General features: G+C 67.0%; 55 protein-coding genes, 1 tRNA gene and 1 pseudogene (1 of these 57 running past the window's edge). 22 read left to right on the forward strand and 35 right to left on the reverse strand.

Annotated elements, in window-relative coordinates:
- Positions 1-248: 248 nt before the first annotated feature.
- From ACFC4D_RS27805 to ACFC4D_RS27820, 4 genes and pseudogenes are all read left to right on the forward strand, one after another.
- Positions 249-548 (forward strand): annotated as a pseudogene (locus ACFC4D_RS27805) (DivIVA domain-containing protein); the annotation flags it as partial.
- Between the two features lie 221 nt (positions 549-769).
- Positions 770-1,345 (forward strand): DNA-3-methyladenine glycosylase I, encoded by a 576-nt coding sequence (locus ACFC4D_RS27810; protein WP_375965595.1) that lies wholly within the window; start codon positions 770-772, stop codon positions 1,343-1,345.
- A 165-nt stretch (positions 1,346-1,510) separates the two neighbouring features.
- A complete protein-coding gene (locus tag ACFC4D_RS27815) occupies positions 1,511-1,678 on the forward strand; it encodes a DUF3117 domain-containing protein (protein ID WP_006554284.1) in 168 nt (55 codons plus the stop codon).
- 141 nt (positions 1,679-1,819) lie between these two features.
- On the forward strand, positions 1,820-2,794 hold the full coding sequence (locus ACFC4D_RS27820; RefSeq protein ID WP_376068234.1) for a putative RNA methyltransferase: 975 nt from the start codon (positions 1,820-1,822) through the stop codon (positions 2,792-2,794).
- On the opposite strand, the gene ACFC4D_RS27825 is transcribed toward ACFC4D_RS27820, so the two are convergent.
- Positions 2,776-3,675 (reverse strand): LysR family transcriptional regulator, encoded by a 900-nt coding sequence (locus ACFC4D_RS27825; protein WP_376067889.1) that lies wholly within the window; start codon positions 3,673-3,675, stop codon positions 2,776-2,778. The two genes, ACFC4D_RS27820 and ACFC4D_RS27825, sit on opposite strands and share 19 nt — an antisense overlap.
- A 69-nt stretch (positions 3,676-3,744) precedes the next feature.
- Here ACFC4D_RS27825 and ACFC4D_RS27830 point away from each other — a divergent pair, with 69 nt between their 5' ends.
- Positions 3,745-4,248 (forward strand): GNAT family N-acetyltransferase, encoded by a 504-nt coding sequence (locus ACFC4D_RS27830; RefSeq protein WP_376067890.1) that lies wholly within the window; start codon positions 3,745-3,747, stop codon positions 4,246-4,248.
- Here ACFC4D_RS27830 and glgA read toward each other — a convergent pair.
- Complete coding sequence (gene glgA, locus ACFC4D_RS27835) at positions 4,245-5,402, reverse strand: glycogen synthase (RefSeq protein WP_364640506.1); 1,158 nt, start codon at positions 5,400-5,402, stop codon at positions 4,245-4,247. The two genes, ACFC4D_RS27830 and glgA, sit on opposite strands and share 4 nt — an antisense overlap.
- Before the next feature lie 278 nt (positions 5,403-5,680).
- On the opposite strand from glgA, the gene glgC reads away from it, so the two are divergent.
- A complete protein-coding gene (glgC, locus tag ACFC4D_RS27840; protein ID WP_364639985.1) occupies positions 5,681-6,895 on the forward strand; it encodes a glucose-1-phosphate adenylyltransferase in 1,215 nt (404 codons plus the stop codon).
- Between the two features lie 101 nt (positions 6,896-6,996).
- Positions 6,997-8,187, forward strand: coding sequence for a hypothetical protein (locus ACFC4D_RS27845; RefSeq protein ID WP_376067892.1), 1,191 nt, complete (start codon positions 6,997-6,999; stop codon positions 8,185-8,187).
- 11 nt (positions 8,188-8,198) lie between these two features.
- Here ACFC4D_RS27845 and ACFC4D_RS27850 read toward each other — a convergent pair whose 3' ends face one another.
- The 6 genes from ACFC4D_RS27850 to ACFC4D_RS27875 form a co-directional block, all read right to left on the reverse strand.
- Positions 8,199-8,672, reverse strand: coding sequence for a hypothetical protein (locus ACFC4D_RS27850; RefSeq protein WP_376067894.1), 474 nt, complete (start codon positions 8,670-8,672; stop codon positions 8,199-8,201).
- Positions 8,673-8,748: 76 nt separating this feature from the next.
- Complete coding sequence (locus ACFC4D_RS27855; protein ID WP_375965577.1) at positions 8,749-8,961, reverse strand: hypothetical protein; 213 nt, start codon at positions 8,959-8,961, stop codon at positions 8,749-8,751.
- Positions 8,962-9,058: 97 nt separating this feature from the next.
- Positions 9,059-10,717: an ABC transporter permease gene (locus ACFC4D_RS27860; protein WP_376067896.1), complete on the reverse strand. Its 1,659-nt coding sequence runs from the start codon at positions 10,715-10,717 to the stop codon at positions 9,059-9,061.
- A complete protein-coding gene (locus ACFC4D_RS27865) occupies positions 10,714-11,667 on the reverse strand; it encodes an ATP-binding cassette domain-containing protein (protein WP_376067898.1) in 954 nt (317 codons plus the stop codon). Before ACFC4D_RS27865 ends, ACFC4D_RS27860 begins: the two co-directional genes overlap by 4 nt.
- Positions 11,668-11,699: 32 nt before the next feature.
- Positions 11,700-12,332 (reverse strand): TetR family transcriptional regulator, encoded by a 633-nt coding sequence (locus ACFC4D_RS27870; RefSeq protein ID WP_375965569.1) that lies wholly within the window; start codon positions 12,330-12,332, stop codon positions 11,700-11,702.
- A 190-nt stretch (positions 12,333-12,522) separates the two neighbouring features.
- Positions 12,523-13,170 carry an O-methyltransferase gene (locus ACFC4D_RS27875; RefSeq protein ID WP_364640006.1) on the reverse strand — a complete coding sequence of 216 codons (648 nt, stop codon included), beginning with the start codon at positions 13,168-13,170 and terminating at the stop codon, positions 12,523-12,525.
- Positions 13,171-13,405: 235 nt separating this feature from the next.
- Between ACFC4D_RS27875 and sigE the strand changes: the two genes are divergently transcribed.
- The 5 genes from sigE to ACFC4D_RS27900 all read left to right on the forward strand — a co-directional run bounded on the left by sigE (position 13,406) and on the right by ACFC4D_RS27900 (position 17,447).
- On the forward strand, positions 13,406-14,083 hold the full coding sequence (sigE, locus tag ACFC4D_RS27880) for an RNA polymerase sigma factor SigE (protein ID WP_364640008.1): 678 nt from the start codon (positions 13,406-13,408) through the stop codon (positions 14,081-14,083).
- Between the two features lie 71 nt (positions 14,084-14,154).
- Positions 14,155-14,538 carry a hypothetical protein gene (locus ACFC4D_RS27885; RefSeq protein WP_364640011.1) on the forward strand — a complete coding sequence of 128 codons (384 nt, stop codon included), beginning with the start codon at positions 14,155-14,157 and terminating at the stop codon, positions 14,536-14,538.
- Positions 14,539-14,548: 10 nt separating this feature from the next.
- Positions 14,549-16,135: a S1C family serine protease gene (locus ACFC4D_RS27890; RefSeq protein ID WP_376067900.1), complete on the forward strand. Its 1,587-nt coding sequence runs from the start codon at positions 14,549-14,551 to the stop codon at positions 16,133-16,135.
- 15 nt (positions 16,136-16,150) lie between these two features.
- Entirely contained in the window at positions 16,151-16,552 is a 402-nt protein-coding gene (gene tatB, locus ACFC4D_RS27895; RefSeq protein ID WP_364640014.1) for a Sec-independent protein translocase protein TatB, read from the forward strand.
- A gap of 58 nt (positions 16,553-16,610) precedes the next feature.
- The gene (locus tag ACFC4D_RS27900; protein ID WP_364640017.1) at positions 16,611-17,447 is read left to right on the forward strand and encodes a hypothetical protein; all 837 of its coding nucleotides are present in this window, start codon (positions 16,611-16,613) and stop codon (positions 17,445-17,447) included.
- A gap of 36 nt (positions 17,448-17,483) precedes the next feature.
- Here ACFC4D_RS27900 and ACFC4D_RS27905 read toward each other — a convergent pair whose 3' ends face one another.
- The 6 genes from ACFC4D_RS27905 to dapE all read right to left on the reverse strand — a co-directional run bounded on the left by ACFC4D_RS27905 (position 17,484) and on the right by dapE (position 23,799).
- On the reverse strand, positions 17,484-18,413 hold the full coding sequence (locus ACFC4D_RS27905; protein WP_375965562.1) for a glucosyl-3-phosphoglycerate synthase: 930 nt from the start codon (positions 18,411-18,413) through the stop codon (positions 17,484-17,486).
- Entirely contained in the window at positions 18,410-19,282 is an 873-nt protein-coding gene (folP, locus tag ACFC4D_RS27910) for a dihydropteroate synthase (RefSeq protein WP_375965560.1), read from the reverse strand. The genes ACFC4D_RS27905 and folP overlap by 4 nt, the downstream gene beginning before the upstream one ends.
- Before the next feature lie 71 nt (positions 19,283-19,353).
- The gene (locus ACFC4D_RS27915) at positions 19,354-21,123 is read right to left on the reverse strand and encodes a long-chain-acyl-CoA synthetase (RefSeq protein ID WP_376067902.1); all 1,770 of its coding nucleotides are present in this window, start codon (positions 21,121-21,123) and stop codon (positions 19,354-19,356) included.
- Between the two features lie 166 nt (positions 21,124-21,289).
- Positions 21,290-21,841, reverse strand: a complete 552-nt coding sequence (locus ACFC4D_RS27920) for a TIGR00730 family Rossman fold protein (protein ID WP_376067904.1) — start codon at positions 21,839-21,841, stop codon at positions 21,290-21,292.
- Positions 21,835-22,629: a TIGR00730 family Rossman fold protein gene (locus ACFC4D_RS27925; RefSeq protein ID WP_375965553.1), complete on the reverse strand. Its 795-nt coding sequence runs from the start codon at positions 22,627-22,629 to the stop codon at positions 21,835-21,837. Before ACFC4D_RS27925 ends, ACFC4D_RS27920 begins: the two co-directional genes overlap by 7 nt.
- A 66-nt stretch (positions 22,630-22,695) precedes the next feature.
- A complete protein-coding gene (gene dapE / locus ACFC4D_RS27930) occupies positions 22,696-23,799 on the reverse strand; it encodes a succinyl-diaminopimelate desuccinylase (RefSeq protein ID WP_376067906.1) in 1,104 nt (367 codons plus the stop codon).
- A gap of 107 nt (positions 23,800-23,906) precedes the next feature.
- Here dapE and dapD point away from each other — a divergent pair, with 107 nt between their 5' ends.
- Entirely contained in the window at positions 23,907-24,863 is a 957-nt protein-coding gene (dapD, locus tag ACFC4D_RS27935; protein WP_375965548.1) for a 2,3,4,5-tetrahydropyridine-2,6-dicarboxylate N-succinyltransferase, read from the forward strand.
- Positions 24,864-24,886: 23 nt separating this feature from the next.
- Here the strand turns inward: dapD and ACFC4D_RS27940 are convergent, their stop codons facing one another.
- A complete protein-coding gene (locus ACFC4D_RS27940) occupies positions 24,887-25,258 on the reverse strand; it encodes a PPOX class F420-dependent oxidoreductase (protein ID WP_375965545.1) in 372 nt (123 codons plus the stop codon).
- A 64-nt stretch (positions 25,259-25,322) separates the two neighbouring features.
- Positions 25,323-26,750, reverse strand: coding sequence for an acyl-CoA synthetase (locus tag ACFC4D_RS27945; RefSeq protein ID WP_376067908.1), 1,428 nt, complete (start codon positions 26,748-26,750; stop codon positions 25,323-25,325).
- Positions 26,751-26,899: 149 nt separating this feature from the next.
- Here ACFC4D_RS27945 and ACFC4D_RS27950 point away from each other — a divergent pair, with 149 nt between their 5' ends.
- Positions 26,900-27,757 (forward strand): oxygenase MpaB family protein, encoded by an 858-nt coding sequence (locus ACFC4D_RS27950; RefSeq protein ID WP_376067910.1) that lies wholly within the window; start codon positions 26,900-26,902, stop codon positions 27,755-27,757.
- Between the two features lie 13 nt (positions 27,758-27,770).
- On the opposite strand, the gene ACFC4D_RS27955 is transcribed toward ACFC4D_RS27950, so the two are convergent.
- A complete protein-coding gene (locus ACFC4D_RS27955) occupies positions 27,771-28,403 on the reverse strand; it encodes a TetR/AcrR family transcriptional regulator (protein ID WP_375965536.1) in 633 nt (210 codons plus the stop codon).
- A 146-nt stretch (positions 28,404-28,549) separates the two neighbouring features.
- Between ACFC4D_RS27955 and ACFC4D_RS27960 the strand changes: the two genes are divergently transcribed.
- On the forward strand, positions 28,550-29,434 hold the full coding sequence (locus ACFC4D_RS27960; RefSeq protein ID WP_375965534.1) for an oxygenase MpaB family protein: 885 nt from the start codon (positions 28,550-28,552) through the stop codon (positions 29,432-29,434).
- Between the two features lie 22 nt (positions 29,435-29,456).
- Here ACFC4D_RS27960 and ACFC4D_RS27965 read toward each other — a convergent pair whose 3' ends face one another.
- The 7 genes from ACFC4D_RS27965 to ACFC4D_RS27995 form a co-directional block, all read right to left on the reverse strand.
- A complete protein-coding gene (locus ACFC4D_RS27965; RefSeq protein WP_376067912.1) occupies positions 29,457-30,407 on the reverse strand; it encodes a proline dehydrogenase family protein in 951 nt (316 codons plus the stop codon).
- A complete protein-coding gene (gene pruA, locus ACFC4D_RS27970; RefSeq protein WP_376067914.1) occupies positions 30,407-32,041 on the reverse strand; it encodes an L-glutamate gamma-semialdehyde dehydrogenase in 1,635 nt (544 codons plus the stop codon). The genes ACFC4D_RS27965 and pruA overlap by 1 nt, the downstream gene beginning before the upstream one ends.
- Positions 32,042-32,101: 60 nt before the next feature.
- Entirely contained in the window at positions 32,102-33,766 is a 1,665-nt protein-coding gene (locus tag ACFC4D_RS27975; RefSeq protein WP_376067916.1) for a GMC oxidoreductase, read from the reverse strand.
- Between the two features lie 150 nt (positions 33,767-33,916).
- Positions 33,917-33,990, reverse strand: a tRNA-Asp gene (locus tag ACFC4D_RS27980).
- A gap of 70 nt (positions 33,991-34,060) precedes the next feature.
- Positions 34,061-35,149 carry a succinyldiaminopimelate transaminase gene (gene dapC / locus ACFC4D_RS27985; protein ID WP_376068235.1) on the reverse strand — a complete coding sequence of 363 codons (1,089 nt, stop codon included), beginning with the start codon at positions 35,147-35,149 and terminating at the stop codon, positions 34,061-34,063.
- A gap of 21 nt (positions 35,150-35,170) precedes the next feature.
- Positions 35,171-35,494: a ferredoxin gene (gene fdxA, locus ACFC4D_RS27990; RefSeq protein ID WP_067572375.1), complete on the reverse strand. Its 324-nt coding sequence runs from the start codon at positions 35,492-35,494 to the stop codon at positions 35,171-35,173.
- Positions 35,495-35,653: 159 nt separating this feature from the next.
- The gene (locus ACFC4D_RS27995; RefSeq protein ID WP_375965525.1) at positions 35,654-38,260 is read right to left on the reverse strand and encodes a bifunctional FO biosynthesis protein CofGH; all 2,607 of its coding nucleotides are present in this window, start codon (positions 38,258-38,260) and stop codon (positions 35,654-35,656) included.
- A gap of 243 nt (positions 38,261-38,503) precedes the next feature.
- On the opposite strand from ACFC4D_RS27995, the gene ACFC4D_RS28000 reads away from it, so the two are divergent.
- The 3 genes from ACFC4D_RS28000 to ACFC4D_RS28010 all read left to right on the forward strand — a co-directional run bounded on the left by ACFC4D_RS28000 (position 38,504) and on the right by ACFC4D_RS28010 (position 42,258).
- Positions 38,504-39,997: a hypothetical protein gene (locus ACFC4D_RS28000; RefSeq protein WP_376067918.1), complete on the forward strand. Its 1,494-nt coding sequence runs from the start codon at positions 38,504-38,506 to the stop codon at positions 39,995-39,997.
- Positions 39,998-40,039: 42 nt separating this feature from the next.
- A complete protein-coding gene (locus ACFC4D_RS28005) occupies positions 40,040-40,576 on the forward strand; it encodes a PH domain-containing protein (RefSeq protein WP_376067920.1) in 537 nt (178 codons plus the stop codon).
- 98 nt (positions 40,577-40,674) lie between these two features.
- Entirely contained in the window at positions 40,675-42,258 is a 1,584-nt protein-coding gene (locus tag ACFC4D_RS28010; protein ID WP_376068237.1) for a PH domain-containing protein, read from the forward strand.
- Between the two features lie 30 nt (positions 42,259-42,288).
- Here the strand turns inward: ACFC4D_RS28010 and ACFC4D_RS28015 are convergent, their stop codons facing one another.
- Positions 42,289-42,756 carry a carboxymuconolactone decarboxylase family protein gene (locus ACFC4D_RS28015; protein WP_364640080.1) on the reverse strand — a complete coding sequence of 156 codons (468 nt, stop codon included), beginning with the start codon at positions 42,754-42,756 and terminating at the stop codon, positions 42,289-42,291.
- A 197-nt stretch (positions 42,757-42,953) separates the two neighbouring features.
- Here ACFC4D_RS28015 and ACFC4D_RS28020 point away from each other — a divergent pair, with 197 nt between their 5' ends.
- Complete coding sequence (locus ACFC4D_RS28020) at positions 42,954-44,909, forward strand: GMC family oxidoreductase (RefSeq protein WP_376067922.1); 1,956 nt, start codon at positions 42,954-42,956, stop codon at positions 44,907-44,909.
- A 19-nt stretch (positions 44,910-44,928) separates the two neighbouring features.
- Here ACFC4D_RS28020 and ACFC4D_RS28025 read toward each other — a convergent pair whose 3' ends face one another.
- The 9 genes from ACFC4D_RS28025 to typA all read right to left on the reverse strand — a co-directional run bounded on the left by ACFC4D_RS28025 (position 44,929) and on the right by typA (position 55,226).
- Complete coding sequence (locus ACFC4D_RS28025) at positions 44,929-45,303, reverse strand: DUF742 domain-containing protein (RefSeq protein ID WP_375965516.1); 375 nt, start codon at positions 45,301-45,303, stop codon at positions 44,929-44,931.
- Complete coding sequence (locus tag ACFC4D_RS28030; protein ID WP_375965514.1) at positions 45,300-45,734, reverse strand: roadblock/LC7 domain-containing protein; 435 nt, start codon at positions 45,732-45,734, stop codon at positions 45,300-45,302. Before ACFC4D_RS28030 ends, ACFC4D_RS28025 begins: the two co-directional genes overlap by 4 nt.
- A complete protein-coding gene (locus ACFC4D_RS28035) occupies positions 45,731-48,250 on the reverse strand; it encodes a nitrate- and nitrite sensing domain-containing protein (protein WP_376067924.1) in 2,520 nt (839 codons plus the stop codon). The genes ACFC4D_RS28030 and ACFC4D_RS28035 overlap by 4 nt, the downstream gene beginning before the upstream one ends.
- Positions 48,251-48,420: 170 nt before the next feature.
- On the reverse strand, positions 48,421-49,743 hold the full coding sequence (locus tag ACFC4D_RS28040; RefSeq protein WP_376067926.1) for an FAD-binding oxidoreductase: 1,323 nt from the start codon (positions 49,741-49,743) through the stop codon (positions 48,421-48,423).
- A gap of 82 nt (positions 49,744-49,825) precedes the next feature.
- Positions 49,826-50,338, reverse strand: coding sequence for a hypothetical protein (locus ACFC4D_RS28045; protein ID WP_375965507.1), 513 nt, complete (start codon positions 50,336-50,338; stop codon positions 49,826-49,828).
- Complete coding sequence (locus tag ACFC4D_RS28050) at positions 50,335-50,493, reverse strand: hypothetical protein (RefSeq protein ID WP_194852736.1); 159 nt, start codon at positions 50,491-50,493, stop codon at positions 50,335-50,337. The genes ACFC4D_RS28045 and ACFC4D_RS28050 overlap by 4 nt, the downstream gene beginning before the upstream one ends.
- Positions 50,494-50,496: 3 nt before the next feature.
- Positions 50,497-51,426 (reverse strand): N-acetyl-1-D-myo-inositol-2-amino-2-deoxy-alpha-D-glucopyranoside deacetylase, encoded by a 930-nt coding sequence (gene mshB, locus ACFC4D_RS28055; RefSeq protein ID WP_376067928.1) that lies wholly within the window; start codon positions 51,424-51,426, stop codon positions 50,497-50,499.
- On the reverse strand, positions 51,423-53,177 hold the full coding sequence (locus ACFC4D_RS28060; RefSeq protein ID WP_375966419.1) for an ABC transporter family substrate-binding protein: 1,755 nt from the start codon (positions 53,175-53,177) through the stop codon (positions 51,423-51,425). Before ACFC4D_RS28060 ends, mshB begins: the two co-directional genes overlap by 4 nt.
- Before the next feature lie 153 nt (positions 53,178-53,330).
- Positions 53,331-55,226: a translational GTPase TypA gene (gene typA, locus ACFC4D_RS28065; RefSeq protein ID WP_375965502.1), complete on the reverse strand. Its 1,896-nt coding sequence runs from the start codon at positions 55,224-55,226 to the stop codon at positions 53,331-53,333.
- Positions 55,227-55,377: 151 nt separating this feature from the next.
- Between typA and ACFC4D_RS28070 the strand changes: the two genes are divergently transcribed.
- Positions 55,378-55,557: a hypothetical protein gene (locus tag ACFC4D_RS28070; protein ID WP_084522846.1), complete on the forward strand. Its 180-nt coding sequence runs from the start codon at positions 55,378-55,380 to the stop codon at positions 55,555-55,557.
- 20 nt (positions 55,558-55,577) lie between these two features.
- A complete protein-coding gene (locus ACFC4D_RS28075; protein WP_376067930.1) occupies positions 55,578-55,871 on the forward strand; it encodes a 4a-hydroxytetrahydrobiopterin dehydratase in 294 nt (97 codons plus the stop codon).
- Here the strand turns inward: ACFC4D_RS28075 and ACFC4D_RS28080 are convergent.
- Positions 55,813-57,033 (reverse strand): mannosyltransferase, encoded by a 1,221-nt coding sequence (locus tag ACFC4D_RS28080; protein ID WP_376067932.1) that lies wholly within the window; start codon positions 57,031-57,033, stop codon positions 55,813-55,815. The genes ACFC4D_RS28075 and ACFC4D_RS28080 overlap by 59 nt on opposite strands.
- A 317-nt stretch (positions 57,034-57,350) precedes the next feature.
- On the opposite strand from ACFC4D_RS28080, the gene ACFC4D_RS28085 reads away from it, so the two are divergent.
- Positions 57,351-57,381, forward strand: partial view of a hypothetical protein gene (locus tag ACFC4D_RS28085; protein ID WP_364640118.1) — the start only. The gene runs 758 nt beyond the window's last position; only the first 31 of its 789 coding nucleotides appear in the window; it begins with the start codon at positions 57,351-57,353; its stop codon lies off the right edge, out of view.

Consider the following 57,381-nt stretch of genomic DNA (forward strand, 5'->3'; position numbering starts at 1 on the left):
CCCAACTCCTCTATGGTTGTGTGTGTGGTGGGTTTGTTTTTGTTAAAACCACACCGCCCCCTTGACCCAAAACCCCCCCCCCACTCCCCCCCCGGCGGGCCGGGTGGAAATGCCCCGGCCCACGGCTGTTTCCAGGGTCGGGTCGGATTACGGCACGCGAGAAACGCTCGGCTGCGGGCGAATTCGACGGCTGATTTCCGCCGGGGTGAGATGTGGCCGCGCCCCGGTCGGCACCTAAGCTCGGGAGCATGCTCACGCTGCTTCTGTACGTGCTGATCGTCGGCCTGGTAGCCGCCCTGCTGTTCCTGGTCGTCAGCGCGCTGTTCGGACGGTCGGAAGAGCTCGGCCCGCTACCGGAGAACACCACCGCGACGGTCCTGCCCGCCGAGGGCATCAGCGGTGCGGATGTGCGCGCGCTGCGCTTCCAGCAGGTGATCCGCGGCTACAAGGCGGGCGAGGTCGACTGGGCGCTCACCCGCCTGGCGGCGCGCATCGACGAACTCGAAACCCAGCTGGCCCACGCCCGCTCCGGCAACCACCTCGCGGGTATCGCCGTATCGCCCAATGGCGCGCCGATTCCCGCCGAACCACCCGCACCCCGCCGGATGGCCCCGGACGCGCTCTCCGGCGCAGCCGCGCCCGTTCCCGAGGTGCTCCCCGCCGCCGACCCGACCCCGCTCCCGGGCGACCACGGCGTGAGTGGCCAACCCGCCGTGCCGAGCCCGGCGGCCGAGCCCGGCACCCCCGGCAGCACCGAGCCGGGTGCGCGATGACCGCGGCGGCCGAACCGAGTGACGGCCGGACCCGTTGCGGGTGGGCCGACGGGTCGCAGTTGTATCGGGACTACCACGATCAGGAGTGGGGTCGCCCGCTGCACGGGGATGACGCCCTGTTCGAGCGGGTGTGCCTGGAGGCGTTCCAGTCGGGGCTGGCGTGGATCACGATTCTGCGCAAGCGCCCGGCCTTCCGCGCGGCGTTCGACGGGTTCGTGATCGAGCGGGTGGCGGAGTTCGGGGACGCGGATGTGGAACGCCTGATGGCCGATCCGGGCATAGTTCGCAATAGCGCCAAAATCCACGCCAGCATCCACAACGCGCGGGTTGCTCGCGACCTGGGACGATCCCTGGACGAGCTGCTCTGGTCCTTCGCCCCGGCCCCGGGAAAGCGGCCACGCACCCTGGCCGATGTGCCCGCCGTCACGGTCGAATCCACCGCTCTCGCAAAAGAACTGAAGCGGCTCGGATTCAAGTTCGTAGGACCCACTACTGCGTACGCACTCATGCAGGCGACGGGGATGGTAGACGATCACATCGCCGATTGCTGGGTGAATGTCAGGACTCCATGAACGCCACAACGGTCGGTTTTTGGAACTCAGGTACCCGCCCCGATCCGCGATAGGGAAGAATGGTCATGGTGTAGCCCGCCACATGTCGGCGGGCTGCCTGGTTGGTGACAACTGGAGTTCCATGAAAGTGCGCAGATATTCGCGCAGATCTGGAGGGAGCAGAGGATGGCGGCCATGAAGCCCCGCACCGGGGACGGTCCCCTCGAGGCAACCAAGGAAGGGCGTGGAATCGTCATGCGGGTTCCACTCGAGGGTGGCGGGCGTTTGGTCGTCGAGCTCACGCCGGAGGAAGCTGCGGCACTGGGTGACGAACTCAAGAGTGTCACCAGCTAGTTGCCAGACTTGCCTGTGCCGGTGAGCAACCCGCCCTCCGGGGCACTCGGAGACTCGGCCCCCGAACCCCGAGGATCCGGAGAGCAGCCGCTCACCGGCATATCGGTTCAGAACGCATACCCCCTCGGCCCGGCCGATCGCCTGATCGCCTGCGCCGACCTACTGTCCTGCCCGGAATGCGGTCGGGACCTCGGCCCCCGCGAGCACACCCTGCGCTGCCCGCGCGGGCACAGTTTCGATATCGCCAAACAGGGCTATATCAGCCTGCTCACCGGCGCCTCCACCAAGATGACCGGCGATACCCCGGCCATGCTCGACGCCCGCGCGGACTTCCAGCGGGCCGGTCATTTCACCCCCATCGCCGCGGCCCTGGCGGCGGCGGTCGCGGCCATGCCCGCACCTCCCAGGACCGCACACGCACGCGACAGCGGCATGACACGCCCGGGCGCGGCTGTGACCGCGGCCTCGGCGGCACGGCTCGCGGCGACCCTCCTGCCGATCGGTTCGAGTGGCCCGACAACCACTGCGGCGACACCCGCGACGGCGGACGCGGTACTGGAGATCGGTGCGGGTACGGGTTACTACCTGGCTATGGCATTGGATGCGATGCCCGGCGCGCGCGGGCTGGCGTTGGATGTGTCCAAACCGGCGGTGCGGCGCAGCGCCCGGGCGCATGAGCGAGCCGGGGCGGTGCTCGCCGATGCCTGGCGCGGGCTGCCGGTGCGCACGGGGGCGGTCACCGCGGTGCTGTCGGTTTTCGCACCGCGCAATGCGGAAGAGGTTGCCCGGGTGCTGAATCCGGGCGGGCGGTTTTTTGTCGTCACCCCGACACCGCGGCATTTGACCGAGTTGATCGAGCCGCTCGACATGGTCCGCGTGGACGCGGGCAAAACCGAGCGACTCGCCGATTCGCTGGAAGATCGCTTCGAACTGCTGGACCGCACTCCGGTCGAGTATCGAATGTCATTGACGCACACCGATATCGCGAATGTGTCCGCGATGGGCCCGTCCGCATTCCACGCGGCCGAACAGCGCGCCGAACGCATCGCGGCCCTGCCGGATCCGTTCGAGGTGACCGCGTCGGTGACGGTATCGGTCTATCGCCCGCGCGGCTGATTCGGCAGCAGATCCAGCAGATTGCGCACCAGCGGCCGGTTGTCGTCGGCGCGGTGCGCGGTGTAGATCGTGGTGGCGGCATCGGTCCCGGCGAGCGGGATGATGCGCACCGATTCGGGTGCGGTGAAGGTGGCGCTGCGCGGTGCGACGGTGACCCCGAGCCCCGCCGCGACCAGATACAGCAGGATCGTCCAGTTGGTGCCCTCCTGCACGATGCGCGGCCGATGACCGGATTCCAGCAGCGGTGCGAGGTTCTTGTCATAGGCGCGCCCGCCCGCCGCGCGCGGATAGAACACCATCGGATTGGTGATCAGCTCGGCTCCGGTGATGCTGTCCCGGTGCGCGTCCGGATGGTCGGCGGGCAGGATCGCCACGAACGGTTCGGTGATCAGCGGGGTGGTGACGGTGCCGGGCTGTTCGTCCGGATCGCGCACGATGGCCAGATCCAGCGCGCCGTGCGCGAGCCGTTCCATCAGATGGCTGGTGAACCCTTCCACCAGGTCCACCTCGACCAGCGGGAAACGGTCCCGGAAGGCCCGTACGCCGCGCAGCGGTTCCAGCGGCAGTACCGAGGGCACGAAGCCGAGGTACAGCGTGCCCTGACTGCCCTGGCCGATCCGATGGATTTCGGCGAGGTCGCGTTCGGCGTGCCCGAGCAGTGCCCGGGATCGCTCCAGCAGTACGGTCCCGGCGGCGGTGAGCGCGACGGTGCGCGAGGTGCGATCGAAAAGTCGTGCGCCGAGCAGGGTTTCCAGCCGCTGGATCTGCTGGGTGAGCGCGGGCTGTGCGATGTGCAGCCGGGCGGCGGCGCGCCCGAAGTGCAGTTCCTCGGCGACGGCGCGGAAGTAGCGCAGGTGCCGCAGCTCAACCCCTTCGATCATAAGTTCAACATATCAATCCGAGCTATCAAGTATTGGACGTTATAGGTGCAGGCGGGACATGCTGAACGGGTGACTCAGCAAACGGATTCCCTCGCCCCGGAGCAGCGCTCGATCACGGTCGAGCCGATGACCACCGCCGCCGACGCGCGCGCCTTCAAGGACCTCAATCTGGAGTGGATCACCGAACTCTTCGCGGTCGAGGCCGCGGACCTGGTCACCCTGGACCATCCGCGGCGCATCGTCGACGAGGGCGGTCGGGTGCTCATCGCCCGCGCCGGTGTGGAGGCCGCGGGCTGCGTCGCGCTCGTCGCCGAGGGTCACGGCGTCTTCGAACTCTCCAAAATGGCTGTCTCGCCGCGCTTTCAGGGTCGCGGTATCGGCCGGGTGCTGCTGCGCGCGGCCATCGAGCAGGCGCGGGCGCTGGGCGCGACCTCGCTGATCCTGGCCAGCAATTCGAAACTGGCTCCGGCGGTGCACCTTTACGAATCGATCGGCTTCGTACACGTGCCGCCGTCGGAGCTGCCGCCGACGCCCTACGACCGCGCCGACGTGTTCATGCGCTACGACCTCTAGTTCTTGCGCACCAGGTCGTAGATCTTCGCGGTCTGCGCGGCGATGCGGTCCCAATCGAATTCGGCGATGGCGCGCGCCCGTCCGGCCGCACCCATGGCGGCGGCCGTCGCGGGATCCGCGGCCACCTGGTTGACGGCCCGCGCCAGTCCGCGTTCGAAGGCGTCGGGCGCGTGTTCGTCGTAGTGCACCAGCCGCCCGGTGGCGTCCCGATCCACCACCTCCGGAATGCCGCCGACATCGGAGGCGACCACGGCGGTGCCGCAGGCCATGGCCTCCAGATTCACGATGCCGAGCGGTTCGTACACCGAGGGGCAGACGAAAACCGTTGCGGCGGCGAGCACCTGGCGCACCAATTCGGTGGGCAGCATCTCGCGCACCCAGAACACCGCGTCCCGGGTCTTACCGAGTTCGCGGACGGCTCCGGCCACTTCGGCTTCCATGGCGGGCGTATCGGCGGCCCCGGCGAGCAGCACCAATTGGATATCCGGATCCAGATACCGGGCGGCGGCCAGCAGGTGCGAGACACCCTTCTGCCGGGTGATGCGCCCGACGAACGCCACCACCGGCCGATCCCGCCGCACCCCGAGTTCCGCGAGGATGTCGCGGGTATCGCGGGCGGGTCCGCCGGGATGCCAGACCTGTGCGTCGATTCCGTTGTGCACCACATGCACTTTCGCGGGATCGATATCGGGATAGGCGGCGAGCACATCGCCGCGCATCCCCTTGCTCACCGCGATCACGGCATCGGCGTAGGTCATGGCATTGTGCTCGGACCAGGAGGACAGCCGATAGCCGCCGCCGAGCTGTTCGGCCTTCCAGGGCCGCCGGGGTTCGAGCGAATGCGCGGTCAGCACATGCGGAATCCCGTACAGCTCCGCGGCCAGATGCCCGGCCAGTCCGGTGTACCAGGTGTGCGAATGCGCGACGTCGGAGCCACCGGCGGCATCGGCCATGCGCAATTGCGCGGACATCATCTGCAGAGCGGAGTTGGCGGCGTACAGCATCGGATCGGCCTGGTGCACCACGGCATCGGTGCGCTGCACCCCCATGCAGTGCACGGTCACATCGCACAGCGCCCGCAGGCGCGGGATCAGTTCGGTGACATGCACTCCCGCCCCGCCGTACACCTCGGGCGGGTATTCGCGGGTCATCATCGCGACTCGAAGTTCGCGCCCGCCGTCCGCGCCGTAACTCACCGATTCAAACTACAGCCTGCCACCGGGCGGCTCGGGCCCACATCGATGAAAGAAAACACAGAGTTCACGACCCGGCCCGCGGTTCGCCGTCCCGCGTGCGGCGCGGCGCGGGAACGCGGCGGCGGAGTGGAGCGGCGACGAACCACGGCTTGCGAGGCCGTGAACACGCGACGCGGCGGGCGACGCAGACGGACACGTTCATTCAGGGTTCCGCTATACCCGGTAGTTTGGCGAGTGTGAGGAGCCAGCCGCACGTACTCGGGATCGTGCTCGCCGGTGGCGAGGGCAAGCGACTCTTTCCGCTCACCAAGGATCGCGCCAAGCCCGCGGTGCCGTTCGGCGGCGCGTACCGGCTCATCGATTTCGTGCTGTCGAATCTGGTGAATGCCGGTTATCTGCGGATCTGTGTTCTCACCCAGTACAAATCGCATTCGCTGGACCGGCATATCTCGCAGACCTGGCGGCTGTCCGGGTTCGGCGGCGAGTACATCACCCCGGTTCCGGCGCAGCAGCGGCTCGGCCCGCGCTGGTACACCGGCAGCGCGGACGCCATCATGCAATCGCTGAACCTGATCTATGACGAGGACCCCGAGTACATCGTGGTCTTCGGCGCGGACCACGTGTACCGGATGGATCCGGAGCAGATGGTGCAGGCGCATATCGAATCCGGTGCGGGCGTCACGGTGGCGGGCATCCGGGTACCGCGCAGTACCGCGAGCGCGTTCGGCTGCATCGACACCGACGAATCCGGCCGCATCACCGGCTTTCTGGAGAAGCCCGCGCATCCGCCGGGCACGCCGGACGATCCGAATGTCACCTTCGCCTCGATGGGCAATTACGTCTTCACCACCAAGGTGCTGGTGGACGCGATCCGCGCGGACGCCGATGACAACGACTCCGATCACGATATGGGCGGGGACATCATTCCGGCCCTGGTGCGCGCGGGCGCGGCCTCGGTGTACGACTTCGGCGGCAACGAGGTGCCCGGCGCGACCGATCGCAGCCGCGGCTACTGGCGCGATGTGGGCACCATCGACGCCTTCTACGAGGCGCATATGGATCTGGTGTCGGTGGATCCGGTCTTCGATCTCTACAACCGGCACTGGCCGATTCGCGGTGCCATGGAGAATCTGCCGCCCGCCAAATTCGGCCGCGGCGGGCTGGCGCAGGAGTCGATCGTGGGCGCGGGCAGCATTCTGTCGGCGGCCACGGTCCGCAATTCGGTGCTGTTCTCCAATGTGATGGTGGAGGACGGCGCGACCGTGGAGGGCAGTGTGCTCATGCCGGGGGTGCGGATCGGCCGCGGCGCGGTGGTGCGGCACGCGATTCTGGACAAGAACGTGGTGGTGTCCGAGGGCGAGATCATCGGCGTGGATCTGGATCGCGACCGGGACAGATTCGCGCTCAGCAATGGCGGGGTGGTCACGGTCGGCAAGGGCATTTGGGTGTGAGAGCAGCCGCGACGCGCGGATAACGGTGGACAGCCGCCCATCCGGGTCCGAAAATCGGTGGGTGGAGCGCTGCCCCGCCGGGCCGCGCGGGAGGGAAGACCATGAACCGCGCAACGAGGGTCCTGACCGCACTCACCTGTCTGGCCCTGACTGCCACCCTGTCCGGGTGCGCGCAGAAGGGTAAGGCCGTCGCCGGGGAAATGGACGTCCGCACCCTGGACGCGGGCAGCTACGCGGTGAATCGATTCACCTACGACCGCAATTCGAACGGCAACGGCCCGATGCTGGAGGGTATGCGGATGGCGTCGGCGGTGGTGCCGACGGTGCAGATCGATCCCAGTCTCAAGATCGGGCGCGGCGGAATCGTGCTGACCAATATCAATGATGTGGTGACCGTCAGCCACCTGTCCTCCTCCGCCAAACCGGTATTGCAGAATCGCGGTTTCGTGGCCGGGTTCGCCATGAGCGGTTCGGATCTGCCGGACCCGGCCGGATCCAATGCCCCCGACCCCGCCAGCACCACGGCCACCATCCGACTGCTGCGCTTCCCGTCGGCCGACAATGCCAAGCTCGCCGCCAAGGAGCTGGAGGACGCCGATTTCGGTGTGGCGCTCGATCAGAACAAGAAGCTGACGCTGGCGGATTATCCGGATGCCTTCTCGCACTGGCGGCCCGGTGTCGGCAGTATCGGTGTGGTCATGGCGCGCAAGGAATTCGTCATCTCCATCTTCATCTCGCGGCCCAAGGCGGATCAGGGGGATCTGCTGTCCTGGGCGAAGAAGACCCTCGACGCCGAGGTGCCGGTGGTGGACGCCTTCACCCCGACGCCGGCCGATCAGATCGATGCGCTGCCGGTGGATCCGGATCGGCTGCTGGCGCGAATCCTGGTGTCCGACAGGGATTCTCACACCCCCGACCCGGACAACTTCGCGGTGTACGGCGCGAATATGCTCATTCACCCGGCCGGTGACGAGAGCCTGCGGCAGCGGCTGGTGAACGATACGGGCATGGACGCCATGGCGCTCACCAAGGACGGCTATCTGTTCCGCACCCGGGACGCGCGCGGCGGTATCGATCTCACGGCCGGATTGATCAGCAGTCTGGGCGAGACCGCGATCGGCGCGCCGGACAAGGTGCCGGACACCAAATGCGTTCAGCACCGCGCGGATAGCACGTCCTACCGCTGCTACGTGGTCTACAAACGCTTCGTCGGCGTGGTGACCGGCAGCAGTCAGGACGAGGTGCAGAAGAAGGCCACGGCGCAGTACGTACTGCTGGCCAACAGCCTCTAGACCCGTACGGATCAGAAGCGGATGACATCCTCGTCCAGGGCTCGCCACGCGGCGGGCCGGGACGGGCGGTGGGTGCCGTGCGCGCAGTCGGAATCGGCTGCGGCGCCGCCGGTGTCATGCGGCAGTGCGGTATGACCGGTGTGCGGCAACCCGTTCCCGATGCGCGTGCGACCGCCTCCGGTGCGCGGCAGCCCGTTCACGGCGCGACCCGGGCGGCTGTCGTCCCGGAAGCGGTAATCGCGGAATCCGAACGGCTGCAACAGGGCTCGCAGGAATTCCGCGCCGTCCGCGGGCAGCACGGTGCGCTCCTGGCCGAGGAGGTCGACGCCCTGGTGATACCAGACGCGCGCGACCAGGCCCTCGACCGGATCGACCGCGCGGAAGCTGGCCCGCCCGTCCGAATTCAGCCGGAACTCGGCGATGCGTCGCCATCGTCCCGACTCGCGCAGATACAGACCGACAACGGCGGGGGCCCGCTGACTCATGAAAACCTCACTCGTCGAACTTTCCCCTGGAGTATCCCGATCCGCGCGCGGTAATCCTGTTGTCCGGAAGGACGGTTCAGTTCTGGTAGACGGGCGATACGGTGCGCCCCCCGCAGAACGGTTCACAGGGCCCCGGTGTCGAGGGCACCACGTGTGATTGATCGTCGAATCTGGCTCCGCTCACCAGAAGCAGCACCAGGAGCGCGGCGAAGACGACCAGTCCGAAAATGATCAGTGCGGGCCATAGCCAGCCTGCCGGCAGATGAATGCCGAGCATCAAACCTTCCATGCCCCACCTCCTTATTTCGTTCCTTACTCTCGTTTACCACCTGCGGCCCATTCGAATCCACCCCTGCGACTGCCCCAGCACTGCCCCTCCGGACGGTTCAGCGCAGGTCGCGCCTGCGGAATCCGATGAGCCCCAAGGCAATCAGCGCGACCGCGATGACCAGCAGAATCAGCACCGGTACGAGGTCGAAGGAGGCGCCGGGCACCTTGGGCAGATGTTCGAACGGTTCGAGGTCGCGGAGCCATTGCGGGGCACCGGAGATCGCACCGAGCAGGAAGACCGCGATGGCGGCGGTCAGCACGCCCCACGCCACCGGGGTCCAGCGCGGCGCGAGACCGAACAGCGCCACCGTGATTCCGGTGAATATCCACACCGCGGGCAGTTGGATCAGCGCCGCGCCCAGCACATCGGGCAGTTTGCCGCCGACGTCACCGGCCGCCCGTCCGTACACGAAACCACCGAGCAGACCCGAAACACACAGTGCCACCGCCGGTCCCAGCAGGGCAAACAGCAGATGCGATGCGGCCCAGCGGGTTCGCGATACCGCACCGGTGAGCAGGGTTTCGGCGTGATCGCTGCTCTCCTCCGAATGCAGGCGCAGCGCGGCCGATACCGCGTAGGCGGCCGCCGCCACGCCGATCATGGTGAAGGCGTAGCTGATCATCGAATTCTCCAGCGAGGCGGAGCCGCCCATCCGGGTGATCAGATCGCGAATCGCCTGGCTGCTGCCCAATTCGTCACCGATACCGTGGATCACGCTGCCGATGATCAATCCGTACAGGCCGAGTCCGACCGTCCAGGCGATCAGGGTGCCGCGCTGCAATCGCCAGGCCAGTCCGAACGGTCCGGCCAAACCGGGTCCGGCGGTGGCCGCGCCCGGGCGTTCGGCGATCAGTCCCGCACCGATATCCCGGTGCCGCAGTAGCGAATACGCGATGACGGTCAACACGATCACCGCCGCCGCGTGCAACAGCAGCACCGCGAAGTGATTGCCCGCGAACGGCCGCACCTGCAGTGACCAGCCCTGCGGTGACAGCCACACCAGCGGGCTGGTCGGCCCGTCTCCGGCGCGGGCGTCACCGATGGCGCGCAGCGTGAAGGTCACCGCGAGCACCGTGAAGGCGATACCGCGGGCCAGCCGCGCACTGGTGGTCAATTGCGCGCACACCGCGGCCACCGAGGCGAACACCACACCGGATCCGGCCAGCGCGAGCCCGAAGGCCAGCGATCCGGTCCTGGCGTCGTCACCGGTGAGCTTGCTGCCGGACAGGCTCAGGAAGCCGATCAGGCCGGTGGCCATCGCACCCCCGTAGCCGAGGATGAGCGCCGCGGTGAGCCCGGCGTAGCGCCCGACCCGGGTGGCGGCCACCAATTCCCCACGGCCCGTTTCCTCTTCGGCGCGGGTGTGCCGGATGACGGTGAGAATGGTGGCGATGGCGATGAGGCTGTAGAACATCCCCGCCTTCCAGATGCCGACCGCGCCGAGGCTGGTGTTGTACACCGGCCCGTACATGGCCAGCTGGGCCGGACTGGCGAGAATCGAGTTGGCGAAGCCCACGCGGTCGGCCTCGTCCGGGTACACGCTGACGATGCTGTTGATGTACACGCTGCCCAGCGGCAGCGACAGCAGCAGCACCCACAGCGGCAGCACGATGCGATCGCGGCGCAGGTACAGCCGCAGCAATTGCCCGGTGCCGGTGAAATCGGTTGACCGCAAGGGGCTTTCGACAGCGCGAGGTGCGGTGATGGCGGTCATTTCGCGGCCCGCTGCAGATCGGCGGAATCCCGGCCGGATTCGGCGGCGTCCTCGCCGTTGAGCGAATAGTGCCGCAGGAAAAGCTCTTCCAGCGTCGGCGGCTGGCTGACCAGACTGCGCACACCGGCGTCACCGAGCACCTTGATGAGCTCACCGAGATGTTCGCTGTCCACCTGGCAGTGCAGGGTGTGCCCCTCCAGGGTGATGTCCGCGACGCCCGGAATCCGGCTGAGATCGCCCGGGTCACCGATCATTTCGGCGGTGATGGCGGTGCGGCTCAAATGCCGCATCGAGGCCAGCGTGCCCGATTCCACCGTGCGCCCGGCCCGGATGATGGTGACGCGCTGGCACAGCGCCTCCACCTCGGACAGGATGTGGCTGGACAGCAGCACCGTGCAGCCGCGCGCCGCGGCCTCGGTCACGCATTCGCGAAATGTCTGCTCCATCAAGGGATCCAGACCCGAGGTGGGTTCGTCGAGCAGTAGCAGCCGGGCCTCGGACGAGAACGCCGACACCAGCGCCACCTTCTGCCGATTGCCCTTGGAATAGGTGCGGGCCTTCTTGCGCGGATCGAGTTCGAACCGCTCGATGAGATCGGCGCGCCGCCGCTGATCCAGTCCGCCACGCATGCGCGCCAGCAGATCGATGGTCTCACCGCCGCTCAGGGACGGCCACAGCGTGACATCGCCGGGCACATAGGCGATATCGCGGTGCAGGGCGACCGCGTCGGTCCACGGATCCCGCCCGAGCACCTCGGCGGCACCCGAGGTGCGGGCCAGAATGCCCAGCAGCACGCGAATGGTGGTGGATTTTCCCGCGCCGTTGGGCCCGAGGAATCCGTGTACCTCCCCCTCCGCGACCTCCAGGTCGAGACCGTCGAGGGCGCGCACCTGTCCGAAATTCTTGTGCAGATCTCGGACCGAGATGGCCGGGGTGGCCGGTGTGTTCATCGAATCTCCTTGTAGGAAAACGACAGTGGGTATTACTGCTGTTGGGTGAGGGTGTCCAGCGCCATCGAGTCGGTGAGCAGCCCGTTGGTGTAGATCTCGAGCGCGGGCAGCGTCATATGATCGGCGTACTCGCGCAAGGCTTTTCGATAGTCGATGCGGCCTTCGTGCTGGGCCGCGTACAGCTGCAGGAACATCACCATGCCGCCGCCGTTGGTGGTGGCGATGTATCTGGCGGTGGCCTTCAAATCCCTTGGGGGACGGTAGGTTCCGGCGGCGACACCGGCGATCAGGTACTGCTCGACATCCTCGACCATATGCTCGAAGAAACTGGTCAGCAGATCCCCGCCGGATTGGAAGCTGCGCAGCATATAGGCCATATGCGGGGCGAATTCCTCGATCTCGGCCATCTGTTCCAGCAGTCCGTTGGGTGAAGGACGCTGTGCGAATTCGACTTTCGCGGCCCGGATGACATCCCGGACGTGATCGTCGCACGCCGCGCGCAGCCCTTCCTTGGACCCGAAGTGGTGGTTGACCAGACCCGGCGAGACGCCCGCGGCGGCCGCGATGGCCCGCACCCCCACCCCGAAACCCTGCTCGCCGAAGGTGGTGATCGCGGCATCGCGAATCCGGGCCCGGGTGGTCAGATCCTCAGAGGCTGAACGCATGTTCAATAGATTAAACACTCGTTCAATGCGATGGCAAGAGCGCACGCCGAAAGAAACCGTCAAGGGTGCGAAAACAAGCGCGAACGCGGATGTTCCACGCGCGGAACACCTCCCCCGCAGCAGCTGCTGCTACGCGGAAAGTCCCCGCGTGGACAAAACTATCCGCAGGTCAGAGGCGGTAGAGCGGTAATCAGCCCCGCGAAGCGCAGAGCAGTCCGTCGCCGACCGGAATCAGCACACTGGTGAGCGCCGGATCCTCGGCGATGGCCCGAGTGGCAGCGCGCACCGCCTGGGTCTGGGGATCGCGCTGTGCCGGATCGGGCACCCGCCCGCCGAGCAGCGCGTTGTGCAGCAGAATCGCCCCGCCCTCGCGGAGTAATCGCACCGCCTGCGCCACGTACTGCGGATGCTCCAGCGGTGCGGCATCGATGAACACCAGGTCATAGGCCCCATCGGCCAAGCGCGGCAACACATCCAGCGCCCGGCCGTTGATCAGCCGGGTGCGCGCGGGCGCGATATCGGCGGACCGGAACGCCTCGCGCGCCGCGCGCTGATGTTCGGGTTCGGAATCGATGGTGGTGAGCGTGCCGTCCTCGCGCATGCCGTCGAGCAGCCAGAGTCCGCTCACCCCGGCCCCGGTGCCGACCTCCACGACCGCTCGCGCACCGAGCAATTGCGCGTACATACTGAGAAGTGCGCCCACCGACGGGGGTACCGGTGCGGCGCCGAGTTCGAGGGCGCGTTCGCGCGCGCTGATCAGAATCTCGTCCTCGGCGACGGATTCCTCCACGTAGGCGAGGTTGCGCTGCAGGTTCGATGCCGCGGGAGTGAGGCTCACGGCTATGAGGCTAATGGCGCGGAACCGGGAAAGCCCGGCGGCGACCGGCCGGTGTGGCGATTTTTCTCAGGTGTCCCTCAGCCTGCGCATACGACCACCACATCGGGACCGGCAAGAGTATTGCCAAGTCAGGCCAGCGACAGTCGGTCCGGCGGGCGGGGAACACACGACCAACCAGGTCGGTTGTACCCGGCAGTCGGAACTTCGGTCCCGAGTAGGAGGTAATCCCATCCACATGGTCGACGCGGCGCGTGAACCCGCCATCCTGCCCACGCAGGACTTGAACTCCGTGCTGGACGGCACCACCGTGCCGGAAAGCGAACTCGACGAGGCTGCCCTGAGCGGCACCGCGGCCTTCGATGCCACCGGTGACCGCACCATGATGCCGACCTGGGACGAACTGGTCCGGGAGCACGCCGACCGCGTGTACCGCCTGGCCTACCGCCTCACCGGTGATCAGCAGGACGCAGAGGATTTGACCCAGGAAACCTTCATCCGGGTGTTCCGCTCGCTGCAGAACTATCAGCCGGGCACCTTCGAGGGCTGGCTGCATCGCATCACCACGAACCTGTTCCTGGATATGGTGCGGCGCCGCAATCGGATTCGCATGGAGGCGCTGCCCGAGGATTACGACCGGGTGCCGTCCGAGGGCCCGGGCCCCGAGCAGGTCTACCACGACGCGAATCTGGATCCGGAGCTGCAGGCGGCGCTCGATTCGCTGGCGCCGGAGTTCCGTGCCGCGGTGGTGCTCTGCGATATCGAAGGTCTGTCGTACGAGGAGATCGGCGCGACGCTCGGGGTCAAGTTGGGCACCGTGCGCAGCCGGATCCACCGAGGACGTCAGGCACTCAAAGAACACCTTGCGCATAATGGAGTGGAGCGGCGCTTCGCCGCCCCCGAGAACGCCAGGTGACACGCCGGGCCCAGCGCCCGAACACCGGCATTCCCGATGCAGCCGAGGTGTCCCGGAAGGGTGTGCAGCTTATGAGTGGCGAGGACAGAACGCCGCGTCCGCCGCGTTTCGCCCCCACCGAGCATCTGGCCAGTGAGGCCATTGCCGCGTATGTGGACGGCGAATTGCGGATGAACGCGTACCTGCGTGCCGCTCACCATCTTTCCGTCTGCGTGGAATGCGCGGCGGAGGTGGACGCGCAGCAGCAGGCGCGCATTGCGCTGCGGCAGTCCTCGGATCAGATTTCCGCGCCGATGCGCCTGCACGATTCACTGAGCCGCATCCCGCTCTCGGAACTTCCCACCGCGGAAACGCTGAATGCGGATCGCGGAACTTTCGCGCGCGGCGCGAACTTCGTCGGGCTGCGCCAAGATTCGTTCGACAGCAAACGGTGGACATCCTGGTGGCGCAAGTAGAGTTCATCGCGTGACCACCGAATCGAAGAACACGGGCCCGGTTCCGGGTGACGGGCCCGCGGCGAACAACCTGCAGAATTCCGCGCAGGCTTCGGATTCGGCGGCCGATCGGGGGAACCTGAGGCCGTCGGACGCACCGGTCCTGGGACCGCGGCCGGTAATGCGGCCGCATGTCGACACGCATACCGCACGCGCCTTCCGCCGCCCGAGTGGGCAGAACGGCTCGTTCTCACCGCGCACGGCCGCCGCCGCGGCCGCTGCCGCCGCCACGGACGGCCCGCAGGTGCAGAACCGGCCGCCGGACGCGGTGCTGGCCGAGGCGTTCGGCCGTCCCGCCGGTTCACAGGAGCTCCTGCAGCGCGATCCCGAGGCCAAGGCCGAGACGACCGCCGCGGCCGGGACCGCCGATCCGTGGCGGGATCCGAATTCCGCTGCCCGCCTTGGCACTCCGGCCGTGGGCACCCCGCTGCCGCCGCCGCTGACGCAGGGCCGTCAGATCAGTGCCAGGGAGGTGCTGTTCGGCGGTAAGGTCGCGCCCGCGGCGCTGGCCATTCTGGCCGTGATCGCACTGGTCGTCGGGTTGATGAGCGGTCTGCTGGGCGGTCTGGTCGGCCGGCTCACCGCCGAATCGGCGCTGACCTCGCGCAAAGTCTCATTGCAGTCCGCGGATTCGACGAATGTGGCGCACGGCCAGATTTCCAAGGTCGTGGACACCGTCATGCCCGCGATGGTGACCGTGCGCGCCTGGGTCGGCGATTCCGGTTCCACGGGTTCGGGTGTGGTGATCGACGGCGCGGGCTACATCGTGACCAATAATCACGTGATCTCACTGGCCGCCAATGACAAGAGCGGCAAAGCCCAACTGCAAGTGGTGTTCTCCGATGGCACCCGGGTGCCGACCAGCATTGTCGGCCGCGATATCAAATCCGATCTGGCGGTGCTGAAAGTCGATGTGAAGAACCTGTCGGTGATTCAGCTCGGCAATTCCAACGATGTGAAGGTCGGCGACGATGTGCTGGCCATCGGTTCGCCGCTGGGCCTGGAGAAGACCGTCACCTCCGGTATCGTCTCGGCGCTGCACCGCCCGGTGAAGGTGGGCGGCGAGGGCACCGATACCAATGCCACGCTCGACGCCGTGCAGACCGATGCCGCGATCAATCACGGCAATTCCGGTGGCGCGCTGGTGGATATGACGGGTCGGCTGATCGGCATCAACTCGGCTATCAAGTCCGAGAGCGGTGGTTCGGTGGGTCTGGGCTTCGCGATTCCGGTGGATCAGGTGAAGCGGATTTCGCAGGCGCTGATCCGGGACGGGTCGGTGCATCATCCCCGCCTGGGCGTGAGCGCCAAGACCAAAATCGTCGCCAATGACGTGATGAGCGGTGCGGCCGTGGCCGATGTGCAGGCCGGTAGCCCGGCCGCCAAGGCGGGCATCGTGGAGGGCGATGTGATCGTGAAGGTCGGCGATCGCGATGTGACCGGCCCGGAGGAATTGACGGTCGCGGTGCAGTCGAATGAGATCGGCCAGAAGGTGAATGTGCGCCTCATTCGCGACGGCCGCGAAGTCGATGTGCCGGTAACCCTGGAATCGGATTAAGGCAGAATAGGTACCGTGTTCAGCAATATCAGCTGGGGCGAGCTACTTATTCTGCTCGTCGCCGCCCTCGTGATCCTCGGCCCGGAGCGGTTGCCCGGCGCCGTGCGCTGGACAACCAATGCGCTGCGGCAGGCTCGCGACTACGCGAGCGGTGCGACGCAGCAACTCAAGGACGAGTTGGGGCCGGAGTTCGAGGAGATCCGCAAACCGCTGGAGCAGTTGAACGAACTCCGCGGTATGAATCCCAAGACTCTGGTCACCAAACATCTTCTCAATGGCGACGATTCGTTTCTGACCGGAAACTTCGACAAGCCGGTCACGGCCGCGAGCAGCGGTTTCGAGGATTACTCCATGCCGAAACCGCAGAAACCGCTGGAGCGCAACGAACGTCCGCCGGTCGATCCGGACGCCACCTAGAGCAACTTCGTCAAGCGGTCTAGACGCATGGGGCTGTTCAGGTATCTAGACTGCCTCCATGTCAGCCGACGAGGTGGCACGGGTGTTCGCGATCGAGGACAAGGTCGAGCGCCTCAAAGCCGCCACCGACGGCGTGGCGGCGGCGCAACAGCAGATCAATGAGCTCACGCGTATACGCCGCGCCGTAATCCGCGAACTACATGCCGAGGGCTGGACGTTCGCCAGAATCGGTGCGGCCGCCGGACTTTCCCGGGCCCGCATCCATCAGGTGAGCACGCAGGGCCCGGTGCCGGAGGGCCTGTTCTTCGGACACGGCCCGCTCACGATTCTCACCCCGGACGTGCGCAGCACCACGCGCGCCATCGCCCTGGTGGGCGCACCGGACGCGGCCGCGCCGCATCGCCTGGTGGAGCTGCTACGCGAACTCGGGTTCACCGCGGCGGTGCAGCGCTTCCTGCCCGGGCGGCCGCTGGATCTGGATCGGGACGGCCTGATCGTGCTCGGCGGCCCCGAATTGTCGCCCAGCTTGCGCTATCTCGTCGCCGCGGACCCCAGGCTGCGCCGCACGGTGGCGCGTGCGGGCCGGGTGCGCCGGGGTATCGAGGATCGGGCCGCGCGGCGCGTATACCGCCCTGGCGGCACCGAACCGTACGACATCGCCTACCTGGCCCGGCTCCCCCGCCCGGACGGTAAGGGAACGGTCCTTGTCATCGACGGATTGCATCCCCCGGCCTCACTGGGCGCGATCCGTTTGCTGGCAACACGATTGGCGACGCTGCACGAGCGCGCGGCCACCCACCCGTTCTCGGCGGTGGTGGGCGTGCGCTACGACCGCAATACCGGTGAGCCGATCGAGGCGGACCTGCTCACCCCGATCTACCGGCACGACCGCTGAGTCCCGGTCGCGGACGCGACCGGGACGCCGGGATCCTTACGCGGCAGCCCATTCCGGGCGCAGGGTGTTCATCGGCGGGCGATCCTCCAGCGACACATCCGTGGAGCGTGCCGTGAATTCGCCACTGATCAGCGGGAATTGGGTCAGCGCGGCACCCGAGTCGGAGACCCCGGCGCGTCCGAGCACGGTGCCCAGGATCTGCCGGCTCATCACCCCGAGTTCGGACAGCGGGCGGTTGCGGTGCTGGCGCACACCGAGATTCACCTGCCCGATGGCGGACAGTCCGAGCATGTCGTGGGTATCGAGCAGCAACCCGATCTCCACGCCGTAGCCGGGTGCGAACGGCACCGCGGTGAGCAGTTCGCGGGTGCCCGCGTACTCACCGCCCAAGGGCTGCAGGACATTCGACAGCGCCGGGCGCAGCGCCGACAGCAGTGGGCGGGCCACCAGTTCGGTGACGCGGCCGCCGCCGTTGTCGTCGATGCTCGCGCCCTGCCGCAGCGGACGCCGGTAATACGCCTTCACCAGGTGCATTCCGTCGACCGTGAGCAGCGGCCCGAGCAGTTTCGGCACGAACATCGGGTCCGGGTCGATGAGATCGGAGTCCACGAACGCCACCAGATCACCGGAGGTGACGGCCAGTGAGCGCCACAGCACCTCACCCTTGCCCGGAACCGGGTCGAGTTCGGGCACGGCCTGTTCGCGGGTCACCACGCGCGCTCCGGCGGCCTGTGCGAGCTCGGCGGTGGCGTCGGTGGAACCGGAGTCCAGAACGACGAGTTCGTCCACCAGCGTGCCCAGCAGGGGCCGGATGCTGGCCACCACGGTCGCGACCGTGGCTTCTTCGTTGAGTGCGGGCAGGACCACCGAGACGGTGCGGTCGCCCTTGGCGGCCACGAGTTCCTCGACGGTCCATTCAGGGCGGTCCCAGGTATTGCTGGTCACCCAGTCGGTCACCTTGTTCATGCCAGACCTCGCAGGGTTCGGGCGGGTGGGCGCAGGCCCTGGATCGCGGCGATCATGTCCACCACGCGTCGGGTGGCCGCTACTTCGTGTACCCGGAAAACTCGAGCACCCGCCGCGGCCGACCATGCAGTCGCTGCCAATGTGCCCTCCAATCGCTCGGATAGCTCGACACCAAGAGTCTCTCCGATGAAATCCTTATTACTCAGCGCCATCAAGACCGGCCATCCGGTATTCACAAGAACGTCCACAGAACGCAACAAATCGAGCCCGTGATACGTGTTTTTCCCGAAATCATGCGTGGGGTCTATCAATATCGAGTCTTTGGAAACTCCCGCCGCGACCGCATTCTCGGCGGCCGCGACAACGGTTTCGGTGACCTCGGTCACTACATCGGTATAGCGCACCCGATGCGGACGGGTCCGCGGAATGGCTCCGCCGGTGTGACTGCACACAATTCCGGCGTTCAACTCGGCGGCGACCTCGACCAGTCCCGGGTCGGCCCCGGACCAGGTGTCGTTGATCAGATCCGCGCCCGCGTGCACGGCGGCCCGCGCGACCTCGGCCCGCCAGGTGTCGATACTGATCAGCAGCTCGGGAAATCGCTGCCGGATAGCGGCGACGAACGGCACCACCCGGCGCGCCTCCTCGGCGGCATCCACATCGCTACCGGGTCCGGCCTTCACTCCGCCGATATCGACGAGATCGGCGCCCTCGTCCACCGCCCGGGTGACCGCGGCCATGGCCGCCTCATCGGAGAAGGTCGCACCCCGGTCATAGAACGAGTCCGGCGTCCGGTTCACGATCGCCATCACCAGCGCCCGATCCGTCGCCACCGGCTTTCCGCACAATGTCGGCAACGGCGCACACATGCCCTCGACTGTACCGACACGTGTCCAGCTGATGCTGGGCAGCCGACCGGATTCCGGCCGCCGCCCGGGCCTCAGCCGCGCGGAAGTTTGCCCGCGGCCACCTCGGCCGCGTATTCCGGATAGATCGGGACATAACCGTCACCGCGCCCGGTCAGCACGTACAGCGTGCTGATGTCGTCCGCGCCGAGCCCCTGGGTGCGCAGTTCCACCTTGCGGGACTTGAAGGTCGAGGTCTGCTCCAGTTCCGGAACCACTCGAATGACAAGGGGCACAGCGTAAGTGGGTAGGCGGTCGTAGAGGGTCTTCGCGGCGACCTTACCGTCGAAGGTCGCGCCCTCGGCGAGGGTGATCGCGGCCATGCCCGCCTTGCCGTCCGCGCCCGGGATATCCACGCCGTAGACGACGGCCTGGAGCACCGCGTCGATACCGTCGAACGCGCCCTCCACCTCGGTGGTCGCCACATTCTCACCCTTCCAGCGGAAGGTGTCGCCGAGCCGGTCCACGAAGGCGATATGACCCCAGCCCTGATTGCGCACCAGATCGCCGGTGTCGAACCAGCAGTCACCGGCGGTGAAACCGTCCCGCACCAGCTTGGATTCGGTTGCGGCACTGTCGGTATAGCCGTCGAAGGGGGAACTGGTGGTGACCTTGGCCAGCAGCAGGCCGACCCCGCCCGCGCCGATGCGGCGCAGTTTGCCGTCCGGGCCGCGCTTGGCCTTGCCGGTGGCATCGTCGTATTCGACGACCGCGAACGGCAGTGGGGTGAAACCCGCTGTGCGCGAAAGGCTGAACGCGTTGATGAAGGCGACATTGCCCTCGCTCGCGCCGTAGAACTCGACAATCCGCTTGATACCGAAGCGATCCCGGAATTCGTCCCAGATCTCCGGGCGCAGGCCGTTGCCGACCGCCAGCCGGACCCGATGCTGCCGATCGGTGCGGCGGGCGGGCTGATTGAGCAGATAGCGGCAGAGTTCGCCGATGTAGATGAAGGCCGTGGCCTGATTGGCGATGGCCTCCTCCCAGAAGCGGGAGGCCGAGAACTTGCGTCCCAGTGCGAGTGTCGCGCCGCCCGCGACCACCGAGGACAGCGCTACGGTGAGGGCGTTGTTGTGATAGAGCGGCAGGCAGCAGTACAGGGTGTCGCCGCCGTCCAGGCGCACGCCCAGACCGCCGACCCCGGCCATGGACTTGGTCCAGCGCATATGGGTCATGACGCTGGCCTTGGGCAGGCCGGTGGTGCCGGAGGTGAAGATCAGGTAGGCGCGTTCCTTGGCCAGAATCTGTTCGCAGACAGCGGGATTCGCGGCGTCGGCGGTGCGGGCGGCGGCCTCCAGATCCTTGGACCAGAGCACCGCGGGGCGCAGTTCGGTGAGCGTGTCCAGGGCCTCGGCGCATTCCTCGCCGATCACGTCCAGCACCGAGTTCAACAGTCCGAAGCTGTGCTGCAGCACGGCATCTCGCTGATTGTGGTTCAGGAGTCCGGCCGTGGCACCGAGTTTCACCACGGCCAGCACGGTGAACAGCGCCTCGGGCCGGTTGGTCATCAGGACCCCGACCACATCGCCGCGCTTGACGCCGTGCGAGGCCAATACGCTCGCGTACCGGTTCACCTCGGAATTGGCTTCACCCCAACGGTATTCGCGGCCTTCGAAGCGCAGGAAGGCGCGCTCGGGGTGTTTGGCGGCGGCCCGCTGGAAGAAGAGTCCGATGGAAGCCTTGGAATCGGATTTCACCAGCATGTGCACGGCATTGCGGGTCATGCCCGGCAGCTGTACCGCCATACCGGGCAGGCTGCGCGCCAGATCCACCAGGCTGACCGTCGAACGGGCGTCGTTGTTCACTGCGCGGGGCTCCTCACCGGGTCGTGCTCGTGGTCACACCCTGACGGATACACCCTTCGTTGTCGAGTGAAACCCGATAGTTCCGCACAAAATTGTCAGATGCACCGCCCGTGACGGCGCAATCTGTCAACTTCAACAGGTGTCGGAGCCCGGGGCTCCACAGCACTCAGCGCCCGGGGCGCAGCGCCTCGAAAGCCTCCGCCAGATCTCCGGTCACGATCACCCGGTCCATCGCCTCGCGCCCGGCGTAACCGCGTTCGCGCAATTCCTCCAGCCAGGCGAACAGCCCGCGATAGTGCCCGTCCGGATCCAGCACCACCACGGGCTTGTCGTGCATGCCCAGGTAGGCCCCGGTCCAGGTTTCGAAGAACTCCTCCAGGGTGCCGATGCCGCCGGGCAGGGTCAGGAAGGCGTCGGCGCGCTCGTCCATGACCTGCTTCCGCTCGCGCATGGAATCGGTGACGATGAGTTCGTCCGAGTCCACATCCGCCATTTCGCGGTGCACCAGCTTCTTGGGGATGACGCCGACGGTTTTCGCGCCCGCCGCGCGCGCCGCGGTCGCGACCGCGCCCATCATCGAGACATTGCCGCCGCCGGACACCAATTGCCAACCGCGGCGGCCGATTTCGGCTCCCACCCGGCGGGACAATTCCAGTGCGGCGGGATCGCCGATGCTCGCCGAGCAGTACACGCAGACCGAATACGAATCGCTCACCACTGATCTCCCTGTGCCGCGGCATCCATTTCGGCGCGCTGTTCGGCGGCCGCGAGCACCAGGCGCACCACCTCGTCCACACTGTCGGTGACGTGCAGCAGATTCATATCGCCGGGCGCGATCTTGGCCGAGCCGAGCAGTGACTCGCGCAGCCAATCCACCAGTCCCGACCAGTATTTGGTGCCGAACAGGATGATCGGGAACTGATTGATCTTATGCGTCTGCACCAGCGTGAGCGCCTCGAACAGCTCGTCCAGGGTCCCGAAACCGCCCGGCAGGCAGACGAACGCCTGCGCGTACTTCACGAACATGGTCTTGCGCGCGAAGAAGTACCGGAAGTTGATGCCGAGATCGACCCACTCGTTGAGATGCTGTTCGAACGGCAGCTCGATCCCGAGCCCGATCGAATAGCCGCCCGCCTCGGAAGCACCGCGATTCGCGGCCTCCATGGCCCCGGGCCCGCCACCGGTGATCACCGCGAACCCGGCCCGCGCCAGCGCCCCGCCGATCGCGATGCCCGCCTGATACTCCGGCGATTCCGGCGCGGTGCGCGCCGATCCGAATACGGCCACCGCGCGCGGCACCTCCGCCAAAGCCCCGAAGCCCTCGACGAATTCGGCCTGAATGCGCAGCACCCGCCACGGATCGGTATGCACCCAATCCGCCGGTCCCCGCTCATCCAGCAGATGCTGATCGGTGGTCCCGATCCCGACCTTGCGATCCCGGCGCAGCATTATCGGCCCACGAAACCGTGGACTCTTCGAACCCGGGATTTCAGCCTCAGCAGACATGCCAGCCACCGTACTGGGTTGGGTTTGCCTCCGCTTCGCTGCGGCGGCCGACGCCGCTGCGAGCCGTCAGGCCTTATCGCCCAGGAGGTAGCTGCGGAGCATGGAGGTGACCTGGGTGATCTGGTCGACGGGGAGGTGTTCGTCGCGTTTGTGGGCGAGGTTGGGGTCGCCGGGACCGAAGTTGACGGCCGGGATGCCGCGGGCGGCGAAGCGGGAGACGTCGGTCCAGCCGTATTTGGCGCGGACGCCGCCGCTGCCGTGCAGGTGCACGATCTCGATGAGGTCCTTGGCGGCGGGGGCGGTCAGGCCGGGTAGCGCGCCGGGAGCGCCGTCGGTGCGCTCGAAGCCCAGGTCCAGGCCCGAGAAGACCTCGCGCACATGCTCGGTCGCCTCGTCCAGGGTGCGGTCGGGGGCGAAGCGGAAGTTCACGTCGACCTCGGCCACATCGGGGACCACATTGCCCGCGACGCCGCCGGAGACGCGCACGGCGGACAGGCCCTCGCGGTAGACGCAGCCGTCGATATCCACTTCGCGCGCTCGATAATTCGCCAGCCGCTCCAGGATCGGCGCGAGCCGGTGAATGGCGTTGTCGCCCAGCCACGCTCGCGCGGTGTGCGCGCGCACGCCGGAGGTGGTGAGCCGAACCCGCAGCGTCCCTTGGCATCCCGCTTCGATCCAGCCGCCGGACGGCTCACCCAGTACGGCGAGGTCGCCCTCCAGCCATTCGGGTAGTTCGCGTTCGATGCGGCCGAGCCCGTTGAACTCGGCGGCGATCTCCTCGCAGTCGTAGAAGATGAGGGTCAGATCGTGCACCGGTTCGGCGACGGTGGCGGCCAGGTGCAGGAAGACCGCGTCACCGGATTTCATATCCACGGTGCCGCAGCCCCACAGCCGCCGTTCGCCGGTCGCGGTGACCTCGAAGCGGCTGGGCACATTGTCGGCGATGGGCACGGTGTCCAGATGTCCGGCGAGGATGACCCGGGTGGCCAGACCGCGATTGGTGCGCGCCAGCACGGTATTGCCGTGCCGCAGGATTTCGAAGCCGGTGGTCTGCTCGCGCAGGGCTTTTTCGACGATATCGGCGATGCGGGTCTCGTCCTTGGAAACGCTGGGAATGTCCACCAGAGCGGCAGCGAGGTTGATCGGGTCGGCGCTCAGATCGATGGTCACCCCTTCCACCTTAAAGGAGGTGTAATCTCCGCTCCCGGTATGGCGGCGGCCGTGGCACAAAAAGCCACCATTCGGGGCAAAATTCGCGGCCGGTAATCTTTACCGACGTGAGCACTCAGGGAGCAGTAGCAGTCGGCCTCGCCACCATCACCGCCAACGGCACGGTGCTGGACACCTGGTACCCGTATCCGGAGCTGGGCACGGTCGCCGATACCGGCACCAAGCGCCTGGACGCCTCCGATATCGAATACGCCAAGTTCGCCGACGCCGCGGGCGTCGACGAGGCCCGCCGCGTCGAGACGGTCGTGGTGCGCACCAGCATCGCCGATCTCGATGCCGCGCCGGTCGATACGCACGATGTCTACCTGCGCCTGCAACTGCTCTCGCATCGCCTGGTGAAGCCGCACGGCCTGAATCTGGACGGCGTCTTCGGCCTGCTCGCCAATGTGGTGTGGACCAATTACGGCCCGTGCTCGGTGGAGGAGTTCGAGCTGACCCGCCTGAAGCTGCGCTCGCGCGGCCCGGTCACCGTGTACGGCATCGACAAGTTCCCGCGCATGGTGGATTACGTCGCGCCGTCGGGTGTGCGCATCGCCGACGCCGATCGGGTGCGCCTGGGCGCGCATCTGGCCTCGGGCACCACGGTCATGCACGAGGGTTTCGTGAACTTCAATGCCGGCACGCTCGGCAATTCCATGGTGGAGGGCCGCATTTCGGGTGGCGTCGTGGTCGGCGACGGCTCCGATGTGGGTGGCGGCGCGTCCATCATGGGCACCCTGTCCGGTGGCGGTAAGCAGGTCATCTCGCTCGGTGAGCGCTGCCTGCTCGGCGCGAACTCGGGTCTGGGCATCTCGCTCGGCAATGACTGCGTGGTCGAGGCCGGGCTGTATGTCACCGCGGGCACCAAGGTGACGCTGCCGGACGGCGCGGTCATCAAGGCGGCCGAGTTGAGCGGTAAGGACAATCTGCTGTTCCGCCGGAATTCGGTGACCGGCACGGTGGAAGCGGTGGCGCGCAAGGGCACCGGCATCGAGCTGAATGCCGCACTGCACGCCAACGACTGACCCACTCCCCAACCGCTGGACCGCTATTCGATGCCGAAGGCGATGATCCGCTCCGGGGTGATGCGGATCAGCTCCGGCGTGCCGCCGGGGATATAGCTTTCGACGCCGCGCAAAGCCTGTGCGGTGCCGCGGATTTCGAGGCACCGCACGGTCCACGGGTTGACCGAGGGCACATCGTCGACGACGAAGGCGATCCGTTCCTCCTTGGCGAGGTTCCGGAACTTCTGCGACGCCCCCATATTGTGGCCGGCGATATCGATGGTGCCCAGGTCCGCGTTGTAGCGGAACCCGACGGGATTGTTCTGCGGTGACCCGTCGGGCCGGATGGTGGCGAGCCGGCCCAGGCGCTGGCTGCCCAGATACTCGATCTGCGCGGGCGTCAGTGTTGCGATCATGTCCGCGACGTTATGACCTGAAGTGCGGTTCAGGTCAAGCGACACGGTCCCGGCGGGGCGATGTTCAGCCGAGCAGTTTCTTCTGCACCTTGCCCATGGCATTGCGCGGCAGCGCGTCCACCACGCGCACCTCGCGGGGGCGCTTATGTGCCGAAAGTTCGCCCGCCACATGGTCGATGAGTTGCTGGGCCACCGCATCCCCCGCACCGTCCCGCAGTACGACATAGGCGACGATGCGCTGGCCGAGGTCGTCGTCGGGGACGCCGATCACCGCGGTCTCCGCCACGGCGGGATGTCCGAGCAGCGAGGTCTCGATCTCCCCCGCGCCGATTCGGTAGCCGCCGGATTTGATCAGGTCCACCGATTCGCGGCCGACGATCCGGTGCATGCCCTCGGCGTCGATGACCGCGACATCGCCGGTCTTGAACCACCCGTCCGCGGTCCAGTTCTCGGCGGTCACCTCCGGCTTGTTCAGGTACCCGTCGAACAGCATCGGCCCCTGGACCTGCAGTCCGCCAACGCTTTCCCCATCGTGCGGCAGCACGTTCCCGGCCTCGTCCACCAACCGCGTCAGCACCCCGGCCACCGGCGTGCCCACCCACCCCGGCCGCCGCTCCCCGTCCGGCCGGGTGGACAGCGTGATCATGGTTTCGCTCATGCCGTACCGCTCCAGCGGCGCGTGCCCGGTCAGTTCCCGCAACCGCTCGAACACCGGCACCGGCAGCGGCGCACTCCCCGAGATCAGAATCCTGGCCTTCGCCAATTCCTTTGCGGCGACGGCGTCTTCGGCGATCCGCGACCACACCGTCGGCACCCCGAAATACATGGTGCCCGGCGCGGCGGCATACGCCTCGGGCGTCGGCTTACCGGTGTGGATCACGGGGCTGCCGACCCGCAACGGCCCGAGCAGCCCGAGAATCAACCCGTGCACGTGGAACAGCGGAAGCCCGTGCACGAGAACGTCATTCGACTTCCACCCCCACGCCTGCGCGAGCGCGTCCAACCCGGCCGCGATGGCGCGACGGCTCAGCATCACACCCTTGGGCGCTCCCGTGGTTCCGGAGGTGTACAGAATGAAAGCGATCGCCCCGGGCGCGGGTTCGGGATAGGTATGCCAGGACCGCGCGTGCGCCCGCACCGGAACCACCGGCAGCGCACTGCCTTCGGGCGCTTCCCCGAGCCACGCCTGCGCTCCCGAATCATCCAGGATGTGCGCCAATTCGGCGCTGCCCGCGTCCGGCGGGACCGGCACCACGGTGACGCCCGCGATGAGGCAGCCGATCACCGCCAGCACCGTGCTCACGGTGGGGCGTGCGAGCACCGCGACCCGTTGGGCCTGTGCGATGCGTTCGGCCACGGAGGTGGCCGCGCCGAGCAGATCACTGCGCGACAGGCTCACCCCGGCGATGGTGACGGCATCGGGGATATCGTCCCCGGCCGCGACGGCGGCGGGATGCAAGGACCTCAGCAGGAGTGGCGACCCATAAGACACCCGCTCACGCTACCGAAGCCCCGGGTGCGGGCCGATACCGCCGGGCCGGGCACGAATCGGCCGCGATGGTGGCAAGTCGGTTGACAGGTGGGGCGAGTGGGTAAGACAGTTTGTGTACAACCTTCTCACTTCCGAGGATGTGGTCGACGATGACCAGACCCATGGCCGCGCAGCCGTACTACGGGCGGGCGGGCGAACCCGATATCGATATCCGGCAATTCATCGACGGGGCGGCCGGGCTGCTCGGCGGTGCCGCGAACGTGATCATGCAACTCGCGCATCCACCGGTGGGGTACGGGGTGGTGGAATCCCCGGTGGAGAGCGGCAATGTGATGGTGCATCCCATCAAGCGGCTGCGGACCACCATCACCTATCTGGCGGTCGCGCTGCTGGGGACCGACGCTGATCGGGCGGCCTATCGCGCGGCGGTCGACACCTCGCATCGGCAGGTGCGGTCCCGGCCCGGAAATCCGGTGAAGTACAACGCCTTCGATCCGAAATTGCAGCTGTGGGTGGCGGCCTGCCTCTATTGGGGCGCACGCGATCTCTACGAGCGAATGCACGGCCCGATGAGCGCGGCCGACGCCGACGCGTTCTACCGGTATTCGGCGCGGCTGGGCACCACGCTGCAAATGCGCGAGGAGCTGTGGCCCGCGAATCGCGATGCGTTCGAACGGTATTGGAATGAGAACCTGGCGGCGACCACCATCGATCCGAGAATTCGCGCCTATTTCGAGGATCTCATCGATTTGAAGATGATGCCGCTGCCGGTGCGATCGGCCTTCGGCGGAATTCATCGATTCTTCGTGACCGGCCTACTGCCGCAACATCTTCGGGACGAAATGGGGATGACCTGGTCGCCGCGGCAGGATCGATTGCTGGCCCGGATCATGCGCACGGTCGGCACGGCGGAGGAATTACTGCCCACGCCGGTGCGGATCTTCCCGATCAACGTCTATCTGCTGGATATGCGACTGCGCCGCAGGCTCGGTCTGCCGCTGGTGTGAAAACCGCTGCGGCTCACTGAATCCGGAAGCCCGGCAGGACGTGATCGATGGCGAACTGCCGGAGTGCGGCCTCATCGTCGAGCGGGATCACCGTCTGCGGGGTCAGCGCCAGCGACAGCGCGTTGCGGGCGACCATCTCCGCCAGCGGTAGCGGATCGTATTCCGGGAGTTTGCCTTCGGATTGCAGCCGGGTGATGAACTCGGCCAGATAGTCCCGGCCCAATTCGATGACGGGCGCACCCTGCACCGTGAGGAACGGGAGCACCACCTCGGGTTCGGTCTTGAGCAACCGGCCCAGCAGCTGATTGCCGCGCAATCCCTCGATGAACGCGATGAACAGCGCGACGATCTGATCCTGTGCGCTGGCATCGCGCTCGATCTCCGCGTGCACGGCGGCGTCGGCGTCGGCGATGAACTGCCGGGCCAGGCGCAGCCCGACCGCCTCGATCAGATCGGATTTGCCGGCGAAACGCCGATAGAGTGTGGCCAGCGAGAGCCCGCCGCGCCGGGCGACCTCGACCATGCTGGTGCGTTTGATCCCGAAGTCGAGGAAGGCGACCAGTGCGGCGTCGAGCACCTTGGCCTGATTACTGTCCTCGGGAGCGGATCCGCGCACGAGCGGCAGGAGTTTGGCCAGCTTGGCCATGGTCCGGCCCCTTTCGAGTCGCGAAGATACGATGAGGCACCAATCATCGCACATTGACAGTGACCCACCTCGATGAGAAGGTGAGGACAAGAGTTTCTCACACTCTCCTCAGCGACGAGGAACGACGACGAGGAGTCGAGTCAACGATGACCGCCCCGCTGCGCCAGCCCTTCCCCGACCCGGCCGATGGCTACGGATTCGCACCCGGCACCGAACCACTCACTCCCGACACCGTCCGCGAGCACATCGACGGGCTGGCCGCCTTCCTCGGCGGGGCCGCCAATGTGATCATGCAACTCTCGCTCAAACCCGTCGGGTACGGGGTGATGGAGAGCGATGTACGCAGCGGCAGCGTCATGGTGCGGCCCATCAAACGACTGCGCACCACCCTCACCTATATCGCCGTCGCCCTGCTCGGCGAGGACGATGATCGCGCCGCGTATCGCGAAGCGGTGAACAAGTCCCATCGCACCGTGCACACCAAGCCCACCAGTCCGGTGAAGTACAACGCCTTCGATCCCAAACTCCAACTGTGGGTGGCAGCCTGCCTGTACTGGGGCATGGACGACCTCTACCACCGCATGCGCGGCCCGATGAGTCCCGAAGTGGCCGAGGCGTTCTACCGGTACAGCGCGCGCCTGGGCACCACCCTGCAGATGCGCGCGGAGATGTGGCCGCCGACCCGCGACGCCTTCTACGCGTACTGGGAGGAGAACCTGGCCACCAAGCACATCGACGAGCCGACCCGCGCCTACTTCAACGCGCTCACCGACCTGAAGATGCTCCCCTACCCGCTGCAATTCCTGCTCGGCGGCCTGCACCGCTTCATCGTCACCGCGCTACTCCCGCAACATCTTCGGGATGAGATGGGCATGACCTGGTCGGCCCGCGACGAACGTTTCTTCGGCGGCTTCCTGCGCCTGATCTCCGCGGTCTGGACCCGCATGCCCACGGTGCTCCGCCTCTTCCCCTACAACTTCTACCTCGCCGATATGCGCCTGCGCCGCCGCTTCGGCCGCCCATTGGTCTGACGGCGGCACAGGCATATCGAACTCAGCGTCGTTCGGTGAGGGCGCGGAGGAAGAAGCCGAGGTTGGCGGGGCGTTCGGCGAGGCGGCGCATGAGGTAGCCGTACCACTGGGTGCCGTAGGGGATGTACACGCGCAGGGCGTGGCCCTCGTCGACCAGGCGGCGCTGTTCGGCGTCGCGAATGCCGTAGAGCATCTGGAATTCGAAATCCCCTGGGCTGCGCCGATGTTCGGCCGACAGCCGCAGCGCCGCCTCCACCATGGCCGGATCGTGCGTGGCGATCATGGGATGCCAGGCGTCCCGCATGAGCACGTCGAGGCAGCGCAGATAGGAGGCGTCGACCTCACCGCGCTTCTGATACGCCACGGTCTCGGGTTCCTGATATGCGCCCTTGCACAGGCGAACTCGCGTTCCCGAGGCCGCCGCGTCCCGGCAATTGTCCTCGGCGGTGCGCAGATAGGTCTGCATGGCCACCGCGAGCCAGGGGAATTCGGCGCGCGCCTGCTCGACCGTGGCGAGCGTATCGAAGGTGGTGGTGTGATCCTCGGCGTCCACGGTCACCCACACCCGCGATTCCACGGCCTTGGCACACAGTTTGTGCAGGTTCTCGGCGGCGATGGCCGGACCGTCCACGCCCAGCGATTGCCCGAGCGCGGAAAGTTTCACCGACACCTCCACCGGCGGGACCTCGGTATCGGGCGCGCGATCCAGTTCGGCGAGATCGTCGATGAGCGAGAAGTATTCGGCCACGGCGGCATTGGCCATGGCCGGATCGGTGGTGTACTCGCCGAGGAAGTCGACGCTGACCATGCGCCCGCTGTCCAGCAGCGCGCGCACCACGGGTGCGAGTTCGGCGCGGGTCTCCCCCGCCACGAAGCGCCGCACCACCGCGGCGGTGATCGGGGTGCGGGTCACCGCCTTCTTCAGTCGCGGTGAATCGGCCGCGGCCAGGATTGCCGGTCGGAGCGGGTTCATTACGCCTCCTCCATATGCGGGTAGCGGTAATCCGTTGGGGCGACGAAGGTTTCCTTCAGGGTGCGCGGCGCGACCCAGCGCAGCAGGTTGAGATAGGACCCGGCCTTATCGTCGGTGCCCGAGGCGCGCGCGCCGCCGAAGGGCTGCTGCCCGACCACCGCACCCGTCGGCTTGTCATTGATGTAGAAGTTCCCGGCCGCGAATCGCAGTGCGGTGGTTGCCTGTTCGACGGCCTGGCGGTCGCGGGCGAAGATCGCGCCGGTGAGTCCGTAGGGCGAGGTGGCGTCGACGGTGGCGAGCATATCGGCGAAGGCGTCCGGGCGGCTGTCGTCGTAGACGTGCACGGACAGGATCGGCCCGAAGTACTCGGTGGCGAACGATTCGTCACCGGGGTCATCACTGAGCAGTACGGTCGGGCGAATGAAGAAGCCCTCGGAGTCGTCGCACCCGCCGCCGGTGATGCCCAGCCCCTTGTCCCGGGCGCGCGCGATGGCGGCGGCGTTCTTGTCATAGGAGCGCCGATCGATCACGGCCCCACCGAAATTCGACAGATCCGCGACATCGCCGTAGGTGAGCTCGTCGACCTGCGCCAGGAACTCCTCCCCCATCTCCCGCCACACCGATTTCGCGATATAGGCGCGCGAGGCCGCCGAGCACTTCTGCCCCTGATACTCGTACGCGCCGCGAATCATGGCGATGCGCAGCGCATCCGGATCGGCGGAGGAGTGCGCGACGATGAAATCCTTGCCGCCGGTCTCGCCCACGATGCGCGGATACCCGTGATACCGGCCGATATTCGCGCCGACCTGCTGCCACAGGTATTGGAAGGTTCCGGTCGAACCGGTGAAGTGGATTCCGGCGAGCCGCGGATCGGCCAGCGCCACTTCGGACAATCGCACGCCATTGCCGGTGACCATATTGATCACCCCGGGCGGCATGCCCGCCGCCTCCAGCAGTTTCATCGTGTAGTACGCCGAAAGCGTCTGCGTCGGTGAGGGTTTCCACACCACGGTATTGCCCATCAGCGCCGGTGCGGTGGGCAGGTTCCCGGCGATGGCGGTGAAGTTGAAGGGCGTGACGGCGTATACGAACCCCTCCAGGGGCCGGTAGTCCAGCCGATTCCACACCCCCGCCGAGGATTGCGGCTGTTCGGCCAGAATCTGCCGGGCGAACGCCACATTGAAGCGCCAGAAGTCGACGAGTTCGCAGGGTGCGTCGATTTCGGCCTGCTGCACCGTTTTCGACTGCCCCAGCATGGTGGCGGCGGCGATGGTTTCCCGCCAGGGTCCGGCGAGCAGATCGGCCGCCCGCAGTAGCACGGCCGCGCGTTCCTCGAACGGCAGTGCCCGCCAGGCGGGCGCGGCGGCGTGCGCGGCATCGACGGCCGCGCTCGCCTCCGCGTGGGTGGTATCGGTGAATGTGCCGAGCACCTGCCGATGCCGGTGCGGCATCACGATGTCGGCACGTTCACCGGTGCCGGGTTGGTGTTTGCCGCCGATCACCAGCGGCACATCGATAGATCCTGCGGAGATTTCGGCGAGCCTGCCCGTCAGCAGTGCGCGTTCACGAGAGCCGGGTGCGTAGGTGTGCACCGGTTCGTTCGCGGGAGCAGGGACAACCGTGACAGCGTCCATATCCCAGGCTAACGCGAACAAGACCACCGCCGTGGGCGAGACGCTCCGAAAATTCTCCGGTTAGCTCAGGTCGTTGGCGATGATGTTCTCGATATTGCGTTCCGCGAGAGCAGTAATCGTCACGAACGGGTTCACCGTCGTCATACCCGGGATGAGCGATCCGTCGATGACGTAGAGCCCCTTGTACGAGGTCAGGCGACCGTAGTTGTCGGTGCTCTGGTTGAGCACGCAACCGCCCAGCGGATGGTAGGTGAGGTCGTCGCCCCAGGTCTTGGTCGCCCCGAACAGGTCGGTGCGATAGATCGTGACTTCCTTCTTGTTGATCTTGTCGAAAATGCGTTTGGCCGCATCGATACTCGGCTGGTTCCAGGCGGTCTGCCAGTTCAGGTCCACCCCACCGGTTCCGGAGTTGTAGGTGAACTTGCCGCGATTGGGGTTCTTGGTGATCGCGAGATACAGGCTCGCGAAGGTCTCCAGCCCCGCCGGGAACGGTGACACCTCGGCGAACGCCGGGCCACCGCTATCGGCCCAGTTGTCGATGCCGAGGGTCGGAATACAGGATTGCAGGCTGCCGGTGGCGTCCCAGGCCTGATTCTGCCGGGCCACCATGACATTGCCGTTGGTGCCCCAGCCGGTGCCGACCGAATCGGGCAGGTTGGGCAGTTTGCCGGTGGCCTTCATGCTGACCAGCAGTTTGCTGGTGCCCACACTGCCGGCCGCGAAGAAGACCTTCTGCGCCACAACGGCTTTGGTGGCCACCGTATTGCCGCCGGTGTCGATCTGCTTCATCTCGACCTTGTAGCCGCCGTCGGTCGGCGATACCGCGGTGACGATGTGCATGGGCGTGATGCCGACCTTGCCGGTGCCGACGGCCGCGGCGAGATAGGTCTTGTCGAGGGACTTCTTGCCGTAGTTGTTGCCGTAGATGACCTCGCCGTCGAGCGCGGAGCGGGTGACGGTCTTGGCCTGCTCCTGCTTCATGTAGTTGAAGTCGTAGACGTTGGGCACGAAGGTCCACGAAAACCCGGACCGCTCAGCCTGTTTGCGGCCGACGCGGGCGAACTGATAGCAGTCCGCACTGTCGAACCAGGACTGGTCGATATTGTTCACGCCGAGGCCGGTATTGGCGCGCGGGTAGTAGGTGCTGTACATCTCGCCCACGTCCACCGAGGGCAGGATGCTGGCGAAGTTCTCCTGTTTGGGCGTCACCGCCATACCGCCGTTGACCAGTGAGCCGCCGCCGACGCCGCGGCCCTGGTACACGCGAATCCCGCTGAAGTGCTCGGAATCCAGTACGCCGGTGTACCTGTTGATGGACTTGTTGTAGGGCGCGCCCATGAAGTGGTTGACCGGTTGATCGGTCTCGGTCCGCAGCCAGAAGGACCGCCCGTCCGGCTTGAGCATGTTGCAGAAGATCTTGCCGTCGGAGCCCGGCTGCGACCACGACATGCCCATCTCCACGATGGCCACGTCGACCCCGGCCTGCGCCAGTCGCAGCGCCGCGACCGCGCCGCCGTATCCGGAGCCGATGACGAGCACCGGCACCTTGTCGCCGTCGGCGAGCTGCTTGGTCGGCAACGCTCGAGCGGGGACCTGTCGGGCCAGCACCGCCGCCCCGAAAATGACACCTGTTGCAGCTAGGAAACCGCGACGGGTGACGTTACTCCCGTAGATACTCTTACCGGGGGTTTCATAAATGGATCCACGCACTGAAAGACTCCTCATCGAGACTCGATGAGAACCTGTTATAGAGATTGTGAAGTAGCCGTGTGTCAGTTTTCGGCAAATCAGGAAAAAGTCCGGCAACCAGAAGGCAAGGGGCCCAACGCAAAAAGGAAGGGCGTGAGCTGCTGCTCACGCCCTTCCTTGGAAGTGCGACCCTGACGGGACTCGAACCCGCGACCTCCGCCGTGACAGGGCGGCGCGCTAACCAACTGCGCCACAGGGCCTTAACTGCCGCTCGGCCCGCGGGCCTTGCAACGCGGTAGACGTTAGCACGACCCGGGGTCCGGGACTAAATCAGCTGGTCAGGCGATCAGCGGCGGCGGCGATGCGCTCATCCGTCGCGGTCAGCGCGATGCGCACATGCTGTGCGCCGCGCGGGCCGTAGAACTCGCCCGGAGCCGCCAGGATGCCGCGCTCGGCCAGCCAGTCCAGCGTGGTGCGGCACGGCTCGCCACGGGTCGACCACAGGTACAGGCCGGCCTCGGAATCGTCGATGCGGAACCCGGCCGCCGCCAACGCCTTTCGCAGCACCTCGCGACGGGCACGGTAGCGCTCGCGTTGCTCGGCCTCATGCGCGTCATCACCGAGGGCGGCGGTCATGGCCGCCTGGATCGGGAACGGCAGCATCATGCCGGAATGCTTGCGCACTTCCAGCAACTCCGCGATCAGGGCCGGATCACCGGTGACGAAACCGGCGCGGTAACTCGCCAGATTCGACGTCTTGGACAGCGAGTGAATGGCCAGCAGGCCGGTGTGATCCCCATCGCACACCTCGGGATCGAGCACCGAAATGGCCCGGCCCTCCCAGGGCAGGCCCAGGTAGCACTCGTCCGAGGCGATGATCGCGCCGCGCTCGCGGGCGAATTCGACCACCTTGCGCAGATGTTCGACGCCGAGCACCCTACCGGTCGGATTCGACGGCGAATTGAGGAAGATGAGCGCGGGCTTCTCCGGACCCAGCTGGGTCAGGCTGTCCGCGCGCAGGATTCGGGTACCCGCCAGCAACCCGCCGACCTCATAGGTCGGATAGGCCACCTCGGGTATCACCACGAGATCGTCCGCGCCCAGCCCGAGCGTGCGCGGCAATCCGGCGATCAGCTCCTTGGTGCCGATCACCGGCAGCACCGCGTCCGGCTCGATGCCGGTGATCCCGAATCGCCGTTTCAGCGCTGCCACAACGCTTTCGCGCAATTCGGGGGTGCCGTGCGTGGTCGGATAGCCCGGTACCGCCGCCACCGACGCGAGCGCCGCCTGGATCAGCGGGTCCACCGGATCGACCGGGGTGCCCACGGAAAGATCCACGAGCCCGCCCGGATGCGAAGCGGCTTTCGCCTTCACGGAAGTGATGGTGTCCCAAGGGAAATCGGGTAGTAGTGCACTCACCCGGCCACGCGCGGTCAAGACCTACTCCGCGGCCATCGGCGGTAGCGCGGCGATGAACGGCGGGTCGTAATCGACCTTGCCGACCTTGGTGGCGCCGCCGGGCGAACCGAGATCGTCGAAGAATTCGACGTTCGCGTTCACGTAGCCGCTCCACTGGTCCGGGGTGTCGTCCTCGTAGAAGATGGCCTCCACCGGACACACCGGTTCACATGCACCACAGTCCACGCACTCGTCCGGTTGGATGTACAGCATGCGGCCACCCTCGTAGATGCAATCCACGGGGCATTCCTCGATGCACGCCTTGTCCTTCACGTCAACGCACGGTTCAGCGATGATGTACGGCACTGCCGCTCTCCTAGTCTGTCCTCACATGCGGGATAGTCCGCCCCGCGAAACAGTATCCCGGCGCGTTCACAATACTCCTGGTCAGGCAAGCCTAATTTGCCCTGGGCCGCGTTCGCGGACCGGGTCGGGGCCGCGAACGCCGATGGGAGCGGCTCCCACTCAGCCTAGTGCCAGCGGAGCCACCAGCGAACTGTGCTGTGGCACACCATAGGTGGTGGTGCGCTGCCGGACCGGACGGCCGATCCCGGTGGCGATCTCGGTCAGTTCCGCGACCGTTTTCGCCGATCCGTGCTCCGAACCCGCCATGCGGGAGATGGTCTCCTCCATGAGGGTGCCGCCGAGGTCGTTGGCGCCGCCGTTCAGCATCAGCTGGGTGCCCTTGATGCCGAGTTTGACCCAGCTGGTCTGGATGTTCTTGATGCGGCCGTGCAGCATGATGCGGGCCAGGGCGTGGGCGGCGCGGTTGTCGCGCACCGTCGGGCCCGGGCGGGAGGCGCCCGCCAGGTAGAGCGGGGCGCTCTGGTGCACGAACGGCAGCAGCACGAATTCGGTGAAACCGCCTGTCTCGTCCTGGATTCCGCTCAGTACGCGCAGATGGCCGACCCAGTGCTTGGGGTTGTCGACATGGCCGTACATCATGGTCGAGCTGGAGCGGATGCCGAGTTTGTGCGCGGTGGTGATGACATCGATCCAGGCCGAGGTGGGCAGTTTGCCCTTGGTCAGGACCCAGCGCACCTCATCGTCCAGGATCTCCGCGGCGGTGCCCGGAATCGAGTCCAGCCCAGCCTCTTTCAGCGCCGCGAGCCAGTCGTGAATGCTCTGACCGCCGCGGGAAGCCCCATTGACGATCTCCATCGGGCTGAAGGCGTGCACATGCATGCCCGGGACGCGCTCCTTGATGGCGCGCACCAGATCGGCGTAACCGGTGACCGGCAGCTCCGGATCGATACCGCCCTGCATGCAGATCTCGGTCGCGCCCTCGACATGCGCCTCCCAGGCGCGGTCGGCGACCTCGGACGCACTCAGCGTGAAGGCGTCCGCGTCACCCTTGCGCTGCGCGAACGCGCAGAAGCGGCAGCCGGTGTAGCAGATATTGGTGAAGTTGATATTCCGGTTGACGATGTAGGTGACGTCATCGCCGACCGTATCGCGGCGCAACTGATCCGCCAGCGCCGTAATCGCTTCCAGCGCAGGGCCGTCCGCGGTGGCCAGGGCCAGATACTGATCGTCGGAGAGCCCCGCCGGATCGCGCTCGGCGGCGTGCAGCGCGGCCAGCACCTCGGAATCGAAGCGCTCGGGTGCGGCGACCGCGAGCTCCTTCACCTGTTCGCGAATGGTCTCCCAGTCGCCGAACGCGCCCAGGCCGTCACTGGCGAGCGCGGAATCGCTGCGGGACTCGGTGTTCCGGCCCTCGGAGTCGATGGCGGTATTGAGGTCGATGCGGCCGACCGATTCCCAATCGTGGTCCGGTTCCTGCCAGGGCAGGCCGGTGGGGTTCACGGTGCGGGCCAGGCCGGTCAGCGGATCGGAGAGCGCGTCGATATGCCGGGACACCCGCGGATCGATCCAGGGATGGCCCGCCAGCACGTATTTCGGATGCGCGGTGAGCCGTTCGGTGAGCACGAATCCGGCATCGGCGGTGACCTGCGCCAGCGTGTCCAGATTCGGCCAGGGCCGTTCCGGATTCACATGATCGGGGGTGAGCGGGGAGACGCCGCCCCAATCGTCGATGCCCGCGTCGAGGAGCGCGCGGCATTCCTCGAGCGATACCAGATTGGGCGGGGCCTGAATCCGCATCTTCGGGCCGAGCAGCAGGCGCGCCACCGCGATGGTGGCGCGGAACTCCTCCAGATCGGCGTCGGGGGTATTGCGCATGGCGGTGTCGTGCTTGGCCAGGAAGTTCTGCACGATCACCTCCTGCACGTGCCCGAAAGCCTTGTGCGACTTGCGGATCGCCAGAATGGATTCGGCGCGCTCGGTGAGGTTCTCGCCGATGCCGACCAGAATGCCGGTGGTGAACGGTATGGACAGCCGTCCCGCGTCGGTCAGCGTGCGCAACCGCACCGCCGGATCCTTGTCCGGGCTGCCGTAGTGCGCCTGACCCGGTTCGGTGAACAGCCGGGTGGAGGTGGTCTCCAGCATCATGCCCATGGACGGGGCCACCGGCTTGAGCCGGGACATCTCGGCCCAGCTCATCACACCCGGATTCAGGTGCGGCAGCAGGCCGGTCTCCTCCAGTACCCGGATCGACATGGCGCGCACGTAATCCAGGGTGGAGTCGTAGCCGCGCTCGTCCAGCCACTGGCGGGCCTCGGGCCAGCGTTCCTCGGGGCGGTCGCCGAGCGTGAAAAGGGCTTCCTTACAACCGAGTTCAGCACCCTTGCGGGCGATGTCCAGAATCTCGTCGGGTTCGAGGTACATACCCTTGCCCGCGGCGCGCAATTTGCCGGGCACGGTGACGAAGGTGCAGTAGTGGCATTTGTCGCGGCACAGGTGCGTGATCGGGATGAACACCTTGCGCGAATAGGTGATGGGCAATGTGTCCCCGGCATAACCGGTTTCGCGCAGTCCGGCATCGCGCACGCGCGCGGCGGATTTGGCGAGATCCTCCAGGTCACCGCCCCGCGCCTGGAGCAGCACCACCGCCTCGTCGAGGTTGAGCGTCGCGCCGTCGCGCGCCCGCCGCAACGCCCGGCGCATGCCCGAGGGGCTGGGCGGAACCGGGGGAAGATTCGGGTTCGGTAGATCCGTCACGTCTTCGATCATGCGCCATCCATCCGACTGGTCCGACTCGGGTGCCATAAGAACGGGCAACCGGGCGCAGCGGCAGGCTATTCCATCGCCGACGCGCGAATATTCTCGCGCATGAGAGCGGCGATCGCGCGATGTGACGTGCCCGATGGGACAAAACCTTGCGGGGGCCGGATGGCGTGCCTAAGGTGATCCGCCACGATTACTCGTATCGCCTGATTCGAATATTCGCATTCACCTTGCTGAGATGGGGAACCCGTGTTCGAGAGATTCAGCCGCGCCACCCTCCTGGGAGCGGCGGGCGCGACGCTCATGCTGACCGTCGCGACCAGCCCGGCCTCCGCCGCCTACAACCTGCCGCCCGCGAATCCGTATCTCGGGCCGGTGGGCACCGCGACCATGCACGGCGATGCCGAATCCTCCGACGCCACCCCGCTCCCCGGACCCGGCACCGGGAATGTCCGCGCCGACTTCCACGAGGAGGCCGCCGCCTGCCCGACCATCCTGCAGGGCGCCGACGGCTTCCCGCAGGCCCTGTGCACCAAGATCACCGACCGCGCCCCCGAAGTACTGCTGCTCGATCCCACCAACGGAAACACCCTCGCCACACTGAATCTCACCAAGGGCAGCCTGCTCGGCGGCGTCTACGCCTACCTCGACGAACAGGACCGCATGGTCACCGTCGACGGCAGCGGTGAACTGCTGCGCATCGGGCACGAACGCGACGGCAACGGCTGGAAACTGTCCATCACCTCGAGAACACCCATCGCACAGGCGGTTACCGCGCACTGCGGCGGCGGGGACTGCGATCACGTCGCCGCGGTCATGCCCGACTTCGACGGCCGGGTCTGGTTCGCCACCGATAACGGGGCCGCCGGATTCGCCGATCCCGCCACCGGAACCGCCAAGGCCGTGGAACTCGCACCCGGGGAAATGGTCGCCAACAGCATCTCCAGCGCACCGCAGGGCGTCACCGTCGCCACCGATCACGCGCTGTACCTGCTGCGCGCGGACTCCTCGGGCAATCCCTATGTGGTGTGGCGGCGCGCCTACGATCGCGGACCCGCGCGCAAACCCGGACAGTTGAGCTGGGGCACCGGCGCGACCCCCACCTTCTTCGGCGCGGGCAGCGGCACCGAATACATCGCCATCACCGACAATGCCGCGACCAAGGAGAATCTGCTCGTCTTCGATACGGCCACCGGTAATACGGTGTGCTCGGTGCCGGCCATCGACGGCACCGAGAACTCCCCCATCGGCGCGGGCAACAGCCTGTTCGTGGCCAGCACCTACGGCTACCCGTACCCGCAGCTGCCCGCCAACGCCGGACCCAGCCAGCCCGCGAGCGCACCGTTCACCGGCGGGATGACCCGTATCGACGTCACCGGGTCCGGATGCACCGTGGTGTGGACCAATACCGTTCCCTCCGCGGCGGTTCCGCGCCTGTCGGTCGCCGACGGCAAGATCTACACCATCGCCCGGCACTCGCTACTCGGATCGGGCAGCGGCGGTTCGGGCAGCTCGTCCGGCAGCCTCGGCTCGGGCAGCGCGGGCCTGCCCAGCGGCAGCGGCGGCGTCACCGACAACTACAAATACACCGTCATCGACGCCGCCACCGGCCATGTCGACACCGCACAGACCATCGGCGCCACCACCATTCACGACACCCTGCAAATGGTCGGCACCATCGCCCCCGGCCGCGTGCAATACCAGGGCACCCTGAGCGGACTCTTCCGCATCACCCCGAACTAGCGGGGCACTATCTCCCGGCCGGGGGCGGCGAATCGTGCAAGCATGGCAGGCATGTCCGAGCGTCCCGCCTCCGGCGACCTCCAGCCCGCCCCCGGCGGGATCATGGTGGATCCCGCCTGGCATCCGAGTCCGCGCGCGAAATTGCTGTGGGCGATCGGCGCCGCACTGTCGTGGGCGTTCCCCTTCCTGGCCCTGATCGTTTGGATGATCGTGGATCCGCACCGGCGCACCTGGCAGCTGTGGATACTCGTAATCGCCGTGCTGGCAGCGGTATTCAGCATCGCCGTGGTACCGATGTGGCGGTACGCGGTGCACCGGTGGGAGATCACCGCCGAGGCCGTCTACACGCGGACTGGCTGGTTCACCCAGGAGAGCCGGGTCGCGCCGATCAGCCGCATCCAGACCGTCGACACCTATCGCGGACCGCTGGAACGACTGCTCGGCTTGGCCACGGTGACGGTGACCACCGCATCCTCGGCCGGGGCCGTGCACATCAGCGCACTCGCCCTCGACGATGCCCGGCGCACCGTCACGCAGTTGACCGAAATCGCCGCCCGGCATCGCGGAGACGCCACGTGACCGACCCGTTCAACCCCGATCCCGCAGCGCCACAATCGATTCCCGCACCGCCCGCTCCCCCGCCGCCGAGCGCCTCCTGGCAGCGGCTGGATCGGCGCATGCTGCTGGTGCACCCGATCACCGAGCTGATCCGCTTCATCCCGGTGCTGCTGGCCACCCTCATCGCGGGGGCGCGCAGTGACAGCCCGATGTGGAGCCTCGGGGTGGTTGGCATCATCGTGGTGCTGGCCATCACGCGCTGGTTCACCACCACCTATCGGATCACGCCGGACAATGTCGAACTGCGCACCGGATTGATTCAGCGCAAGCGACTGTCGGTGCCGCGCAATCGAGTTCGCTCGGTGGACGTGGAAGCCGATCTACTGCACCGGGCGCTCGGGCTGGCGGTGCTGTCCATCGGCACCGGACAGCAGGCCGAGCGCGGGGACCGGTTCAAACTCGATTCGCTCGACGCCGGGCTGGTGCCCGCACTGCGCACCACCCTGCTCGAACACACCCGCGAGCAGGGGCACAATGGCGCGGAATCCGCCGAGCCACAGCGGGATACGGCCGCGACCGGCGGCGTGACGCTGAACAAGCCGGTCGTCGACCTGCCCGCACCGCCCGCGCACGCACCGGTGGAAATCACGCACTGGCAGGCGAATTGGGTGCGCTACGCACCGCTGTCGCTGACCGGGTTCGCCATCATCGCGCCCATCGTGGGCCTGCTCTTCCAATACGGCTTCGCCCGTATCATCTTCGACTCCAGCGCCGTACAGGGCGTGGAAGACGGTGGCGCACAGGCCATCGCGCTGGCGGTGACCGCGCTGTTCCTGTTCCTGGTGGCATTCGTCAGCCTGGCGGCCTGCGCCCGCTACCTGACCACCTACTACGGACTGAAGGTCATCGACGACGGCAGCACACTGCATATCCGGCACGGACTGTTCACCACCCGCCAGACCACCCTGGATCTGGCCCGCCTGCGCGGCGCGACCGTGAACGAGCCGCTGTTATTGCGCATGGCGGGAGCGGCCGAACTCGAAACCATCATGACGGGCACCAAGTCTCGTCAGAAAATCGTTCCCCAGGCTCCCCGCGCGGCGGTCGATCACACCCTGGCGCATCTGCTCGACAGCACCGCCGTTCTCGATGCGGTCACGCCCGGCGCGGGTCCGGTCTCCGGGGCGAACGGTGCGGTCCGGGGCGAAGCCGAACTCCCGATTCCGCCCATCGTCACCGCGGAGCTGCGCTCGCACGGCCCGGCCGCCACCCGCCGCCGCTACACCCGGGCCCTGAGCCTGCCCGGTGTGGCCGCGGTCGTCCTGATCGCGATATCCCTTGCGGGCGGGTCGATTCCGGCGTGGATCTGGGCGCTACTGGTGCTGGCGGCCGCCGTGGCCACCGCACTGGCGTGGGATCGCGCACGGGGTCTGGGCCATACGGTGATTCCCGCGACCGGCGACAACCCCACCTGGCTGATCACGCGCAGCGGCTCGCTCGATCGCGATCGGGATTGTCTGGAGGGCACCGGCATCATCGGCTGGACGGTGCGGCAATCCTGGTTCCAGCGCCGGGTCGGCCTGGCCACCATCACCGCCGCCACCGCGGCGGGCAAGAAGCGCTATCACGTCATAGACATTCCGCTGGAACAGGTGTGGCCGCTGATCGAGGCCGTCACCCCGGGTCAGCTCGGAACCCGCTGAGCCGCACCGCGACTCAGCGGACCGAGCGGGTCACCACTGGCCGGGCTGGTACTCGCCGCCGGTCATGCCGGCGATGACGTTCAGGCGGTTCCAGGCGTTGATGGTGGCGATCAGCGAGATCAGCGCGCCGATCTGGTCATCGTCGTAGTTCTTGCGGACCTGCGCCCAGGTGTCCTCGCTGATGCCCTGGTGGGCGTCGGCCAGGCGGGTGCCCTCCTCGGTCAGCGCCAGCGCGGCGCGCTCGGCCTCGTCGAAGACGGTGGATTCGCGCCACGCGGCGACCATGGCCAGGCGGACCGGGGTCTCACCCGCGTGCGCCGCGTCCTTGGTGTGCATATCCAGGCACATGCCGCAGCTGTTGATCTGCGAGGCGCGGATCTTGACCAGTTCCTGGGTGGCCTTGGGCAGGGTGGACTCGTCGACGACGCGGGCCGCGGTCACCAGGCGCTTGTTGAACTTGGCGGCGACTTCATTCTGGTACAGGGCGAAGCGGGTCATTGTGCTGCTCTTTCCACTGGGTTCTTGTTGACTACACAGAGATGACGACGCGGCCCGCACGGGTGTGACATCGATTCCGGATGTAATTTTTCATTCACCTCGAGAACCGTAGATTTCCGCAGATCGAGACGCTGAAAAGTGAGCCGACATTCGCCCGATATGGTAGAAAACACCCAGGTTTTACGAGGGGAGTTGTCATGGAACCAACGGCCGCACAGCGGGCCGCGCTGGGCCAGATCTGCGATACGTTCCTGCCCGGCGACGGGCTCACCCTGCCCGCCGCGACGGAGCTGGGAACCGTGGACACCATCTTCCGGATTCTGGGCCGCAATCCGCGCGAGGCGGAGCAGAAGCAACTGGCGACGCTGCTCGGGCTGTGGGATTCCCGGCTCACCGGACTGCTCACCGGCAATGGGCCGCGCAAGTTCTCCACACTGTCGCAGGAGCAGCGCGAGAAGGCGCTGCTGAAGCTCGGCGATTCCGGACTGGCACCGGTGCGGGCCATCTTCCAGGCACTCAAGCAGGCATCGCTGCTGGCCTACAACGTGACCCCGGGACCGACCGGCACGAATCCGCTGTGGAAGGAGATCGGCTATCCGGCTCCGGCGGGACCGTTGCAGAACGCTCCGAAACCGGCGTTGCAGCCGCAGCGGTTCACCGAATCCACCACGCTCACCTGCGATGTCGTGATCATCGGCTCGGGTGCGGGCGGCGGCGCGGCGGCCGCGGTCCTCGCCGAGGCCGGACTCGATGTGGTGGTGCTGGAACGCGGAAACTATTACGACGACCGGGATTTCGGCGCGGGCGAACTGGAGGCGCTGACCAGTCTGTACGCGCCCGGCCCCGCCGGATCGGCCGAAGGCCAGATCACCCTGGTCGCCGGAACCTGTCTGGGCGGCGGCACCGTCGTCAACTGGAGCACCTCGCTGCCCACCCCCGATACCGTGCGGCAGGAGTGGGCCGAACTCGGCGCACCGCAATTCGCCGAGGCCGAGTACGGTGACGCGCTCGCGGCGGTATCCAGCCGCATCGGCGTCACGACCGCCAAATCGCAACTGTCACTGCGAGACAGCGTCCTCGAACGCGGCGCACAGGCGCTCGGCTGGGATATCGATGCCCTGCCGCGCAATGTCTCCGACGCCTGCGATGCCGGAATCGAATGCGGCCGTTGCGGTTACGGCTGCCGCGTGGGCGCGAAGCAGTCGGTCACCAAGACCTGGCTCGCCGATGCGGCCGGGCACGGCGCACGCCTGGTGGTCGATGCCGATGTACGGCGCATCGAGGTGAAAAACGGTCGTGCCGAGGCGGTTTCGGCGGTCACCTCGAATGGTGTGGAGATCACGGTGTCGGCCCGGGCCGTGGTCGTGGCGGCCGGAGCCATCCAGACCCCCGCACTACTGCAGCGGTCCGGATTGAAGAACAAGAACATCGGCCGCCATCTGCGCCTGCATCCCGCCGCGGCGGTCTTCGGCGTCTTCGATGACGAGATCCGGGGCTGGGAAGGCGGTTTGCAGACTCGTATCAGCCGCCACCATGCCGATCTGGACGGTAAGGGCTACGGCGTCATCTACGAGACCGGACCCCTGCACCCGGGTCTGGCCACCGGATTCATGAACTGGCGCGGGGCCGCCGAGCACCGCGCCACCATGCTGGACTTCGCCCACTCGAACGCCGTCGGCGTCATCACCCGCGACCGCGATTCGGGCACCGTGGAAATCGACAAGACCGGCGAGGCGATCGTCAAATACAAGCTCTCGGAGTACGACGCCGGACACCTGCACACCGGAATCACCGGTGCCGCACAGATTCTGGAGGCCGCCGGGGCACGCCGCATCTTCTCCGGACATCAGGCCGGGGTGTCCTACGAACCCGGCGTGCGCGGCTCGCACGCCGAATTCGAGGCGGCCTGCGAGCGCGCGGGCTACGGTCCCGGACAGTGCGCGCTGGGCGCGCTGCACATCATGGGTTCGGCGCGCATGGGCGGCTCCCCCGAGCTCTCGGCCACCAATCCGGACGGGGCCACCTGGGATGTGGCCAATATCGTCGTCGCGGACGGTTCCAGCTTCCCCACCGCGCCGGGCGTCAACCCGATGGTCTCCATCGAGGCCATCGCCTATATGAACGCCAAACGCCTTGCCGCACAACTGACTTAGCTCACATCGACGGGTCAGCTCAGAGCGACCGGATGCCCTCCAGTACCGCGGTCAGCAGCCCCATATCGGCGGTGCTGCCCGTGGGGGGCGGCGGCGTGCGATACACCAGCCTGCCCTCATCGATCAGATCCCCGATCAGCACCTTGACCACCGCGAGCGGCAGATGCAGATGCGCCGCCACCTCGGCCACCGAGATCGGGGTGCGGCACATCCGCACGATGGCCGCGTACTCCGGTTCGGTGCGCCGCACGGACGCACCGCGCTGCACATCGACCAGCTGCGTCGTCATGGACAGCTCCGGCCGCTCGATGCCGCCGCGGCCGCCGGTCACCGCGAAGAGGCGGACCAGCGGACCGGAATCCTCCTCGTACCAGTGTTCGCGCGGCTCGTTCATGGCCGTTGCGCGCCGCCCGCGGGATCGGCGTGTGGTGGACGGCGAACCGGATCGACCGACAGATGGGTGCCGACGCGCTGCACGGTCTGATTCATCTCATAGGCCACCAGACCCATATCGGCGGTCTCGGAGGCCAGCAGGGCCAGGCAGGCATTCTCCCCGGCCGCGGTGATGAACAGCACCGCCTCATCGAGTTCGACGACCGTCTGGCAGACCCCGCCCGCCCTGAAGTGGTGCCCGGCCGACCGCGCCAGACTGTGCAGCGCCGAGGCCATCGCGCCGAAACGCTCCGCCTCCGAATGCTGTTGCCCCTTCGAATAACCGAGCAGCAGGCCGTCGGTGGAGAGCAGCACCGCCACCCGCGCGTCGGTCAGCCCGCTGACCATTTCGTCGAGCAGCCAGCCCAGATCGATTCGCTGGAAGGTGGTCATTGTGGTCCTCTCTCGGATTCCGGAGGGTGCTTGCGGCCCTGGCGGGTGCCTTTGGAGATCGCGCTCATGAGATTGCGGGCCTCATCGGCCGTGCGCTGCCGCGGCGGTGCGGACACCACCGGTTCGGCGGCCGTATCCGCACCGGTCCGGCGACTGCGACGAGGCAGATCCGGGCGAGCGGAATCGGACCGCGAGAGATCGGTATAGGTTCCCGGGCGGTCCGCGTTCGCGTCCGGGTGTTCGGTGTAGATGCTGGTGAGCGCGTTCGGCCCCGGTTCCCGGGCGGGCAGGCTGGGCCGTGGGAATTCCGGATTCCGTTCGGCGCGAACGGCATTCGACCACACCGGGGCCAATGATTCGAAGGAATCCGGACCACCGGCGGGCGGCGCGGCGGGCGGCGGCGCGGGCACGGCGAACCGGGAGGTCTGCGCGGCGGGCAGACCGCGATGCGGAAACGGCTGCTCATGCCGCGGTGGCCCGGAAGTCTCCAGCACCGCCGACGGAATCAGCACCACGGCGCGCACGCCGCCGTACTCGGATTCCAGCAGTTTCACCGAAACAGCATGCCGGGAAGCCAATTTCGCGACAACGAACAGGCCGAGCCGGGTATTGCCGGACAGTGTCGCCACACTGAAGTCGGGCGGATTCGCCAGCAGCGCATTGCGTTCGGCCAACTGGGCCTCGGTCATGCCGAGACCGTGATCGATGACCTCGACCGCGACGCCCCGGCCCACCACCACCGCCGACACCGTGACATCGGATTCCGGCGGTGAACAGGCCGTGGCATTGTCGGTCAGCTCGGCCAGCAGGTGGATGATATCGGCTACCGCGCGACTGGCCACCCACACCTCGGGCAGGCGGCCGGTCCGAATCCTGGTGTAGTCCAGGCTTTCCGCCACCGCACCGCGCACCAGATCGATGAGCGCCACCGGATTACGCCAGCGCCGCCCCGGCTGCTCACCACCGAGAATGATCAGATTCTCGGCATTGCGCCGGGCCCGGGTGGCGAGATGATCGAGCTGGAACAGCAATTCGAGCTGATCGGAGTTCTTCTCCTCGCGCTCGGCGCGATCGAGCAGGCCGAGCTGCCGGTGCACCACCACCTGACTGCGATGCGCGATATTCAGGAAGACCGCGTTGATACCGGCGCGGGTGCGCGCCTCGGCGATCGCCGCCGATACCGCCGCCACGTGAGCGCGGTTGAAGGCATCGGCCACCTGACCCAGCTCATCGGTGCCGAAGTCCAGGCGCGACACCTCGGCCGAGACATCGACATCCTCGCCGGCGCCCAGCCGCTGAATCAGGCCCGGCATCCGCTGATCGGCCAATTCCAGTGTGTCACTGCGCAATCGCTTCATCCGGCCGATGAAGCGATTGGCCAGCACGAATGCCGCGCCGAAGGCCAGCAGCGCGATCAGCCCCACCACCGCGCCGCCGATGAGCGAATCGCGGGTGGTCGCGGCGCCCTGCCTGCTCGCGATCACATGCTGATCGCGACTCTGATTCTCCCAGAGCTTCTGCAGGGCCATATTGACCTGGGCGGAAGCCCGCTGCCAATCGTCCAGGCTCACCGGCAACGCGGCGGTCGCCTTGGCGGTGTCGCGCGGCTTCCCGGTCGCCGCCTTCCCGGTCTCGGCCGCATTCCCGGTCGCCGTCGTATCGGTGTCACCGACCGGACCGCGCAGCAGCAGCGCATCCTGCATCGCGGTGACCTGCTGCCACGCCGAACCGTCGGTGATCGCGTTCAGTTCGGCGAGCCGTTTGCCCTTGAGCACCGTGCCCGCGTACGCCACCTGGGCGCGGAATTCGCCCGCGCGGCGGCTGAATTCGAGCAGTTGCGCACCGGAGAAGGCGCCGGTGGTCACCGCCACCGCACCGATGGTGTCGGCCTGCGACAGCGCTTCGGCGGCACGCAGCGGCTCCACACCGTGCCCGAGTTCGACACCGAGTTTGGCGTTCGGCGCGACCCGGGCCGCCAGCATCGACGCCGAGATAATGGTCCGGATCACCTCGGTGAAGAATCCGAAAACCTGCTCCGGGGTGGCCTGCAGTGAATCCACGCCGTTGCGCAGCGTGGGCACCATGCCGAAAAGCTTGTTGTAGCCGTCGATATCGGCCGCCGCGCCATCGGGATTGAGTTTGCGCGCGGCGTCGCCCTTCGTCTTGACCACGGCCAGCGCCTGATCCGAACGCGTACGCGCGGGCGTCAATTGGGCGATCGCGTCGGCGTCACCGGCCAGCCGCAGCATCGACAGCCGCCGCTCCTCCTGGAAGGAGGAGACCATCAGGATCGCGGGGGTCGTGGTGTCGCCGCTGAGCTGGGCCCAGTCCTCGTCATCCTGCGCGGATTTGACCAGGTAACTGGCCGCGCCCGCACCGATGGCCAGCAGCGTGATGCTGGAGATGAGCACGATGGCGAGCAGCCGGACCCGGATGCTCACCCAGCCCTGAACCCCGCGCTCTATCGAATCGGTCTGCCTGCCAATCGATTTGCGCAGGTTCTGCCAGCTGCCCACCGAAAATCTTCCCGCTCCCGAACGCTGCCGCGCCCCCGATCATGCCGAGCCGCCCAAAATGAGCTGTTCGTCACGCTTTCTCTCGATCGAGAGAGTAACGGAAAGTTCCCGAATCGACTACAGATGCAATTCATTTCGAATGCTAAGGATTTTGCGATTATGCGTTCTCATCAACCCAGCACACCGAAATTGGCTCGAATCACATTGTCCGCGTCCCGATCCCGCTTGAGCACCCGCAACCGCTCCAGCGTGCGCGCGTCGAAGGCCGCCGCCACGGATTCGCCGGGCGCCAGGAAGGTGTACGGCTTCGCACCACTGATATGCGCACCCAATGCCTCGACCAGCGCATTCTGCTTGGCGGAGACCGCATCTCGCAACTGCGGCAAACCCAGGCCCAGCAGATACACCACGTACTGCTCGGGCAGCGGACCGCGCGCACCCGCACCCGGCAACCCCAGCGCACCACCCAGATGCCGGACCTGAATATTCAACAGCGGCGCGACCGATTCGCCCAGCAGCACTTTCACCGTCGCGTCATCGAGATCGGTGAGCAATTCCGCCCGCGACACCGACGGACTCGGCGCGGTCGGCTCGGCGGTGATATCGCCGAGATTCGCCACCGACAGCACCGCGCGGGTATCGGCCACCGCACCGCCGAGCGCATCGATCGCCGCGACCAGTGCGCGGCCCCGCTCCGGATCCCCGAGGTAGGCGATATCGATGGCCACCATCTCCGGCGCCTGCGGGAACTGGAACCGCTGGAACCAGACGGACAACTCGTCCGGTGCGTGAGAGGTCAACTGCCGGAAGAGATCCCACACCTCGTACAACCGCGCACCGGGCCAGGTCACCCGGCCGCCGTACACCCGCGGCACCGGGAACAACTCGAACTCGAGCGCCGTCACCACACCGAAATCACCGCCGCCACCGCACAGCGCCCAGAGCAACTCCGGATCTTTGTCCGCGGTCACCCGCACCTGCTCACCCTCGGCATTCACGATCTCGAAGGCGCGCACCGCATTCGAGGCCCAGCCGTATTTGCGGCCGAACCAGCCGACGCCGCCGCCGAGCGTGTAGCCGGTGACGCCGACCACCGGATTACTGCCGGAGAGCCCGGCCAGTCCGTGCGCGGCGGCGGCCGTCTGCACCTGTCCCCAGTTCGCGCCCGCGCCAACGCGCGCCATTCGCGCCTCGGGGTCGATCGACACCGAGTTCAACAGCCCGGTGCGCAACAGGATCGCGTCCTCGATGGCATCGGTCGCACCGTGCCCGGTCGGCTGGGTGATCACGAACCGCCCGGCGGCCCGGGCGAACCGCACCACGGCGGCGACGTCCTGCGCGTCGGCGGCCTCGACGACGACGGCCGGACGCTGTGCCACCGCGGTATTCCACGGCGCGGCCGCCTGCTCGAAATCGGCGTCACCGGGGGTGAGCACCCGGCCGCGAATCGTGCCGCGGAGTTCCTCGAAAGTCTCGAAAGCCTCGAAAGCCATTGCGCGCTCCTCATTTTCTCGATGGTCACCAAGAAGACGAGACGGCCGGGCAAAGTGTGACCCGAGCCCCGAATCGACCGGACTAGCGCACGGCCTCGATCTCATGGGCGTAGCGGGAGGTCGCCTTCCAGTACAGGTACAGCCCCGGCGGCACCAGTCCGCACAGCAGCAGCGCCATGGTCGGCCAATCACTGATGAGCAGGGCGTCGCCACCCGGCCCGCTGCTCGCGCACACCAGGAAACCCAGCGTCCACACCGTCAGCGGAATGATCATCACCGGAATCCGCCGGCTCACCACCGACATGCCCATCACCAGCAGCACATTCACCACCCCGGCGAGCAGTGCGGTGATCGGCAGCGGAATCGCACCGGCGGTGGTGCTGGTCGAGGCCAGCGGCGCGGCGGCGGCCAGCACCGGTTCACTCATCGGCGCGTTCGCGTGGCCGACGTAGATGGGCAGGTACAGCACCTCGAGCACCAGCGTGATCAGCGCGTCGACGGTGAGGAACAGGCCGATGGCGGCACCCACCCAGGGCCGCCCCGGCACACTGCCCAGGCCGACGCGCTCACCGTGCTTGGCGACGGCGGACGTCACGGCACCGGCGGGAAGCCGAGCAGGGTCAGCAGGTGACTCTGCATATCGACGAATCCGTACAGCACCGACAGATACAGCTCGTGCTGCGCCTGGAAATTGGGGCGCTGACTTTCGACGAACGCCGCGATCGCATTCTGCAGATCCCAGTTGTACATGGCTCAGTGTCTCATCTCGATCGACGGTGAAACCTGTGCGCCGGGCAATCCGGCGAACAGATCGTGCTCACGCCCGTCCGCTCCGACCGGACCGCGCTGCCCGCGCACCAGAATGTAATGCTCCTCCGGCAGCACCGGCTGAGCGATATTGTTCGACAGCGCGAATTCGCGGCCGGACGGCGCGACCGTCACCTGGGTCGCGTGCGCGCGCAGTGCCGCCCGCTTGGCGGCCAGCGCATCCGCCACATCCACCGTGGTGGTGACGGATTCGTGTGGCACACAGGCCAATTCGCCGGTGTGCGGCAGTCGCCAGCCGGGCGGAATCGCACCCGGCAGCTGATCGACCGTGCGCCGCTTGAGCGCCTCGGTATGCATGGCAAGGGTGGCGCTGTCGGTGACGGTCCAGTACGCCTTGGGCGTCTCCCAGCCCCATTCGGCGGCGGAATCGACTGCGGCCATGGTGATCTCGTGCGCCCGAATATGGTCCGGATGGCCGTACCCGCCGCGCGGGTCATAGCCGACGACCACCTGCGGACGCAGTTCGAGGATGATCTGCACCAGCGCGTCGACCGCTTCCTGACCGGATTTCACGAAGGCCCGCGGATTGCGCGCCGCCGGAGTCCCGGCCATACCGGAATCGCGCCAGCGGCCCGCACCGCCCAGGAAAAGCGGCGGACCCGCATCCAATTCGGCCAGGGCCCTGGACAATTCGAGAATCCGGTAGCCGCCCAGCTGATCGGCCTGATCCGCCACCAGCCGCGCCCACCGCTCCCCGATGACCTCACCCTCCTCACCGAGGGTGCAGGTCACCACCGTCACCGGAATACCGCGCCGCCGATAGTGCGCGATGGTGCCGCCGGTGGTGATGGACTCGTCATCGGGATGCGCGTGCACCAGCAGCAGCCCGCCCTGTCCGGGCCCGAAGTCGGTCACGGCAGCCGCCGCCAATTCGCGGCATCGGCGAAGATGCCGGTCTGGATCGCACCGCTGAGCGAGACGCCGTCCACCCGGGGTCCGGCCGCCGCCACCTGCGTGTCCTGCACGATCGGCAGCACCGTCGCCAGATTCCACAGCGCGGGCTCGGAATCACCGATCACCTTGCCGACATCGATCCCGCGCAGCGCCACATCGATACCCGGCTGCAACACCGGATCGCACACCCCGGACAGATTCGACGGGGCCTTCTTCGCGGCATCGGAGACCGTGCTGTCGGTGCCCGTGCCCGAGGCGTCCGGAATCGGCAGCGGCGGGCAGCCGAACCGCGAGGCCAGCGCGGTCGCCGGATCCGCGCCCGCATGCTCCCAGCCCACGATCGCGTCCACCCCGGAATCGGTGGTGTCCTTGCCGTACAGCTGTGCGGCGGCGATGCTGCGCACCATCACATCGATTCCGGCACTGCGCAATTGGTCGGCGGCGGTATTGGCGACGGCCAGCGTGGCGTCATCGCCCTCGACCGCGCCGATCCGGACCGTCAGCGTCTTACCGTTCTTGGCGATCGGACGCGGTTGCGGCGCGGGCGAAGTCGGCGACTGCGTCACCGCGGGCTCGGCCGCCCGGCCGTATCCGGCCTCATTGAGCAGACCGAACACTTCTTCCGAGCTGAGCCGCGGCGGTTGTGTCGCAACGTAACCCGGGTCCGAGGGCGCGAGCACCTGTGCGCGCACGGGCTCCACCCAGCTGCCGGTCTGCGCGCCCACCGTGGCCAGCAATACCGGATCCAGCAGTCCCAGAACGGCTTTGCGCACCCGCACATCGGCCAGATCACCGGTGCGGCCATTGAGCACCAGCTGCATCTCCCGGGACTGCGCCTGAATCGCGGTGCGCACCGACGGAATCGCCGCCAACTGCGCCTGCAACGCGACACCGCCGTGCACCAGCGCCATCTGCGCGTCACCGACCCGCAGCGATTCGGCCACCTGCGCCGGAGTTCCACCGCGCCGCAGCAGAATCTGATCCGGCACCGCGGGCTTACCCCAGTACCGGTCATTGCGCTCGAGCAGAATCTCCTCGCGGCCGCGATCGGCCTGCTTGATCCGGAACTGCCCGCCGGAAATCCGAATGGTGTCCACCAGGCCCTGTTCGAACCCGGAATCCTTCACCAGATGCTGCGGCAGCAGATCGGTGAACAACTGCCGCCAGGCCGGATACTCTTCGCGCAATGTGACGGTGACGGTCTTACCGCCCGCGGACGAACTGACATCCGAAATGAGCCGGTACCCGGCGGGATCCACCACACCGGGCTGCGTGATCATCTGCTGCCACAGGTATTTGAAATCCTCGGCCGCGATCGGAGCGCCATCGGACCAGGACGCCTCGTTCTTGATCTGATAGGTGATGGTGAACGGCTCCTGCGCCGTCACATCCGCCGACACCATCAGCGCCGGATCCAGCACCCAATCCGAACCGCCGGGCACCACGGTATTGGGCACCGACCGGAACGGACTCGGCAGCACCATCGACGACACCGCGGACGTCGCGGGCGAAAGCTGCGACCGCAGATGCGGATTGAACCCGATGCCGATATCGTCCACCGCCACCACCACGGAATTCTTACCGGGCTTGGCGGGCTGCGTCTTCGGACTGTCGGTGGACTCGATCGGCGGTGGCGGATTCGCGGTGCATCCGGTCGCGACCGTCACGACCGTCGCCACCGCGATCAGCACCGCACGCCACTTCGCGCGCATCCGAGCCCTTCTCACGTTCGGCACTCTACTTCAACGCCCCTTCCGCACCCGGTCACCGGCGTCGCGCTCAGTTCGCGACCGCATTCGACAACTCCGGCGGCCCACGGTCGCGAACAACCATGAACCGCCGGAGTTACGGCAGAGCTGTGAAAATCAGTTGGCCGCGCGGTCGCGGGCCTTCTTGCGGGACAGTTCCCGGCCACGCTCGGTCGCGCCCAGGATCAGCTTGCGCACGCGCACGACCTCGGGGGTGACCTCGACGCATTCGTCGTCGGTGCAGAACTCCATGGCCGCTTCCAGATCCAGGTGCAGCGGCTTGGCCAGGGTCTCGAAGACATCGGCCGTGGCGGACCGCATATTGGTCAGCTTCTTCTCACGGGTGACGTTGATATCGAGATCCTCCGCGCGCGGGTTGATGCCCACGACGTGACCCTCGTAGGTGTCCGCGCCCGGCTCCACGAAGAACTGACCGCGATCGGACAGCTGGATCATGGCGAACGGGGTGACCGAACCGGCGCGGTCCGAGACGAGCGAACCGGTGTGGCGGGCGCGGATCTCGCCGGCCCACGGCGCGTAACCGTCGAAGATGGCGTTGGCGATACCGGTGCCGCGGGTCTCGGTGAGGAAGTCGGTGCGGAAACCGATCAGACCGCGCGAGGGGACGATGAACTCCATGCGCACCCACCCGGCGGAGTGGTTGCTCATCTGGACCATCTTGCCCTTGCGGGCGGCCAGCAGCTGGGTGACCGCGCCCAGATACTCGTCCGGGCAGTCCACGGTCAGCTCTTCGAAGGGCTCGTGGATCTTGCCGTCGACGGTCTGGGTGACCACCTGCGGCTTGCCGACGGTCAGCTCGAAGCCCTCGCGGCGCATCTGCTCGACCAGGATGGCGAGCGCGAGCTCACCACGACCCTGCACCTCCCAGGCGTCCGGACGGCCGATGTCCAGGACCTTCAGCGACACATTGCCGATGAGCTCCTTGTCCAGGCGGTCCTTGACCATGCGGGCGGTCAGCTTGTGCCCGGACACGCGACCCACCAGCGGCGAGGTGTTGGTGCCGATGGTCACCGAGATGGCCGGCTGATCGACGGTGATACGCGGCAGCGCGACCGGGTTGTCCACATCGGCGAGGGTGTCGCCGATCATGATCTCCGGGATGCCCGCGACGGCGACGATGTCACCGGCGATGGCCTCCTCGCCCGGCTTGCGCTCCACGCCGACGGTCTGCAGCAGTTCGGTGATGCGGACGGTCTTATTGCCCTCGGGGGTCATCCACGCCACGTTCTGACCCTTGCGCAGGGTGCCGTTGTGGATGCGGACCAGGCCGATACGGCCGAGGAACGGCGAGGCGTCGAGGTTGGTGACGTGCGCCTGCAGCGGGGCGGTCTTATCGCCCTTGGGGGCGGGCACGTACTTCATCAGGACCTCGAACAGCTCGTCGAGGTTCTCCGCGTCCGGCGCGCTGCCGTTCTCGGGACGGTTGGTGGACGCCTTGCCCTCACGGCCCGAGGCGTACAGCACGGGCAGGTCCAGGGCCAGCTCGGCGGCCTCGGAGGCTTCGTCGTCCAGATCGGAGGCGAGGTCCAGCAGCAGATCGTGGCTCTCCTCGACGACCTCTTCGATGCGGGCGTCCGGACGGTCGGTCTTGTTGACCACCAGGATGACCGGCAGCGAGGCGGCGAGCGCCTTGCGCAGCACGAAGCGGGTCTGCGGCAGCGGGCCCTCGGACGCGTCGACCAGCAGCACGACACCGTCGACCATGGACAGGCCGCGCTCGACCTCACCACCGAAGTCGGCGTGGCCGGGGGTGTCGATCACGTTGATCACGGTCAGCGAGCCGTCGGCGTTGTGCCGGTGCACCGCGGTGTTCTTCGCGAGAATGGTGATGCCCTTCTCGCGCTCCAGATCCCCGGAGTCCATCACCCGGTCGACCAGCTCGGCACGTTCGGCGAATGCGCCGGACTGCCGCAGCATCGCGTCGACCAGTGTTGTCTTGCCGTGGTCGACGTGCGCCACGATGGCGACGTTACGGAACTCGACAGACGACACAGTAAATTCCTCCTGGTGCAAAGGGTTGGCCCGACCCGGCGGGTCATGCATGGGGAAAGTAGAGATTCCACCGGGCATGCGGCGAGCTACACACTACCGTTGGTTGGAACTCACACGTTTAGCGCTCCCGAGTTAGGTTAAGCTAACCAACATGGGCAAGGTCAAGGCGAAGGACGTTTCGAGTCTGAAGCCGAAGAAAAAGTGCTGCCGCAAGAAAACGCGGTGTCTGAAATGCCCTGTCGTCATCATGCGCATGAAGAAGCTGGAAGCCTCCGGCTGCTGCGGCAAGAAAGAGCTGAAGAAGGGCCTCAAGGCCGCACGCGCGGCGTGAATGCGGGGTACACCGTAAGCATGACCCCAGCCCAGCTCTCCGAAGAAGACCTCGCCAAGGCCCTGCACGAACTCCCCGGCTGGACCCGCACCGGGGACAGCATCTCCCGCACCGTCGAAGCCGCCTCATTCCTCGCGGGCATCGAACTGGTGCGCCGCGTCGCGGTCGCCGCCGAAGCCGCCAACCATCACCCGGATATCGATATCCGTTGGCGCAGAGTCACTTTCACACTCTCCACGCATGACGCCAATGGGCTCACGGCACTGGATGTCGCGCTGGCTCATGAGATCGATCGACTGGACGGACAGAGCTAGACCGGCCCGCCCACGCCACCCAGGCGTAGAACACCAGCACGCCGATCACATCCACCGCGCCCAGCCAGGACAGAATGCCCGGCCGCGAAACCGTCCAGATCGACGACTGGAAGAACCCGAGCACCCAGGGCACCCCGATCGCCGTGGTGAGCAGCCAGTATCCGGCCACCCACCGAGCGCCCGCGACCTCGCGCATGGGTCCGTACACCAGCCACAGAATGACCGGAATCAACCAGATCCAGTGGTGCGACCAGGAAATCGGCGACACCATCAGACCGAACAGCTGCACGATGACGAGCGTGCCCAGCAGATCGTCCTTGACCAGCGCACGCCACGCCAGCACCGCGAGCACCGCCGTGATCAGCACCGCCACCAGCCACACCGGTCCGGACACCACGTCATGGCCGAGGAAACGGCTGAGCGCGCCGCGCAGCGACTGATTCGTGGACGAGGCCACCGGGCCGATCCGGGACGCGTCGCCCAGCAGTTCGGTGAAGTACTTGCGCGTCTCATCGGGGGTGATGGCGAAGGTCAGGCCGATGGTGCCGAAGAACACAATCGCCGACCACGCCGCGTCCAGCCAGCGCCGTCGTGCCACGAAATACAGCCCGGTCACGGCGGGTGTCAGCTTCACTCCAGCGGCCGCGCCGACCAGCGTGCCGGACACCCACCATTTCGTGCTGCGCACCGCGAGCATGGCGATCAGCACCAGGAACACATTGACCTGGCCGTAGTCGAAGGTGGTGCGCACGGGTTCGAGCCACATGCCGACGGCCGTCCACGCGACCGCCGTCGTGCGCCAATACTGTTGCCGCAGTGCGTCTTTGCCGAGTATCAATTCCAGCGCGATCCACACCACGCCGAACAGCGCCGCGACCGTGGCGAGCAGCCAGCCGATGGCGACCACCGAGAACGGCAGGAAATGCAGCGGATAGAACACCAGCGCCGCGAACGGTGGATAGGTGAACGGCAGCGGAAAATCGGGTGTTTTGCTGGCGTCCGTGTATTCATAAAGATTTCCACTGCCCAGATTCGCCGAACCGTCCACATAGACGTGTAGGTCGACGAAATTCATGCCGTTCGGCAGCAGCAGCACCCAGGCCAGGCGCGCCAGTACGGAGAGGCCGAGGGCCACGGCAGCCAGGCGGAAATGTCGATTCACGGCTCGGGACTTTCAGCTCGGGCAGCGGATGACGCCGGGATACACCTCGAACAGGCCGAATACCGGCGGGCTTGCGGGCCTCGACAAGAGTAGTCGCACCGCGCGTGGCGCCCTGCGTCGCGCTCCCCCTGCTGTAACATTCGCATCACTGACCCCATCAGTAACAGCACTTCGGGTCGGCCGTTCGATAGCTTTACCTGATATAGGACGCCAAGATCACTCCGTGGCTGTACAACCGGGCAGCCCGGTCCCTAGAGTGGCGCGGAGCGATGCTCCATCGCCGCTAGTTGCACCCGAAGGTAAGGACGGCTACACCAGTGCTTCGCACCCGAGGATCGCGGTTCGCAA

The organism is Nocardia sp. NPDC056000, from assembly GCF_042269265.1.
Classification (GTDB): domain Bacteria; phylum Actinomycetota; class Actinomycetes; order Mycobacteriales; family Mycobacteriaceae; genus Nocardia.

Coding starts and splice junctions, on each gene's coding strand:
- ACFC4D_RS27810 (WP_375965595.1), top strand. CDS start 770: ATGACCGCGGCGGCCGAACCGAGTGACGGCCGGACCCGTTGCGGGTGG.
- ACFC4D_RS27815 (WP_006554284.1), top strand. CDS start 1,511: ATGGCGGCCATGAAGCCCCGCACCGGGGACGGTCCCCTCGAGGCAACC.
- ACFC4D_RS27825 (WP_376067889.1), bottom strand. CDS start 3,675: ATGATCGAAGGGGTTGAGCTGCGGCACCTGCGCTACTTCCGCGCCGTC.
- glgA (WP_364640506.1), bottom strand. CDS start 5,402: ATGATGACCCGCGAATACCCGCCCGAGGTGTACGGCGGGGCGGGAGTG.
- ACFC4D_RS27845 (WP_376067892.1), top strand. CDS start 6,997: ATGAACCGCGCAACGAGGGTCCTGACCGCACTCACCTGTCTGGCCCTG.
- ACFC4D_RS27850 (WP_376067894.1), bottom strand. CDS start 8,672: ATGAGTCAGCGGGCCCCCGCCGTTGTCGGTCTGTATCTGCGCGAGTCG.
- ACFC4D_RS27855 (WP_375965577.1), bottom strand. CDS start 8,961: ATGGAAGGTTTGATGCTCGGCATTCATCTGCCGGCAGGCTGGCTATGG.
- ACFC4D_RS27860 (WP_376067896.1), bottom strand. CDS start 10,717: ATGACCGCCATCACCGCACCTCGCGCTGTCGAAAGCCCCTTGCGGTCA.
- ACFC4D_RS27865 (WP_376067898.1), bottom strand. CDS start 11,667: ATGAACACACCGGCCACCCCGGCCATCTCGGTCCGAGATCTGCACAAG.
- ACFC4D_RS27870 (WP_375965569.1), bottom strand. CDS start 12,332: ATGCGTTCAGCCTCTGAGGATCTGACCACCCGGGCCCGGATTCGCGAT.
- sigE (WP_364640008.1), top strand. CDS start 13,406: ATGGTCGACGCGGCGCGTGAACCCGCCATCCTGCCCACGCAGGACTTG.
- ACFC4D_RS27885 (WP_364640011.1), top strand. CDS start 14,155: ATGAGTGGCGAGGACAGAACGCCGCGTCCGCCGCGTTTCGCCCCCACC.
- ACFC4D_RS27900 (WP_364640017.1), top strand. CDS start 16,611: ATGTCAGCCGACGAGGTGGCACGGGTGTTCGCGATCGAGGACAAGGTC.
- ACFC4D_RS27905 (WP_375965562.1), bottom strand. CDS start 18,413: ATGAACAAGGTGACCGACTGGGTGACCAGCAATACCTGGGACCGCCCT.
- folP (WP_375965560.1), bottom strand. CDS start 19,282: ATGTGTGCGCCGTTGCCGACATTGTGCGGAAAGCCGGTGGCGACGGAT.
- ACFC4D_RS27925 (WP_375965553.1), bottom strand. CDS start 22,629: ATGTCTGCTGAGGCTGAAATCCCGGGTTCGAAGAGTCCACGGTTTCGT.
- ACFC4D_RS27940 (WP_375965545.1), bottom strand. CDS start 25,258: ATGATCGCAACACTGACGCCCGCGCAGATCGAGTATCTGGGCAGCCAG.
- ACFC4D_RS27950 (WP_376067910.1), top strand. CDS start 26,900: ATGACCAGACCCATGGCCGCGCAGCCGTACTACGGGCGGGCGGGCGAA.
- ACFC4D_RS27955 (WP_375965536.1), bottom strand. CDS start 28,403: ATGGCCAAGCTGGCCAAACTCCTGCCGCTCGTGCGCGGATCCGCTCCC.
- ACFC4D_RS27960 (WP_375965534.1), top strand. CDS start 28,550: ATGACCGCCCCGCTGCGCCAGCCCTTCCCCGACCCGGCCGATGGCTAC.
- ACFC4D_RS27965 (WP_376067912.1), bottom strand. CDS start 30,407: ATGAACCCGCTCCGACCGGCAATCCTGGCCGCGGCCGATTCACCGCGA.
- pruA (WP_376067914.1), bottom strand. CDS start 32,041: ATGGACGCTGTCACGGTTGTCCCTGCTCCCGCGAACGAACCGGTGCAC.
- ACFC4D_RS27975 (WP_376067916.1), bottom strand. CDS start 33,766: ATGAGGAGTCTTTCAGTGCGTGGATCCATTTATGAAACCCCCGGTAAG.
- ACFC4D_RS27995 (WP_375965525.1), bottom strand. CDS start 38,260: ATGATCGAAGACGTGACGGATCTACCGAACCCGAATCTTCCCCCGGTT.
- ACFC4D_RS28005 (WP_376067920.1), top strand. CDS start 40,040: ATGGCAGGCATGTCCGAGCGTCCCGCCTCCGGCGACCTCCAGCCCGCC.
- ACFC4D_RS28010 (WP_376068237.1), top strand. CDS start 40,675: ATGCTGCTGGTGCACCCGATCACCGAGCTGATCCGCTTCATCCCGGTG.
- ACFC4D_RS28015 (WP_364640080.1), bottom strand. CDS start 42,756: ATGACCCGCTTCGCCCTGTACCAGAATGAAGTCGCCGCCAAGTTCAAC.
- ACFC4D_RS28020 (WP_376067922.1), top strand. CDS start 42,954: ATGGAACCAACGGCCGCACAGCGGGCCGCGCTGGGCCAGATCTGCGAT.
- ACFC4D_RS28025 (WP_375965516.1), bottom strand. CDS start 45,303: ATGAACGAGCCGCGCGAACACTGGTACGAGGAGGATTCCGGTCCGCTG.
- ACFC4D_RS28030 (WP_375965514.1), bottom strand. CDS start 45,734: ATGACCACCTTCCAGCGAATCGATCTGGGCTGGCTGCTCGACGAAATG.
- ACFC4D_RS28040 (WP_376067926.1), bottom strand. CDS start 49,743: ATGGCTTTCGAGGCTTTCGAGACTTTCGAGGAACTCCGCGGCACGATT.
- ACFC4D_RS28050 (WP_194852736.1), bottom strand. CDS start 50,493: ATGTACAACTGGGATCTGCAGAATGCGATCGCGGCGTTCGTCGAAAGT.
- ACFC4D_RS28060 (WP_375966419.1), bottom strand. CDS start 53,177: ATGCGCGCGAAGTGGCGTGCGGTGCTGATCGCGGTGGCGACGGTCGTG.
- ACFC4D_RS28070 (WP_084522846.1), top strand. CDS start 55,378: ATGGGCAAGGTCAAGGCGAAGGACGTTTCGAGTCTGAAGCCGAAGAAA.
- ACFC4D_RS28075 (WP_376067930.1), top strand. CDS start 55,578: ATGACCCCAGCCCAGCTCTCCGAAGAAGACCTCGCCAAGGCCCTGCAC.